Annotated in this window: 58 protein-coding genes and 1 pseudogene (1 of these 59 only partly in view); 25 read left to right on the plus strand and 34 right to left on the minus strand. The window is 65.8% G+C overall.

What is annotated here, in order from left to right; translation table 11 throughout:
* Nucleotides 1–79 precede the first annotated feature (79 nt).
* Together POF53_RS13485 and POF53_RS13490 are read right to left on the minus strand one after the other, a co-directional pair.
* Complete coding sequence (locus POF53_RS13485; protein WP_203650605.1) at nt 80–562, minus strand: glutathione peroxidase; 483 nt, start codon at nt 560–562, stop codon at nt 80–82.
* A gap of 146 nt (nt 563–708) precedes the next feature.
* Entirely contained in the window at nt 709–1,194 is a 486-nt protein-coding gene (locus tag POF53_RS13490) for an FKBP-type peptidyl-prolyl cis-trans isomerase (protein ID WP_050706853.1), read from the minus strand.
* Here POF53_RS13490 and POF53_RS13495 point away from each other — a divergent pair.
* Entirely contained in the window at nt 1,193–1,495 is a 303-nt protein-coding gene (locus POF53_RS13495) for a DUF3565 domain-containing protein (protein ID WP_232855704.1), read from the plus strand. The two genes, POF53_RS13490 and POF53_RS13495, sit on opposite strands and share 2 nt — an antisense overlap.
* Nucleotides 1,496–1,527: 32 nt before the next feature.
* The gene (gene pta, locus POF53_RS13500; RefSeq protein WP_498968082.1) at nt 1,528–3,618 is read left to right on the plus strand and encodes a phosphate acetyltransferase; all 2,091 of its coding nucleotides are present in this window, start codon (nt 1,528–1,530) and stop codon (nt 3,616–3,618) included.
* A 145-nt stretch (nt 3,619–3,763) separates the two neighbouring features.
* Here the strand turns inward: pta and POF53_RS13505 are convergent, their stop codons facing one another.
* The 3 genes from POF53_RS13505 to POF53_RS13515 form a co-directional block, all read right to left on the minus strand.
* Nucleotides 3,764–4,483: a YiaD family glycine zipper/OmpA-like lipoprotein gene (locus POF53_RS13505; protein ID WP_028689530.1), complete on the minus strand. Its 720-nt coding sequence runs from the start codon at nt 4,481–4,483 to the stop codon at nt 3,764–3,766.
* A gap of 95 nt (nt 4,484–4,578) precedes the next feature.
* The gene (locus POF53_RS13510) at nt 4,579–5,220 is read right to left on the minus strand and encodes an MBL fold metallo-hydrolase (protein ID WP_232855705.1); all 642 of its coding nucleotides are present in this window, start codon (nt 5,218–5,220) and stop codon (nt 4,579–4,581) included.
* 115 nt (nt 5,221–5,335) lie between these two features.
* Nucleotides 5,336–6,355, minus strand: coding sequence for a Leu/Phe/Val dehydrogenase (locus POF53_RS13515; RefSeq protein WP_254464320.1), 1,020 nt, complete (start codon nt 6,353–6,355; stop codon nt 5,336–5,338).
* A 123-nt stretch (nt 6,356–6,478) separates the two neighbouring features.
* Between POF53_RS13515 and POF53_RS13520 the strand changes: the two genes are divergently transcribed.
* Nucleotides 6,479–7,285 (plus strand): SirB1 family protein, encoded by an 807-nt coding sequence (locus tag POF53_RS13520; protein WP_203650600.1) that lies wholly within the window; start codon nt 6,479–6,481, stop codon nt 7,283–7,285.
* Here POF53_RS13520 and POF53_RS13525 read toward each other — a convergent pair.
* The 4 genes from POF53_RS13525 to hmgA all read right to left on the minus strand — a co-directional run bounded on the left by POF53_RS13525 (nt 7,274) and on the right by hmgA (nt 12,047).
* Nucleotides 7,274–8,623 carry an MFS transporter gene (locus POF53_RS13525; RefSeq protein ID WP_232855708.1) on the minus strand — a complete coding sequence of 450 codons (1,350 nt, stop codon included), beginning with the start codon at nt 8,621–8,623 and terminating at the stop codon, nt 7,274–7,276. The two genes, POF53_RS13520 and POF53_RS13525, sit on opposite strands and share 12 nt — an antisense overlap.
* A 185-nt stretch (nt 8,624–8,808) precedes the next feature.
* Entirely contained in the window at nt 8,809–9,438 is a 630-nt protein-coding gene (gene maiA, locus POF53_RS13530) for a maleylacetoacetate isomerase (RefSeq protein ID WP_254464318.1), read from the minus strand.
* 11 nt (nt 9,439–9,449) lie between these two features.
* The gene (gene fahA / locus POF53_RS13535) at nt 9,450–10,742 is read right to left on the minus strand and encodes a fumarylacetoacetase (protein ID WP_254464317.1); all 1,293 of its coding nucleotides are present in this window, start codon (nt 10,740–10,742) and stop codon (nt 9,450–9,452) included.
* A gap of 3 nt (nt 10,743–10,745) precedes the next feature.
* Nucleotides 10,746–12,047, minus strand: coding sequence for a homogentisate 1,2-dioxygenase (gene hmgA / locus POF53_RS13540; protein ID WP_203650594.1), 1,302 nt, complete (start codon nt 12,045–12,047; stop codon nt 10,746–10,748).
* 189 nt (nt 12,048–12,236) lie between these two features.
* On the opposite strand from hmgA, the gene POF53_RS13545 reads away from it, so the two are divergent.
* Nucleotides 12,237–13,019: an IclR family transcriptional regulator gene (locus POF53_RS13545; protein WP_232855712.1), complete on the plus strand. Its 783-nt coding sequence runs from the start codon at nt 12,237–12,239 to the stop codon at nt 13,017–13,019.
* A gap of 548 nt (nt 13,020–13,567) precedes the next feature.
* On the opposite strand, the gene POF53_RS13550 is transcribed toward POF53_RS13545, so the two are convergent.
* From POF53_RS13550 to POF53_RS13565, 4 genes are all read right to left on the minus strand, one after another.
* Nucleotides 13,568–14,482, minus strand: coding sequence for an SDR family oxidoreductase (locus tag POF53_RS13550; RefSeq protein WP_254464316.1), 915 nt, complete (start codon nt 14,480–14,482; stop codon nt 13,568–13,570).
* Between the two features lie 116 nt (nt 14,483–14,598).
* Nucleotides 14,599–15,504 carry an alpha/beta fold hydrolase gene (locus tag POF53_RS13555; RefSeq protein ID WP_110736894.1) on the minus strand — a complete coding sequence of 302 codons (906 nt, stop codon included), beginning with the start codon at nt 15,502–15,504 and terminating at the stop codon, nt 14,599–14,601.
* Between the two features lie 173 nt (nt 15,505–15,677).
* Nucleotides 15,678–16,364 carry an LrgB family protein gene (locus POF53_RS13560; RefSeq protein WP_203650587.1) on the minus strand — a complete coding sequence of 229 codons (687 nt, stop codon included), beginning with the start codon at nt 16,362–16,364 and terminating at the stop codon, nt 15,678–15,680.
* Nucleotides 16,354–16,740, minus strand: coding sequence for a CidA/LrgA family protein (locus POF53_RS13565; RefSeq protein WP_203650585.1), 387 nt, complete (start codon nt 16,738–16,740; stop codon nt 16,354–16,356). The genes POF53_RS13560 and POF53_RS13565 overlap by 11 nt, the downstream gene beginning before the upstream one ends.
* 100 nt (nt 16,741–16,840) lie before the next feature.
* Between POF53_RS13565 and POF53_RS13570 the strand changes: the two genes are divergently transcribed.
* Nucleotides 16,841–17,728, plus strand: coding sequence for a LysR family transcriptional regulator (locus tag POF53_RS13570; RefSeq protein ID WP_498968088.1), 888 nt, complete (start codon nt 16,841–16,843; stop codon nt 17,726–17,728).
* 98 nt (nt 17,729–17,826) lie between these two features.
* On the opposite strand, the gene POF53_RS13575 is transcribed toward POF53_RS13570, so the two are convergent.
* A complete protein-coding gene (locus tag POF53_RS13575) occupies nt 17,827–18,282 on the minus strand; it encodes a flavodoxin (protein ID WP_232855715.1) in 456 nt (151 codons plus the stop codon).
* 184 nt (nt 18,283–18,466) lie between these two features.
* Between POF53_RS13575 and POF53_RS13580 the strand changes: the two genes are divergently transcribed.
* The 5 genes from POF53_RS13580 (at nt 18,467) to POF53_RS13600 (ending at nt 21,222) form a co-directional block, all read left to right on the plus strand.
* Complete coding sequence (locus tag POF53_RS13580; RefSeq protein ID WP_203650579.1) at nt 18,467–19,090, plus strand: hypothetical protein; 624 nt, start codon at nt 18,467–18,469, stop codon at nt 19,088–19,090.
* Nucleotides 19,091–19,238: 148 nt separating this feature from the next.
* A complete protein-coding gene (locus tag POF53_RS13585; protein WP_498968091.1) occupies nt 19,239–19,811 on the plus strand; it encodes an antibiotic biosynthesis monooxygenase in 573 nt (190 codons plus the stop codon).
* 76 nt (nt 19,812–19,887) lie between these two features.
* A complete protein-coding gene (folM, locus tag POF53_RS13590; protein WP_203650575.1) occupies nt 19,888–20,580 on the plus strand; it encodes a dihydromonapterin reductase in 693 nt (230 codons plus the stop codon).
* Nucleotides 20,581–20,591: 11 nt separating this feature from the next.
* The gene (locus tag POF53_RS13595) at nt 20,592–20,888 is read left to right on the plus strand and encodes a DUF1244 domain-containing protein (protein ID WP_475859649.1); all 297 of its coding nucleotides are present in this window, start codon (nt 20,592–20,594) and stop codon (nt 20,886–20,888) included.
* Nucleotides 20,881–21,222 carry a HopJ type III effector protein gene (locus tag POF53_RS13600; RefSeq protein WP_475859651.1) on the plus strand — a complete coding sequence of 114 codons (342 nt, stop codon included), beginning with the start codon at nt 20,881–20,883 and terminating at the stop codon, nt 21,220–21,222. The genes POF53_RS13595 and POF53_RS13600 overlap by 8 nt, the downstream gene beginning before the upstream one ends.
* A 90-nt stretch (nt 21,223–21,312) precedes the next feature.
* Here the strand turns inward: POF53_RS13600 and POF53_RS13605 are convergent, their stop codons facing one another.
* From POF53_RS13605 to POF53_RS13620, 4 genes are all read right to left on the minus strand, one after another.
* A complete protein-coding gene (locus tag POF53_RS13605; RefSeq protein WP_203650562.1) occupies nt 21,313–22,221 on the minus strand; it encodes an alpha/beta hydrolase family protein in 909 nt (302 codons plus the stop codon).
* Nucleotides 22,222–22,390: 169 nt separating this feature from the next.
* Nucleotides 22,391–23,077, minus strand: coding sequence for a hypothetical protein (locus tag POF53_RS13610; protein ID WP_498968094.1), 687 nt, complete (start codon nt 23,075–23,077; stop codon nt 22,391–22,393).
* Between the two features lie 167 nt (nt 23,078–23,244).
* Nucleotides 23,245–24,444: an enoyl-ACP reductase FabV gene (gene fabV / locus POF53_RS13615; RefSeq protein WP_203650558.1), complete on the minus strand. Its 1,200-nt coding sequence runs from the start codon at nt 24,442–24,444 to the stop codon at nt 23,245–23,247.
* Nucleotides 24,445–24,687: 243 nt separating this feature from the next.
* Complete coding sequence (locus tag POF53_RS13620; RefSeq protein ID WP_203650556.1) at nt 24,688–25,548, minus strand: LysR family transcriptional regulator; 861 nt, start codon at nt 25,546–25,548, stop codon at nt 24,688–24,690.
* A gap of 134 nt (nt 25,549–25,682) precedes the next feature.
* On the opposite strand from POF53_RS13620, the gene POF53_RS13625 reads away from it, so the two are divergent.
* Genes POF53_RS13625 through POF53_RS13640 form a run of 4 tightly spaced genes read left to right on the plus strand, consistent with a single transcriptional unit; the run spans nt 25,683 to nt 29,852 of the window.
* Entirely contained in the window at nt 25,683–26,732 is a 1,050-nt protein-coding gene (locus POF53_RS13625; protein ID WP_203650548.1) for an agmatine deiminase family protein, read from the plus strand.
* A complete protein-coding gene (aguB, locus tag POF53_RS13630; protein ID WP_475859658.1) occupies nt 26,729–27,625 on the plus strand; it encodes an N-carbamoylputrescine amidase in 897 nt (298 codons plus the stop codon). Before POF53_RS13625 ends, aguB begins: the two co-directional genes overlap by 4 nt.
* Before the next feature lie 3 nt (nt 27,626–27,628).
* The gene (locus POF53_RS13635) at nt 27,629–28,723 is read left to right on the plus strand and encodes an extracellular solute-binding protein (RefSeq protein WP_203650544.1); all 1,095 of its coding nucleotides are present in this window, start codon (nt 27,629–27,631) and stop codon (nt 28,721–28,723) included.
* A 4-nt stretch (nt 28,724–28,727) separates the two neighbouring features.
* Nucleotides 28,728–29,852 carry an agmatine deiminase family protein gene (locus POF53_RS13640; RefSeq protein WP_498968097.1) on the plus strand — a complete coding sequence of 375 codons (1,125 nt, stop codon included), beginning with the start codon at nt 28,728–28,730 and terminating at the stop codon, nt 29,850–29,852.
* Between the two features lie 134 nt (nt 29,853–29,986).
* Here the strand turns inward: POF53_RS13640 and POF53_RS13645 are convergent, their stop codons facing one another.
* Both POF53_RS13645 and POF53_RS13650 read right to left on the minus strand, forming a co-directional pair.
* Nucleotides 29,987–30,520, minus strand: a complete 534-nt coding sequence (locus POF53_RS13645; RefSeq protein WP_498968099.1) for a cytochrome b/b6 domain-containing protein — start codon at nt 30,518–30,520, stop codon at nt 29,987–29,989.
* Entirely contained in the window at nt 30,517–30,786 is a 270-nt protein-coding gene (locus tag POF53_RS13650; protein ID WP_498968101.1) for a PepSY domain-containing protein, read from the minus strand. Before POF53_RS13650 ends, POF53_RS13645 begins: the two co-directional genes overlap by 4 nt.
* A 178-nt stretch (nt 30,787–30,964) precedes the next feature.
* On the opposite strand from POF53_RS13650, the gene POF53_RS13655 reads away from it, so the two are divergent.
* Nucleotides 30,965–32,143: an acetyl-CoA C-acetyltransferase gene (locus POF53_RS13655; RefSeq protein ID WP_267813246.1), complete on the plus strand. Its 1,179-nt coding sequence runs from the start codon at nt 30,965–30,967 to the stop codon at nt 32,141–32,143.
* 66 nt (nt 32,144–32,209) lie between these two features.
* Here the strand turns inward: POF53_RS13655 and rimI are convergent, their stop codons facing one another.
* Both rimI and POF53_RS13665 read right to left on the minus strand, forming a co-directional pair.
* A complete protein-coding gene (rimI, locus tag POF53_RS13660; protein ID WP_475859666.1) occupies nt 32,210–32,665 on the minus strand; it encodes a ribosomal protein S18-alanine N-acetyltransferase in 456 nt (151 codons plus the stop codon).
* Entirely contained in the window at nt 32,662–33,453 is a 792-nt protein-coding gene (locus tag POF53_RS13665) for an energy transducer TonB (protein ID WP_232855728.1), read from the minus strand. The genes rimI and POF53_RS13665 overlap by 4 nt, the downstream gene beginning before the upstream one ends.
* A 263-nt stretch (nt 33,454–33,716) precedes the next feature.
* Here POF53_RS13665 and mksB point away from each other — a divergent pair, with 263 nt between their 5' ends.
* The 3 genes from mksB to mksF are packed head-to-tail and all read left to right on the plus strand — an operon-like array spanning nt 33,717 to nt 38,531.
* A complete protein-coding gene (gene mksB / locus POF53_RS13670) occupies nt 33,717–35,006 on the plus strand; it encodes an Mks condensin complex protein MksB (RefSeq protein ID WP_110735926.1) in 1,290 nt (429 codons plus the stop codon).
* Nucleotides 34,996–35,703: an Mks condensin complex protein MksE gene (gene mksE, locus POF53_RS13675; RefSeq protein WP_011532174.1), complete on the plus strand. Its 708-nt coding sequence runs from the start codon at nt 34,996–34,998 to the stop codon at nt 35,701–35,703. The genes mksB and mksE overlap by 11 nt, the downstream gene beginning before the upstream one ends.
* Nucleotides 35,700–38,531 (plus strand): Mks condensin complex protein MksF, encoded by a 2,832-nt coding sequence (mksF, locus tag POF53_RS13680; RefSeq protein ID WP_203650533.1) that lies wholly within the window; start codon nt 35,700–35,702, stop codon nt 38,529–38,531. The genes mksE and mksF overlap by 4 nt, the downstream gene beginning before the upstream one ends.
* 127 nt (nt 38,532–38,658) lie before the next feature.
* Here the strand turns inward: mksF and POF53_RS13685 are convergent, their stop codons facing one another.
* From POF53_RS13685 to rplU, 5 genes and pseudogenes are all read right to left on the minus strand, one after another.
* Nucleotides 38,659–39,105, minus strand: a complete 447-nt coding sequence (locus POF53_RS13685; RefSeq protein ID WP_186713018.1) for a CreA family protein — start codon at nt 39,103–39,105, stop codon at nt 38,659–38,661.
* Between the two features lie 23 nt (nt 39,106–39,128).
* The gene (gene proB, locus POF53_RS13690; RefSeq protein WP_203650531.1) at nt 39,129–40,247 is read right to left on the minus strand and encodes a glutamate 5-kinase; all 1,119 of its coding nucleotides are present in this window, start codon (nt 40,245–40,247) and stop codon (nt 39,129–39,131) included.
* Between the two features lie 222 nt (nt 40,248–40,469).
* Nucleotides 40,470–41,558 (minus strand): annotated as a pseudogene (gene cgtA, locus POF53_RS13695) (Obg family GTPase CgtA); the annotation flags it as partial.
* Nucleotides 41,559–41,745: 187 nt separating this feature from the next.
* The gene (rpmA, locus tag POF53_RS13700) at nt 41,746–42,003 is read right to left on the minus strand and encodes a 50S ribosomal protein L27 (protein WP_003247464.1); all 258 of its coding nucleotides are present in this window, start codon (nt 42,001–42,003) and stop codon (nt 41,746–41,748) included.
* A 37-nt stretch (nt 42,004–42,040) separates the two neighbouring features.
* On the minus strand, nt 42,041–42,355 hold the full coding sequence (rplU, locus tag POF53_RS13705; RefSeq protein WP_003247466.1) for a 50S ribosomal protein L21: 315 nt from the start codon (nt 42,353–42,355) through the stop codon (nt 42,041–42,043).
* A 244-nt stretch (nt 42,356–42,599) separates the two neighbouring features.
* On the opposite strand from rplU, the gene POF53_RS13710 reads away from it, so the two are divergent.
* The 3 genes from POF53_RS13710 to POF53_RS13720 all read left to right on the plus strand — a co-directional run bounded on the left by POF53_RS13710 (nt 42,600) and on the right by POF53_RS13720 (nt 44,462).
* On the plus strand, nt 42,600–43,568 hold the full coding sequence (locus POF53_RS13710) for a polyprenyl synthetase family protein (RefSeq protein ID WP_186712958.1): 969 nt from the start codon (nt 42,600–42,602) through the stop codon (nt 43,566–43,568).
* Between the two features lie 155 nt (nt 43,569–43,723).
* Nucleotides 43,724–44,065: a zinc ribbon domain-containing protein YjdM gene (locus POF53_RS13715; protein ID WP_046857186.1), complete on the plus strand. Its 342-nt coding sequence runs from the start codon at nt 43,724–43,726 to the stop codon at nt 44,063–44,065.
* A gap of 151 nt (nt 44,066–44,216) precedes the next feature.
* On the plus strand, nt 44,217–44,462 hold the full coding sequence (locus POF53_RS13720) for a PA4570 family protein (RefSeq protein ID WP_028691179.1): 246 nt from the start codon (nt 44,217–44,219) through the stop codon (nt 44,460–44,462).
* A gap of 76 nt (nt 44,463–44,538) precedes the next feature.
* Here the strand turns inward: POF53_RS13720 and bamJ are convergent, their stop codons facing one another.
* From bamJ to POF53_RS13745, 5 genes are all read right to left on the minus strand, one after another.
* Nucleotides 44,539–45,156 (minus strand): BamJ family beta-barrel-assembly machinery protein, encoded by a 618-nt coding sequence (gene bamJ, locus POF53_RS13725; protein ID WP_203650529.1) that lies wholly within the window; start codon nt 45,154–45,156, stop codon nt 44,539–44,541.
* Nucleotides 45,157–45,241: 85 nt separating this feature from the next.
* Entirely contained in the window at nt 45,242–45,547 is a 306-nt protein-coding gene (locus POF53_RS13730) for a DUF6482 family protein (protein ID WP_254464310.1), read from the minus strand.
* A gap of 166 nt (nt 45,548–45,713) precedes the next feature.
* Nucleotides 45,714–46,202: a TIGR00645 family protein gene (locus POF53_RS13735; protein WP_203650525.1), complete on the minus strand. Its 489-nt coding sequence runs from the start codon at nt 46,200–46,202 to the stop codon at nt 45,714–45,716.
* A gap of 236 nt (nt 46,203–46,438) precedes the next feature.
* On the minus strand, nt 46,439–46,777 hold the full coding sequence (locus POF53_RS13740) for a PA4575 family protein (protein WP_023631147.1): 339 nt from the start codon (nt 46,775–46,777) through the stop codon (nt 46,439–46,441).
* 163 nt (nt 46,778–46,940) lie between these two features.
* On the minus strand, nt 46,941–49,379 hold the full coding sequence (locus POF53_RS13745; RefSeq protein WP_203650523.1) for a Lon protease family protein: 2,439 nt from the start codon (nt 49,377–49,379) through the stop codon (nt 46,941–46,943).
* Nucleotides 49,380–49,633: 254 nt separating this feature from the next.
* Here POF53_RS13745 and POF53_RS13750 point away from each other — a divergent pair, with 254 nt between their 5' ends.
* The 4 genes from POF53_RS13750 to POF53_RS13765 all read left to right on the plus strand — a co-directional run bounded on the left by POF53_RS13750 (nt 49,634) and on the right by POF53_RS13765 (nt 53,158).
* The gene (locus POF53_RS13750; RefSeq protein ID WP_028691183.1) at nt 49,634–50,122 is read left to right on the plus strand and encodes a DUF3015 domain-containing protein; all 489 of its coding nucleotides are present in this window, start codon (nt 49,634–49,636) and stop codon (nt 50,120–50,122) included.
* A 78-nt stretch (nt 50,123–50,200) separates the two neighbouring features.
* A complete protein-coding gene (locus POF53_RS13755; protein WP_498968109.1) occupies nt 50,201–52,054 on the plus strand; it encodes an Lnb N-terminal periplasmic domain-containing protein in 1,854 nt (617 codons plus the stop codon).
* 210 nt (nt 52,055–52,264) lie between these two features.
* Nucleotides 52,265–52,591, plus strand: coding sequence for a hypothetical protein (locus POF53_RS13760; protein ID WP_498968111.1), 327 nt, complete (start codon nt 52,265–52,267; stop codon nt 52,589–52,591).
* A gap of 69 nt (nt 52,592–52,660) precedes the next feature.
* Nucleotides 52,661–53,158: a GreA/GreB family elongation factor gene (locus POF53_RS13765; protein WP_232855730.1), complete on the plus strand. Its 498-nt coding sequence runs from the start codon at nt 52,661–52,663 to the stop codon at nt 53,156–53,158.
* Nucleotides 53,159–53,292: 134 nt separating this feature from the next.
* On the opposite strand, the gene gdhA is transcribed toward POF53_RS13765, so the two are convergent.
* Nucleotides 53,293–54,633, minus strand: coding sequence for an NADP-specific glutamate dehydrogenase (gene gdhA, locus POF53_RS13770; protein WP_203650517.1), 1,341 nt, complete (start codon nt 54,631–54,633; stop codon nt 53,293–53,295).
* A 287-nt stretch (nt 54,634–54,920) separates the two neighbouring features.
* Nucleotides 54,921–55,113: the 3' portion of an energy-dependent translational throttle protein EttA gene (ettA, locus tag POF53_RS13775; protein WP_186734197.1), read on the minus strand. It continues 1,475 nt past the right edge of the window; 193 of the gene's 1,668 nt are visible here — the last part of the coding sequence; the start codon falls outside the window, past its right edge; it ends in the stop codon at nt 54,921–54,923.

A 55,113-nucleotide genomic window follows, 5' to 3' on the forward strand; every position in this document is an offset into this window, starting at 1 on the left:
CCACGCTGGAACCCTGTTCCCTGCGCGACAGCGCAGCCAGGAAGGGCTGCGTAATCTCCTACAGGGGTGTGGGTATGGATCAGCCCAGCGCCTTCTCGATCGCCTGCACCACGGTCGGATCGTCCGGCGCGGTACGCGGGGCAAAACGCGCCAGCACCCGACCATCCTTGCCAACCAGGAACTTCTCGAAGTTCCAGGTGATATCGCCGGGGAACTCGGCGCCCTCGCCCGCCAGCAGGCGGTACAGCGAATGACGCTGCGGGCCGTTGACCTCGAGCTTGGCGCCCAGCGGGAAGCTCACCCCATAGTTGAGGCTGCAGAATTCCTGGATTTCCTTCTCGCTGCCAGGTTCCTGGCCGGCGAACTGGTTGCACGGCAGGCCCAGCACATTGAAGCCCTTGTCCCGGTAATCCTGATACAGGTTCTCCAGGGCCTTGTACTGCGGCGTCAGCCCGCACTTGGAGGCGACATTGACCACCAGCACCACCTGGCCCTTGAACGGGGCCAGCGGCAGGTCCTCACCGTTCAACGCCTTCAACGTCAGGTCGTGAAATGCACTCATGATGAAATCCCCTCTCAGGTTCCCGATTGCCGCTGGGGCGAATCCCGCCCACTAAAAAGGCGCGCGGCCAAACCGTCCACCCTCCTGAGGAGGGCAAGTCCGGCTTGCCCGAGCGCCTGGCGACTCTCTGAGCTTAGCGCAGAAAATCAGTGGTGATGGCCACCTTCACCGTGGATGTGACGGTGAGCGATTTCTTCTTCGCTGGCGTCACGCACGTCGACAACCTTGACCTTGAAGTTCAGGCGCTGACCAGCCAGCGGGTGGTTGCCGTCGACGGTCACGTCGTCGCCGTCGATGTCGCGAATGGTGACGATCTGCATCTGGCCGTCCGGCGCCGAGGCGTGGAACTGCATGCCGACTTCCAGTTGGTCGACGCCTTCGAACATGCTGCGGTTCAGGGTGCTGACCAGTTCGGCCGAGTACTCGCCGTAGGCTTCTTCCGGTTCGATGGCAACGGTCAGCTCGTCACCGGCCTGCTTGCCTTCCAGGGCTTTTTCCAGGCCCGGGATGATGTTGGCGGCACCGTGCAGGTAGACCAGCGGCGCACCACCGGCGGAGCTGTCGATGACCTCACCAGCGTCGTTGGTGAGGGTATAGTCGATGGAGACAGCCTTGTTGGCGGCGATCAGCATGGGGCAAGACCTTTTGCAAAAGAATGTAGAACGGACAAGTGTAACCAACGCATCGACCGATTGCGAACGCGACTCGGACCAAGGGCCGCCCATCAGTCGGATCACCGGCTTTCGCCTCGACGAGGAGGGCCACTGGGTGGTCGAGCTGTCCTGCGGCCACACCCAGCACCTGCGCCACCAGCCGCCGTGGCAGGCGCGGCCCTGGGTGCTCGACGCCGACGAACGCGCCCGACGCATCGGCCAGGTATTCGCCTGTGGCTGGTGCGCACAAGGGGCGGTTAGCGATACCCTTGGCCGCTGAATTCCTTGCACCGCTTATTTCGAGAAGCACGCATGCAGACATTTTTCATCGCGCCGACCGACTTCGGTGTCGGCCTGACCTCCATCAGCCTGGGCCTGGTGCGCACCCTGGAGCGCGCGGGGCTCAAGGTCGGCTTCTTCAAGCCGATCGCCCAGCCGCACCCCGGCGACACCGGCCCGGAGCGTTCCAGCGAACTGGTCGCCCGCACCCACGGCATCAAGCCGCCCACGCCCCTGAGCCTGGGGCATGTCGAGCGCATGCTCGGTGACGGCCAACTCGATGAACTGCTCGAGGAGATCATCCGCCTCTACCAGCAGGCGTGCGTCGGCAAGGACGTGGTGGTGGTCGAGGGCATGGTGCCGACCCGCCACGCCAGCTATGCCGCCCGGGTCAACCTGCACCTGGCCAAGAGCCTCGACGCCGAGGTGATCCTGGTGTCGGCGCCGGAGAACGAGGTACTGAGCGAGCTGTCCGGCCGCGTCGAGCTGCAGGCCCAGTTGTTCGGCGGCCCGCGGGACCCAAAGGTGCTCGGTGTGATTCTCAACAAAGTGCGCACCGACGAAAGCATGGCCGACTTCGCCACGCGCCTGCGCGAGCATTCGCCGCTGCTGCGTGGCAACGACTTCCGCCTGCTCGGCTGCATCCCCTACCAGGCCGAGCTCAACGCCCCGCGAACCCGCGACGTGGCCGAGCTGCTCGGTGCCCAGGTGCTCAACGCCGGCGACTACGACCAGCGGCGCATGAGCAAGATCATCATCTGTGCCCGCACCGTGGCCAACACCGTGCCGCTGCTGACCTCCGGCACCCTGGTGGTGACGCCGGGCGACCGCGACGACATCATCCTCGCCGTGTGCATGGCCGCGATCAACGGCGTGCCCCTGGCAGGCCTGCTGCTGACCAGCGACAGCAAGCCCGACCCGCGCATCCTCGAACTGTGCCGCGGCGCCCTGCAGGCCGGCCTGCCGATCCTGTCGGTGAGCACCGGCTCCTACGACACCGCCAACCAGCTCAACTCGCTGAACCGCGAGATCCCGGTGGACGACCGCGAGCGCGCCGAGTTCATCACCGACTTCGTCGCCGGCCAGTTGGACGCCGCCTGGCTGCACCAGCGTTGCGGCACGCCACGGGAACTGCGCCTGTCGCCGGCGGTGTTCCGCTACCAGCTGATCCAGCGCGCCCAGCAGGCCAACAAGCGCATCGTCCTGCCCGAGGGCGCCGAGCCCCTGCTGGTGCAGGCCGCCGCCCTGTGCCAGGCCCGTGGCATTGCCCGTTGCGTGCTGCTGGCCAAGCCCGAGGACGTGCAGGCCGTGGCCCGCGCCCAGGGCATCAGCCTGCCGCCGGACCTGGAAGTGCTCGACCCCGAGCTGATCCGTGGCCGCTATGTCGAACCCATGGTCGAGCTGCGCAAGAGCAAGAACCTCAACGCGCCGATGGCCGAACAGCAACTGGAAGACCCGGTGGTGATCGGCACCATGATGCTCGCCCTCGGCGAGGTGGACGGCCTGGTCTCCGGCCTGGTGCACTCCACCGCCAACACCATCCGCCCGGCCTTGCAGCTGATCAAGACCGCGCCAGGCAGCATCCTGGTGTCGTCGGTGTTCTTCATGCTGTTCCCCGACCAGGTGCTGGTCTACGGCGACTGCGTGATGAACCCGCACCCCAGTGCCGCGGAGCTCGCCGAAATCGCCCGGCAGAGCGCCGAGTCCGCCGAGTCGTTCGGCATCGCGCCACGGGTGGCGATGCTCAGCTATTCCAGCGATTCGGCGGCCAGCGACGAGGAAGTGGAAAAGGTGCGCGAGGCCACGCGCCTGGCGCAACAGGCCGAGCACGACCTGGTGATCGACGGGCCGTTGCAGTACGACGCCGCTGCCAACCCCGAGATCGCCCGGCAACTGGCGCCGTCGAGCCCGGTGGCCGGACGCGCCACGGTGTTCGTGTTCCCCGACCTGAACACCGGCAACACCACCCACAAGGCGGTACAGCGCAGCGCCGACTGCGTCAGCCTCGGGCCGATGCTGCAGGGGCTGCGCAAACCGGTCAACGACCTGCCCCGTGGGGCGCAGGTGGACGATATCGTGCATACCATCGCGTTGACGGCGATCCAGGCCAGTACCGAGCGCTGAAAACAGATGGGGCCGCTACGCGCCCCTTCGCGGGTAAACCCGCTCCCACAGGTATCGCGCAAGGCCAAAGTCATGCACAAACCCTGTGGGAGCGGGTTTACCCGCGAAGGGCCGCGAAGCAGCCCCATCAGTTCAGAACTATAACTTACGGATACTGCTGCACAGTCCCCTGCTGGTCATACTGCTGACCCGGGATCGGCTTCAGGTTGACCTCGACCCGGCGGTTCTGCGCACGGCCATTGGCGTCGGCGTTGCTGGCGATCGGCTGGTCCGGCCCCATGCCACGCACGCTGACCCGCGACGAGTCCACGCCCTGGGAAGTCAGGTAGGTGCTGACCGCCTGGGCACGGCGCTGCGACAGGTCCATGTTGTGCTGGCGGCTGCCGGTGCTGTCGGTGAAGCCCACCACCTCGATGGTGTTCTGGTTGAACTGCTTGAACGAGTTGGCCAGGTTGTTCAGCGGCGAGTAGAAGCTCGGGGAAATGTTCGCCGAATCGGTGGCGAAGGTGATGTTGCCCGGCATGATCAGCTTGATCTGGTCGCCCTGGCGCTGCACCTCGACGCCGGTGTTGGCCATCTTGGCCCGCAGCTCGGCTTCCTGCTTGTCGGCGTAGTAGCCGTAGCCGGCGGCGGCGGCGCCCACCGCGGCGGCGCCGATCAGCGCGCCCTTGCCGCGGTTGTTGTGATCGATGGCGGCACCGGCGATGGCGCCGGCCAGCGCGCCCAGGCCACCGTACTTGGCGGTCTTGCTCATCCCTGTGGAGCCCTGCGCCTGGCCCTGGTTGTCATACGGGTTGGGGCTGGCACAACCGGACATCAGGGCGGCGGCGGTAGCGACGATAATCAGACGACGCATGGTGAACATGGACAAGCTCCTACTGAAATTCAAAAGTGCAGCGGATCGCCTACGGATCTATGCCAGCCTTGGATTGCAGCGCGGCGGAAAAATTCCATGAAACCTCAGGCGCGCACGAACGGATTCTCGCGCATCTCGTCGCCGAGGCAGGTGTCCGGACCATGACCGGTCACCACGATGGCTTCCTCATCCAGGCGGTACAGCCGTTCCTTGATGGAACGAACGATAGCCCGCTGATCGCCACCCCACAAATCGGTGCGCCCGACACCACGGCGGAACAGGGTATCGCCGGCGATCAGCAGCTTGTGCTCGGCGAACCAGAAACTCATCGAGCCCGGCGTATGCCCTGGGGTGTGCAGCGCCACGCCGCAGCCGCAGGCCAGCTCCTCCTCATCGCTCAGCCAGCGATCCGGCGACGGCACCGGGGTGTAGGGCATGCCGAACATCTGGCACTGCATTTCCAGGTTTTCCCACAGCGGCTGGTCGGCCTTGTGCAGGTGCAGCGTGGCACCGGTCAGCTCCTTGAGCTTGCCCGAGGCGAGGAAATGGTCGAAGTGGGCATGGGTGTGGATGATGCTCACCAGGGTCAGGCCATGGTGCTGCAGGCGGGCGAGGATCTTCTGCTCGTCGCCGCCCGGATCGACGACGATGGCCTTCTTGCTCAGCGGGTCGCCGATCAGGGTGCAGTTGCACTGCAAAGGGCCGACGGGGAAGGTTTCGCGGATAAGGGTGGGTAATGGGTTCATGTCTACCTGGAAACATCACAGATGACGACCGCTCGGAGTCGCCCTGCGCAATAAGACGGAGGTCCTTTCGATGGTATTGAGGAACGATCTTCACCACAAGCGGCCAGTCTGAGCCTCAGCCATACAGCAACCGCTCCGCCAACGTCTGCGCCACCCTTGCCGGCGAGCGTTTCTCCGCCTGGGCATGGGCGAACACCTCGGTCAGCCGCGTGGGAATTCGCGCCAGGTGCGCGGTTATGGTGCCCGCGGCTTCCCCACGATGGGTCAACGCCACATAGATCAACCCGCCCGCATTGATCACGTAGTCAGGTGCATACAGGATCCCCCGATTCTCCAACTGGTCGGCCACCTCCAAGGTGGTCAGCTGGTTGTTCGCCGACCCCGCCACCGCCGCGCAACGCAACTGCATCACACTCTGCCTGTTGAGCACCGGCCCCACGCCACAGGGGGCGAAGATGTCGCACGGGGTGCTGATCAAGGCCTCATGGGCCACCGGTTGGGCACTGAACTGCTCCACCGCCAGGCGCACCTTGCCTGGGTCCAGGTCGCTGACCAGCAACTCGGCGCCCGCCGCATGCAGTTGCTCGGCCAGGGCATAGCCCACGTTGCCCAGGCCCTGCACCGCCACCCGCAGGCCCTCCAGGTTGTCGCTGCCCAGCCGGGCCATGGAGGTGGCGCGGATGCCAGCGAACACGCCCATGGCCGCGTGGGGCGACGGGTCGCCCGAGGCGGTGGTGCTGGTCACGTAGGGGGTAGACTGGGCGATGCAGTCCATGTCGAGGGTCGAGGTGCCGCTGTCCACCGCCGTGATGAAACGCCCCTGGAGGCTGTCGACGAAGCGGCCGAAGGCCTGGAACAGCGCTGCGCGGTTCTCCACGTGCGGATTGCGCACGATCACCGCCTTGCCACCGCCCATCGGCAGCCCGGCCAGGGCCGCCTTGTAGCTCATGCCCTGGGCCAGGCGGATGGCGTCGGTCATGGCGCTCTCGTCGTCGGCATAGGGCAGGTAGCGGCAGCCGCCCATGGCCGGTCCCAGCTGTTCGCTGTGAATCACCACCACGGCCTTCAGGCCCGTGGGTGGGTCGATGAACAGGTGCAGTGACTGGGCGCGGGTGCTTTGCATGAGCTCGAACATGGACGGGCTCCCCAACGAGGTGCTCCTACCAGTATAAACAGGTCGAGGCCGGACACCGCACGGGCGGACCACTGGACGAAAAGCCGCGCCAGGGCTACAAGTTAAGCGTGATGGAGAGGTCCCATGAACCCACGCCAAGCCTGCCTGGCCTGCCTGGAACGCGAGCCGGTCGCCCTGCTGGAGGCCACCCTGTGGATCGCCGCCGAGCATGACCGCAACGTCGAGCCCGCGGCCGGCCTGGCCCGGCTACACGAACTGCAACGCGACGTCAGCACCAACCTGCCGATGCTGCCGCTCAACGAGCTGGCCCAGCCCTTGCTGCGCCAGCTCAACGCCCTGGGTTACCAGCAGGACGAGTACCACCCGCTGCGACCGCAGGCGGCCTTGATGGACAAGGTGCTGCAACGCCGTCGCGGCCAGCCGTTGCTGTTGGCCATTCTCGCCCTGGAGCTGGCCCGCCGCCTGTCGATTCCCTTGGAAGGCGTCAATTTCCCCGGCCACTTCCTGCTGCGCGTGCCCGGCGCCGATCACCTGCTCGACCCCTGCGGCGGTCGTCGCCTCTACCCCAACGACTGCCGCGAACTGCTCGCCCGCCAGTTCGGCCCGCAGATGCCGCTGACCGCCGAACACCTGCGCAGCGCCTCGCCGATGCAGATGCTCCAGCGCCTGTCGCGCAACCTGCGCCAGTTGCACAGCAGTAACGACAACGACCTGGCCGCGCTGGTCGATGCCGAACGGGTCATGCAACTGGGTCCGGTGCAGGTCAACGACTACCTGGCCCGCGCCACGCTGTACCAGCATCTGGACTGCCCCCAGGCCGAACGCTTCGACCTGGAACACGCCCTGCTGCTGACCGACGACCCGCTGCAACGCCTGAAACTCAGCGAACGCATCGGCCAACTGCCCAGCGGCAAGCGCTCAATCCACTAGCGCTTCAGCCTTGGGCGCCACTTCACGTGGCCGTGGCGCCCGCACCTGGCTGACCAGCAGCGCCCCAAGCAATGCCGGGATGGCGCAGAAGAAGAAGATCTGCTCCACCGGCATGTGCAGGGTCAGCAGCAAGCTACCGATAAGCGGTCCAAGGATCGAGCCGAAGCGCCCGACGCCCAGGGCCCAGCCGGTGCCTGTGGCGCGCACCTGGGCCGGGTAGAAGTTGCTGACGAAGGCATTGAGCGTCAGCTGGCCACCGATGATGCAGAAGCCTGCGGCGAACACGCTGGGCACCAGCCAGCGCGGGTCGTCGTGGTTGAGGCCGACCAGCACGCTGAAAACTGCCGCCCCCAGCAATACGCCGGCCAACAGGTGGGCCTTGTTCTTCATTCGGTCGGCGCACCAGGCCAGGCACACCGCGCCGAATGTGCCGGCGAACAGGAACAGCGAAGTGACCAGGTTGGCCTGGTTCAGCGCCAGGCCGCTTTCCTGCAGCAGCGACGGCAGCCAGCTGATCATGAAATACAGCAGGATCAGGCTGACGAAGAAGGTGCCCCACAGCAGCAAGGTCGGCCGGGCGAAACCGTCGCGGAACAACGCGACCATGGTGAGCTTGCTGTCCGCTGGCTCATCGCTGGCGACCTGTGCCGCCGGCACCTGCCAGCCCGGCAGCAGGCGGGTGGCAATCCTTTGCAACCGGGCATACGGCGGCGCATCGCGCAGCAGGCGCGGCAGCGACTCGGGCAGGTACAAGGCCAGGAACGGGAACAACAGCAGCGGCGCCACGCCACCGGCGAGAAACACCGCCTGCCAGCCGTAATGGTCGATGAAGCCCGCAGCGACGAAACCACCCGCCGCTCCGCCCAGGGAAAAGCCGCAGGCCGCCAGGGTCACCATCAGGGTGCGCAGTCGAGGCGGCGCGTAGTCGGCCATCAGCGCCATGGCGCTGGGCATGGCGCCGCCCATGCCGATGCCGCAGAGAAAACGCGCCAGCATCAGGCTGTCGAGCGAGGTGGCAAACACCATCAGCACCGTCAGGCTGGCGTACAGCAGCACGCAGCACAGCAGCACCCGACGCACGCCGAAGCGGTCGGCCAGTGGCGTAACCGCCAGCGAGCCGACCGTCAGGCCCAGCAGGTTGGCGCTGAACACCGGCCCGAAGGCGGCCTTTTCCAGGCCCCAGTCCTGGGCCAGCGCGGGAATCACATAGCCCAGCACCTGGGCGTCATAACCATCGGTGACCAACAGCAGGATCAACAGCAGCAGCAGGCGCCATTGGTAGGGTGACACCGGGCGCGCGTCGAGCGCCGCGCGAAAGCTGGCTATCTGGTTATGCATCGCAAGGTACCTGTCTTTTATTGTTATGCCATGGGATCGCGATGGTCGTTGCAGGAGCTAGCTCCTGCGGGCTGAAGCAGTACCTGTGGGAGCGGGTTTACCCGCGAAAGCGTCGGTGGCCTCACCCTTGCATTCGCGGGTAAACCCGCTCCCACAGTGCCCCTGCCAACACAATGAGTTTGTGGTCAGTCGGGGGTGTCGGGCTGCCTCGCCGGGTGGGCCTGGTGGAAGGCCGGGTGCTGCTCGGCCAGGGCGGCCACCCGGCGAATGCGCGGGTAGCCACCAAGGTCGATGTTGAAGCGCTCGGCCGCGTACAGCTGCGGGATCAGGTAGACGTCGGCCAGGCCCGGCGTCGCCCCGAAGCAGAAGCCCTCATCGCCGATCAATTGCTCGACCGCCGCCAGCCCCTGGCTGATCCAGTGGCCGATCCACTGGTTGACCTGGGCCTCTTCGTGCCCCAACTGACGTAACTGGTTGAGCACGCTGACGTTGTGCAATGGGTGGATATCGCAACCGATGATCGCCGCCACGCCGCGCACCCTGGCCCGGGCTTCAGGTCCACGGGGCAGCAGTGGCGTTTCGGGGAAGGCTTCCTCCAGGTACTCGATGATCGCCGGCGACTGCACCAGCAGCTCGCCGCTCTCCAGGCGCAGGGCCGGCACCCGGCCCTGGGGGTTGAGCGCCAGATAGTCCGCGCCGCGCTGCTCGCCCTTGAGCAGGTTCACAGGCAAGGCCTGGTAATCCAGGCCCTTGAGCGCCAGGGCAATGCGTACCCGAAACGACGAGGTGGAGCGGTAGTAGGTGAACAGTTCCATCGCCCTGCCCCTCAGTTGGCCGCGACGATGGTGCCGCGGCACTCGCCGAAGCCGATGCTGGCCACGCCCTCGCGCACGCAACGGGCGCGCAGGATGATCTCGTCGCCGTCCTCGAGGAACTTGCGCACCTCGCCACTGGCCAGTTCCACCGGGTGCTTGCCGCCTTCGGTGATCTCCAGCAGGCTGCCGAACGACCCCGGCGCGGCGCCCGACAGGGTGCCCGAGCCGAACAGGTCGCCCGGTTGCAGCTGGCAGCCGTTGACGCTGTGGTGGGCGACCATCTGCGCCACGGTCCAGTACATGCTGCGGGTGCTGCTCAGGGTCAGGCGATGAGCCGGCAGGTTCTGCTCGCGCATGCGCTCGGTCAGCAGCAGCACTTCCAGCTCGATGTCGAAGGCGCCGGCGGCCTGGTCGCGCTTGTCCAGCAGGTACGACAGCGGCTGCGGGTCACCCTCCGGACGGGCCGGCTGGGCGCAACGGAACGGTTCCAGGGCCTCGGCGGTGACGACCCATGGCGACACCGTGGTGATGAAGCTCTTGGACAGGAACGGGCCCAGCGGCTGGTATTCCCAGGCCTGGATGTCCCGCGCCGACCAGTCGTTGAGCAGGCAGAAGCCGGCCACGTGCTCGGCGGCATCGCCCACCGGGATTGGCTGGCCCATGTCATTGCCTTGGCCGATCCAGATGCCCAGTTCCAGCTCGTAGTCCAGGCGCGCGCAAGGGCCGAAGCTCGGCTCGGTCTGGCCCGCCGGCAGGGTCTGGCCCTTGGGACGGCGCACATCGGCGCCGGAGGCACGGATGGTCGAGGCGCGGCCGTGGTAGCCGATCGGCACGTGCTTGTAGTTGGGCAGCAGCGGGTTGTCCGGGCGGAACAGCTTGCCAACGTTCTTGGCGTGCTCGATGCCGACATAGAAGTCGGTGTAGTCACCGATCTTCGCCGGCAGGTGCAGCTGGCATTCGCTGGCCGGGTACAGCGCGGCCTTCAGCGCAGCCTGGTGCTCGCTGCCCTCGCCCAGCAGTACCAGCAGGCGCTCGCGCAGGGCCACGCGGGCCGCCCGGCCGAGGGCGAAGAAAGCGTTCAGCGCGCCGCCGACGGTGGCTTCGACGGCGGCCTTGGCCGCACCGTCGAACAGGCCGGCGGCCAGCACGACCTCGAGGTCGAGGATCGCGTCGCCGATGGCCACGCCGCAACGTGGCGCCTGCCCTGGGCGGCTGAAGATGCCCAGGGGCAGGTTCTGCAGCGGGAAGTCGCGGTGCCCGTTGGCGTGCTCGACCCAGCTGCGGGCAATGGCGTTGTGGTTCATCGGTTATCTCCGGTTCGGGTTGAAGGTGCTCGGCAAGGTGGCCCAGCAACTATCGTAGTCGGCCTGCAACTGCGGGCTTTCGAGGGCCTGGCGGCTCGGACGCAGCACCTGGCTGGTCTCGAACATGAAGGCCATGGTGTTGTCGATCTTGTGCGGCGCCAGGTCCACCGAGATGGCCTTGTCGCAGGTCTCGGCGTCCGGGCCGTGGGCACTCATCACCCCGTGCAGCGAGGCGCCGCCGGGCAGGAAGCCTTCGGCCTTGGCATCGTAGGCGCCGTGGATCAGGCCCATGAACTCGTTCATCAGGTTGCGGTGGAACCATGGTGGACGGAAGGTGTTCTCGGCCACCATCCAGCGCGGCGGGAAGATCACGAAGTCCATGTTGGCCATGCCATGCACGCTGGTGGGCGAGGTCAGCACGGTGAAGATCGACGGATCGGGGTGGTCGAAACTGACCGTGCCGATGGTGTTGAAGCGGCGCAGGTCGTACTTGTACGGCACGTTGCTGCCGTGCCAGGCAACCACGTCCAGCGGCGAATGCTGCAGCTCGCAGGCCCAGTGTTCGCCGAGGAACTTCTGCACCAGCTGCACCGGGCCGGTGCTTTCTTCGTAATGGGCGACCGGGGTGAGGAAGTCACGCGGGTTGGCCAGGCCGTTGCTGCCGATCGGGCCGAGGTCCGGAATGCGCAGCGGCGCACCGTGGTTCTCGGCGATGTAGCCACGGGCCTGGGCATCGAGCAGTTCGACCCGGAACTTCATGCCCCGTGGGATCACCGCGATCTCCAGCGGCTCGACCACGAGCACGCCCAGCTCGGTGGCGATGCGCAGGCGGCCTTGCTCGGGCACCAGCAGCAGCTCGCCGTCGGCATTGAAGAACACCCGCTCCATGGAACGGTTGGCGCGGTAGATGTAGATGCTCACGCCAGCCGGCTTTTCCGATGCCGAGTTGGCCACCATGGGCACCCAACCGTCAATGAAGTCGGTCGGTTCGGACGGGATCGGCTGGGGGCTCCAACGCAGGCGATTGGGGTTGATGGCGCCCAGCGCGCCGGTCAGCGGCTGGCGCTCCAGACGCTCGAAACGCGGGTGCAGCGCCGACGGGCGAATGCGGTACAGCCAGGTACGGCGCAGTTCGCTGCGGGTCATGGTGAAGGCAGTGCCCGACAGCAGCTCGGCGTACAGCCCATAGGGCGCCTTCTGCGGCGAGTTCTGCCCGACCGGCAGGGCGCCGGGCAAGGCTTCGCTGGCGAATTCGTTGCCGAAGCCGCTCAGGTACTCGAGTTCAGGGGAAGTGTCGCGGGTCATCGGTGCCTCCGGGCTGCTGGGAGCCGTTGCGGGCAGCTGGCTGCGGGCCCGATCCTGAAACCGGCACCAAGGGCGGCAGCGCGTCTGCATTGTTTTTATCGTAATCAGATTACGAATAACGTAATTTGCCCGCGCGCAGGCGTCAAGCTATAAAGGCGCCACTCCATGAAATCTGCATAGAAGCCCCCCATGGCCAAAGCCAGCAGCAGTGCCGACAACGGCAAACAGAAGGTCCGCTCGGCGGAAGTCGGCACCGACATCCTCAAGGCCCTGGCCGAACTCTCCCCCTCCACCTCGCTGTCACGCCTGGCCGAGCATGTCGAGATGCCTGCGAGCAAGGTGCACCGCTACCTGCAGGCACTGATCGCCAGCGGCTTCGCCGAGCAGGACCCGGCCACCAACCACTACGGGCTCGGGCGCGAGGCGTTGCGGGTGGGCATGGCGGCCCTGGGCAGCATCGATGTGCTGAAGGTCGCGGCGCTGCCGCTGTCGCAGCTGCGCGACGAGCTCAACGAAAGCTGCTTCATCGCCGTGTGGGGCAACCAGGGCGCGACCGTGGTGAGCATCGAGCCAGCGGTGCGGGCGGTGACGGTGGTGACCCAGATCGGCTCGGTGCTGCCGTTGCTGAGCTCGTCCACCGGGCTGGTGTTCGCTGCCCATCTGCCCGAACGGGAGACCGTGGAGCTGCGCGACCAGGAGCTGGCCACGCTCGGCCAGAAGGCGGACGACTATGCGCCCCTGCTGGAGCAGATCCGCCAGCGCGGCCTGCACCATGTGCACGGGTTGCTGATGCCGGGGGTGGATGCGCTGTCCGCGCCGGTGTTCAACGCCATGGGCCAGGTCGCCGCGGTGATGACCGTGGTCGGGCCGACCTCGATCTTCCATGCCGACGAGCACGGCCCGGCCGCCCGACGCCTGCTCGCCGCCACCCAGGCCACCAGTTGGCGGATGGGATACGGCGCGGATCAGTGAAAGGGCTTACAAAGCATTACGGATTTTCACTGCACAGGCTGGCTATAGTCCGCCTTGCACTTTTACCCGAAACGTAAAGGTGAATGTCATAAGCGGCTATTTTTCCCGCGGGTTCAAGCGCTTATTCTGATCTCACTGGCCGGCACGAAGGGCTCTCCCCCCCGCCTTTCGCGCCCGCTCAGGTTCACCGACGTTGATTTTGAAGCTCCTTGATCTAACGTCTCGATTGGCCGCTGCGATTGCAGCGGCCTTTTTTATTTGTGCAAGAATCGCTTGGCAAAATCTGGTGGGAATGGGCTGGTTGAGAGCGGGCTTGGTACGGGCTGCGTGCGAGCGGGGGCTGCGTACGAGCGGGTATGCGAGCGAGGCTGCATGGGAGCGGGCTTGCCCCGCGATCACGGGCGAAGCCCGTGCCATGTGGCGCCGTTGCCTGGACCGGCCTCATCGCGGGGCAAGCCCGCTCCCACGCATACCCCGCTCGCATGCCCGCTCACAAGCCTGCTCACATGCCACGCACGCAAACCCGACCATGCCGTGATACGCGCGCCTCAACCCAACGGATGCTTTTGCAGGTTCGCCATCATCTGCTGCAACGCCTGCAGGCTGTCCTGCGGATGCCCGGCACCCTCGAAGTCGCCAATCCGCGCCCAGTTGTCCGCCACCTGCTCGGGCGTGAACCCTTCCCGCGGGTCGAAACCCACGCCCTGGCTGCGCTCCCAGCGCACCTTGCCGACCCAGCCGCCGCCCACCTCGAACAGCTCGCCGCTGTCCTGGCACTGATCGCTGCCCAGGTACACCACCAGCGGGCTGATCAGCTCGGGTTGCAGCCGCTCGAACACCTGCGGCGGGATCAGCCCCTCGGTCATGCGCGTGCCGCCGGTCGGGGCGATGGCGTTGACCAGGATGCCGTGCTTGCGGCCTTCGATGGCCAGGGTGCGGGTCAGCCCGTAAAGGCCGAGCTTGGCCATGCCGTAGTTGGCCTGGCCGAAGTTGCCGTAGATGCCCGAAGTGGACGAGGTGAAGATCACCCGCCCCCAGTTCTGCGCCCGCAGGTGCGGCCAGGCGGCGTGGGTAACCTTGTAGGCGCCCTCGACGTGCACGCGATAGACCAGCTCCCAGTCGCTGTCCTCCATCTTGTGGAAGGTCTTGTCGCGCAGGATGCCGGCGTTGTTGACCAGCACATCGACGCGGCCGTAGGTATCCAGGGCCTGCTCGACGATGCGTGCGCCGTCGGTGACCGAGTCATGGTTGGCGATCGCCGAACCGCCCGCGGCGCGGATCTCCTCCACCACGCGGTCGGCCGCCGTTGCGTTGGCGCCTTCGCCGTGGGTCGACCCGCCCAGGTCGTTGACCACCACCCGCGCGCCGCGCGCGGCGAACAGCAGCGCATGGGCCCGGCCCAGGCCGCCACCGGCCCCCGTGACGATCACCACTCGATCCTGCAGACGTACTGGTTCGCTCATGCTCAAGGCTCCTGGCAATGAAGGGATGCAACGCAGTCTCCGCCAGCCGCCGGGGCCGGGCAATCAAGCGCACCGTGGCGAATGCCGCCCGATAACGCCCGGCGATGATCGCCCGGTCAGGACCAGGCGACCTTCAGCGGCACATAGCTCATCGGTTGCTCACGAAAGGCCAGGTAGTGGCGCAGCACCTGCACCGGCGCCTCGGTGTGCGGGTAATGGCCGATGCCCTGCAGCACCACGGTGTCGGGCTCCGGCACCAGTTCGCGGTAGCGTTCGACCATGTGCGCGCCGGACAAAGGATCCACCGCGCCATTGATGAAGCGCAGCGGCACGCCCGGGCGTTGCAGCGCCGCGACCCAGCGTTCGCGCTGGGCCCTGCGCTCGGGCAGGAAGCTGATAAGCCGGTGCAGGATGCGTGGGCCGCGGTTGGAGGCGATCAGGCTCCAGTAGTCGTCCAGGGCGCTTTCGCTGGGGTGGGTGCAGGGGCCGTAGACCTGGGTGACGTTGCGCACCAGGTCGTCGCGCCCGAACGAGCGCCCGACCAGCCAGCCCAGGCGGCTGAGCAGCAGCTTTTGCACCAGCAGCACGCGGCAACTCTCGGGGAACAGCCCACTGTTGAGGAACACGCAACTGGCCACCTCCAGCCGCTGTTCATGGTGCCTGGCCAGCAGCTCCTGGGCGACACTGCCGCCGTAGTCATGGGCCAGCAGGTGCACCGGCTGGTCGATGTGCAGGTGCGCCAGCAACGCCTGCTGCAGGTCGGCCTGCTCGAGCAGGCTGTAGTCGTGGTCCGCGGGCTTGGCCGAGTCGCCGAAGCCGAGCATGTCGCAGGCCACCACGCGAAAACGCTGGGTCAGGGGTGCCCACAGGTAGTGCCAATCCCAGCTGGCCGTGGGGAAACCGTGAAGCAATAGCAGGGGCTCTCCTTGCCCTGCCGTCCAGTAGCGGATGCTCTGGCCCCGGAAGGTGAAACCCTGGCTCCGGGTGCGCCAGACGCACAATGGAATCTCGGCCAGTGGCATCACGGTCGTCCCGGTGGATAAGTGTCGGAAGAGGGCAAGGCTGCGTTCATTGCATGTCACCTCGGCACATACATGTGCTCTCTATGTCGAGGCTCAGTCTAGAAGCCTATACGAAGGTGATAAGTCGCCTTGGCAGCCAGCCTGATGACCGTGCGAGTCAGTGGCACGAACGGTCAGATCAACTTCATCAAAAGCGGCGCCGCCAGCAGGTTGAGCAGCCCGGTCAGGACCATGACCAGGCCGGCCACCGAGCCCTCCTCGCGGCCGACCTCCTGGGCCCGGCTGACGCCCGCACCATGGGCGCCGACGCCGAACAGCGCGCCCCGCGCCAACGGCGTGCGCAGTGGCAGCCAGCGCAGCAGGATGCCGCCGAACATCGCCCCGAGCACGCCGGTGAACATCACGAACACCGCCGTCAGCTCCGGCACGCCGCCCAGGTCCTGGGCCACCGGCATGGCGAACGGCGTGGTGATCGAGCGCGGCAGCAGCGACAGGCTGACCGCATCGTCCAGCGCCAGCAGGTGCGCCAGCGCCCAGGAACTGCCGATCGAGGCCACGCTGCCGGCCAGCATGCCCACCAGCAGCGCCGGCCAGTGGCGCGCCAGCAGTGCCCGCTGCTGCCAGATCGGCACCGCGAAGGCGACGGTGACCGGGCCCAGCACGCCCATCAGCCAGTGGGTGTTGCGGGCATATTCGGCGTAGGCGGTGTGCAGCGGCACGGCCACCGCCAGCAGCAGCGCCGGCACCAGGATCAGCGGCGACAGCAGGTAGCGCCCGCTGCGCCGGTACAGCCAGCGGCTGCCCAGGTAGGCGCCCAGGGTCAACGCCAGCCAGAACAGCGGCATGGGTTCAAGGCTCATGGCGCAACCTCCAGCGGCAAACCAGTTCCACGGTCAGCGCGGTGACCACCATCACCAGCAGCGTGCTCAGGGCGATCACCAGCAGGATGCGCCAGCCTTCGCTGCGCAGCAGGCTGCCGTAGTCGAGCAGGCTCATCAGCGCCGGGATGAAGAACAGCAGCATCTCGGCCATCAGCCAGCCGGCGCCCAGTTGCAGGGTGGCCGGCTTGAGCACGCCGGTCGCGAACAGCACCAGCAGCAGCGCCAGGCCCATCACCCCGGCGGGGATCGGCCAGGCCAGCCAGGCGGCCAGCTGGCCACCGATCAGGAACAGGCCCAGCAACACCGTCAGCTCGGCGAGCAGGCGCAGGGTTTTCTTCAGCAATTCAGGATTCATGGCGGGGTTCCTCGACAACGTGCCCATTGTAGAAGTCGCGTACCTAGGCCAGAAGCGAATTGTTAGACTGGCAGCCATTCCAGAATGGAATCGAGCGATCATGGAATTCAAACAGCTGCGCAGTTTTATCGAGGTCGTTCACAAGGGCGGCTTCACCCAGGCGGCGACCACCCTGCACATCAGCCAGTCGGCGGTGAGCAAGCAGGTCGCCCAGCTGGAACAGGCTATCGGCCAGCCCCTGCTGGAACGTCAGGGTTCGCAATTGCTGCTGACCGCCGCCGGGCGCATCGTCCTGGAGCGGGGCGAGGCGCTGTTGCGCCAGCGCCAGGAGCTGCAGAGCGAACTGGACGACCTCAGCCAGATGGCCCGCGGCGAGCTGCGCCTGGGCCTACCGCTGCTGGGCAGCGACGCGTTGTTCGCCGGGTTGTTCGCCGAGTACCGGCGGCGGCATCCGAACATCTCGATCCAACTGCTCGAAGGCGGCAGCCGCCTGGTCGAGCAGGCGGTGAGAAGCGGCGAGCTGGAACTGGGCGGCAGCCTGACGCCGAGCGATCCGGCGTTCGATTACCAAGCCTTTTGCAATGAGCCACTGGAGGCACTGCTGCCCGCCGGCCACCCGCTGGCCGGGCAAGCCGACGTCGCCCTGGCGCAACTGGCCGACACGCCGTTCCTGCTGTACCAGCGCAGCTTCGTGTTGAATGATCGGTTGCTCAGTGCCTGCCAGCAGGAGGGTTTTACGCCCAGGGAAGGCGGACGCAGCGGCCAGGCGGACTTTCTCGCCGCGCTGGTGGCGGCCGGTCAAGGCGTGGTGTTGCTGCCGGCGATCGTCGCGCGGGCGCTGGAGCGGTCCGGGGTGGTGCGTTTGCCGTTGCGGGCGCCGGAACATCTGCGCTGGGATATCGCCTTCATCTGGCGGCGCGGGGCTTATCTGTCGCGGGCGGCGCAGGCGTGGCTGGCGTTGTTGCGCGAACATTCAGCCATTCGTTGAGGCGACCGGCCCTATCGCGGGGCAAGCCCGCTCCCACGAGCATCATGCAGCTTTCGTGGGAGCGGGCTTGCCCCGCGATAGGACCGGTCCAGGCAACATCAGCCTTCAAGGGCAGCCACAAACTCCGCCAACCACGGCTCGGCATCGGTCTCCGGCGTCACGGTCTCGCTGGCATCGAGCCGCAGCATCGGCAACACCTCGTTCACCCCCAGCTCGGCAAACAGCTCGCGCATCTGCTCGCCGCCGCCGCAGTAGGTGTCGCCATAGCTCGAGTCGCCCAGGCCGATCACCGCCCCCGGCAAACCACGCCAGGCCGCCGGCAGCACGTCACGAATGGTGCTGTACAGCGGCATCAGGCTGTCGGGCAGTTCACCCATGCCGGTGGTCGAGGTCACTGCCAACAACGCATCCGGGGCAAAGCCCTCGATGTCCTGCAGGGTGGCGCGGGCGGCGTGCCAGGCTTCAAGGCCGGCGGCCTTGAGCAGCGACTCGGCGTGACGGGCGACTTCTTCGGCGGTGCCGTATACCGAACCGGAAATAATGGCGACTTTCATCGGGTGAGGATTCCGAAACTGAGTGAAAACGTAGGATACTAACACTCGACAGTGGCAAAAGGCCGCCTATGCCTAAAGTCACACACTTTAGGATTATCCGACGAATGACCGGAACGAAGCGTATTGCCCACTGTCCACCACCGTGAAGAAATCGCCCTTACCGATCGCCCCTTCGAGTTCGACCATGCAAGCAGACGCCCTACTCTCCCAGGACGAACTGGATTTCATCCAGGACATGCAGCATTCGCCCCAGCTGAACCTGGCCGACCCCATGTCGAGCCTGCTGGTCAATGGCGACCGTCGTCTGAAGGACCTGCTCACCCGCCTGGTGGCCAACGAGCAGGTGACCCTGCAGGCCAGCTTCAACAACCAGCAGTTAAGCTTCCCTCTGCAACTGGTCGAGGATGAATTCCACGCCCTGCACCTGCAACTGGGCTCGCCGGACATCTACGAGGACGGCCCCATGCTGCGGCCCTGGCGCTTGTCGCTGGAGCGGCCGAGCGCCCTGCTCGACGACCATGGCCAGGCCAGCGACCTGTGGGTGCGGGACATCTCGTTCAAGGGCGTGCTGCTGGAAGTCCGTGGCCAGCGCGAGGCGCCGTCCCGCTTCAAGCTGCGCTTCGCCGCCGCGGATATCCCGCCGATCGGCCTGCACGGCGTGCTGCGCCGACGCATCGGCCCGCGCCTGGCCGCCTATGACCTGTCACATAGCCCGGCCGAAGAAATCGAACGCCTGCGCGAGTACATCCTGCAGGCCCACCGCCAGGCTCACCCCGAGCTGCACGCCCAGGCCCCTGCCGCCTTCTGACGACCGTCCAGCCGCTGAAACTGACCGGTCATGCGTGTTCGCGCATAATCTGCGCCCGATTCTTGCAAGCACGCCTGCGCCGCCCACCACCCCGGGCCGCATGCCAAGGGGCCGGCTACCCGCCAGCCCCGTCGCCAGGAGATACACAATGTCTACCCCACCCGTCACCTTGATGGTGTCGCGCCGCGCCGCCTGTGGCCGCTACCAGGACCTGCTGGCCTGGCTGCACGAAGGCGAGCAGCTGGCCACCGACTTCCCCGGTTACCTGGGCTCGGGCATCCTCGCGCCGCCGGCCGAGGGCGATGAATTCCAGATCATCTTCCGCTTCACAGACGAGCAGACCCTGCACGCCTGGGAGCATTCTGCCTCGCGCCGGACCTGGCTGGAGCGCGGCGACGGCCTGTTCGAACGCCCCAAAGAGAGGCGCGTGAGCGGCATCGACGACTGGTTCGGCACCAATACGGTGCAAAAACCGCCACGCTGGAAACAGGCCACGGCCATCTGGCTGGCGTTCTTCCCGGTCTCGCTGCTGTTCAACCTGGTGTTCGGCCACTGGCTGGCAGCGCTGGAGCTGCTGCCCCGCGTGCTGCTCAGCACCCTGGCCCTGACTCCGTTGATGGTGTACCTGTTCATCCCGCTGTCCACCCGTTTGCTGGCCGGCTGGCTGAACGCCGCGCCGCAGGCCCCGAGCGACCGCCCCCAGGGGCTGCGCAGCCGCTGAGGCACGGGCTCGCAAGGCCGCGCAGTTCGGGTATGCTGGGGCATCACGCACGGACAGACGAACAGACCGCCCGCACATGAACAGCCCAATCCTCATCACCGGCGCCAGCCAGCGCGTCGGGCTGGCCCTGGCCCTGGAGCTGGCCCAGGCCGGCCATACGGTGGTCAGCGCCAGCCGCAGCCTGCATGCCCAGGCGGCCCACCCGAACATCCGGCAGTTCCAGGCCGACCTGACCCGCAGTGAAGACCGCCAGGCCCTGATCGACCACCTGCACGGCCACTACGACGGCCTGCGCGGGATCATCCACAACGCCTCGCTGTGGCTCGACGACGGCCTGGACAACCTCGACACCATGTTCCGCCTGCACGTCGAGGCGCCCTACCACCTCAACCTGGCCCTCGGCGAGTGGCTGAACAAGGTGGACAAGGCCGATATCATCCACATCTGCGACGAGACCTCCTCGCGCGGCAGCAAGAGCCATATCGGCTACGCCGCGACCAAGGCCGCGCTGCAGAACATGGTGCTGTCGTTCGCCGAAAAGTACGCGCCCAAGGTGCGGGTCAACGGTATCCTGCCGGGCCTGTTGATCCTCAAGGAAGGCGGCGACGAGCAGTACCGCCAGCAGACCCTGAAAAAGGCCCTGCTCGAATTCGAACCCGGCGCCCGCCCGCTGATCGACGCCGTGCTGTTCCTGCTCGAAAGCCAGTACAGCACCGGCAGCCAGGTGGTCATCAACGGTGGCCGCCATCTGAAGAACCGCATGACCTGAAGAGACCGCCCATGACCCCGCAACAACAGCTCGAACTCGAAGCCGCCGCGTTCCGGCGCCTGGTCGACCATCTGCAGAAACGCACCGACGTGCAGAACATTGACCTGATGAACCTCTCCGGCTTCTGCCGCAACTGCCTGTCGAAATGGCTCAAGGCCGCCGCCGACGATCGCCAGATCGAGCTGAGCCTGGACGCTGCCCGCGAGCAGGTGTACGGCATGCCCTACGCCGAGTGGAAAGCCCAACACCAGAAAGAAGCCAGCGCCGAGCAACAGGCGGCGTTTGAACAAGGAAAACCCCGTGACTGACCTGAACACCCTGCGCAGCAGCCTCGCCAGCGGCGAACACGTTTTCGCCGACACCCTGGCGTTCATCGCCGCGAACTACAGCTACCAGCCCCAGGCCTTCGACAACGGCGACGTGCACAATGCCGCCGGGCAGAACGAAGGCTCGTGCAAGACCCTGGGCCTGGCGCTGCTGGAAGGGCTGAGCGACCAGGAAGCACTGTTGGCCTTCGGCGAGCACTACCGCAGCGTGGTGGCCACCCCCGAGGGCAGCGACCATGGCAATATCCGTGCGCTGATCAAGCATGGGCTGGCCGGCGTGAAGTTCACCGCCCAGCCGCTCACGCGCGTGGCCTGACTTCGCGTCTTGCCCATCGCGGGGCAAGCCCGCTCCCACTGCTGGTGGGAGCGGCGGTGCGCCGATGCGACTTGCCCCGCGATGGGGCCCTCAACCGATAACGCGACCCGGCACCTGGCCCTGCAACTGCCCTTCTCGCAGCCATCCCAGCGCAATCGGCCACAAACTTTCACGAAACCGATCGTGAAAGAACGCGAAATGCCCGATCTCCTCCACTGCGATATCCACAGGCGCCACCCGCAGGTGCCGACGCTCGGCCTGCCGCAGATACCCCAACAACCTCTCGGTGGCCGCCACCGTGCCGAACGGATCGTCGGTCAAGCTGACGGCCAGGGTCGCCGCCCGCACCTGTTCGAACGGCGCCGCCTCGAGCAGGCGCCCACTGGGCCGGTGCTCGTAGCGCGGCGTGCGGGTGCTCCAGTCGTGCACCACACCAGCCGGGGTATCCTCCAGCCAGCCCAGGCGCTTGCCGGGAAAGTAGCCGAACACCCGGGTCAACAGCGGCATCAGCACATGCCATTTGCCGAACAGCTGCCAACGCTGCTCCGCCGCGTAGTCACGCCAGTAGGCGAACTGCGCCCCCACCAGCACCGCATGGCGCACCTGCGCCGCCGAAGGCGCCAGCCCCAGCGCCCAGCCGCCGAAACTGTGGCCGACCACATGCACCGGCTGGCCGGGATGCTCGGCGACGGCCAATTGCAGCATCGCCTCGAAGTCCAGCCGCCCCCAGTCGCTCCAGGACGCCTGGAAGCCGCGCAGCGTGGCCGGGCGCGATTCGCCGATGCCGCGGTAGTCATAGGTGAGCACGTCGAAGCCCTGGGCGAACAGGTAGTCGGCGAATCGCGAGTAGTAACGGCAGCGCACCGAGGTGGCGGCGTTGATGATCACCAGCGCTCGCCCGGGATCGGGCTCGGCGTGGCGCCAGCGGAATCCGCCGAGGCTGTAGCCGTCGGCGGCGACATGACGAAAGGCACAGGCGGGTTGGGTGAGGCTGCTCATGGCGCGCTCCCTGCGGCGTCGCGCCATGCTGGCGGACGGGCTGTTGTCGTGCGCCCACGCTAGCAAAAAAATCGCTGGCTGTACCGGCCCTATCGCGGGGCAAGCCCGCTCCCACGCCAGCCCCGTAGATACACGGTTGGCGTGGGAGCGGGCTTGCCCCGCGATAGGTTCAGGCAGTCGGCAAGGCTCGCGCCACGCCCGGCTTGCGCAGCACCGCCAGGCGCGAGCCGTCGTAGCGGGTTTCGCGGAACAGCTTCCAGAAGCCGAACAGGCCGTACACATGCATCACCCGCCCCTGCTCGTGATAGCCCATGCGCAGGTGCAGCTTCATGGCCGGCACGTTGTGGGTCTCCACCACATCCACCACCTTATGGCAGCCCTTGGCACGCATGGCGTTCCACAGGTCGACCTGGGCCGTCACCGACAGCTCGCTGCCGAAGTAGGGCCGGGTCATTTCGCCGCCGAATTCGAAGAACTCGCCCGGTTTCACCGGGAAGGTGCAACCGTAGTAGTGCTTGTCGTGATAGTCGACCACGCTGGCCCAGATGAACGCCACGGCGTCGCCTTGCTCGTCCAGGTACATGTGTCCGGTGTGCCCCTCGGCGGCCAGCTCGCGCATGGTCTCGACGCGGTCGCCGAAATACGCGGCGAAGGCGTCGGCGTTGGCGGTGGTGATCTGTGCCAGGGTAACCGGCGTGTGAGCCTTGAGGCTGTAGGGCGGCACCGGGCTGACCAGGTCGCGCTCCATCCACAGCAGCTCCCAGTGGAAGAACACGTAACGTTCGAACAAGGTCTTGAAGGTGCGCTTGAGGCCCTTCTGGCGAATGCGTTCTTGTAGTTTTTGCAGTGCGCCCATTGCTCCCTCCTCGGCCCCGGCGGAATTGCCAGGCCAATAGCTGGGGTATAGATCAGGCGCGGGGTGCCCATGGCAAAGGGCCATTGGGTGATTTGTTTCAGAATATTAACAAGTCGTCGGCGGGAACCGCGCAGCCGTCATCAACGGCTGCGCGGTCAAGGACTTGCTTACAGCTCGATGCAGTCGAACCGTACGTCGGTGGCCACGTCTTCGTCGTAGTTGACGTCAGCGCGCTCGAAACCGAACAGGTTGAGGAACTGCTTCTTGTAGCCGGCGTAGTCGGTCAGCTCGAACAGGTTCTCGGTGGTGACTTTTGGCCACATCGTACGGCAGGCCTCCTGCACGTCATCACGCAGTTCCCAGTCGTCCAGACGCAGGCGGCCTTCGTCGTCCAGGGCAGCCGGCGCTCCGTCCGCACGGTACATGCGGTCACGGAACATGCGGTCCAGCTGGTGCTGGGTACCTTCGTGAATACCCTTCTCCTGCATGATCTTGAAGACCATCGACAGGTACAGCGGCATCACCGGGATCGCCGAGCTGGCCTGGGTAACCACCGACTTCAGCACCGCAACGTTGGCACTGCCACCGACTTTCTTGCCCAGGCGCTGGGCGGTTTCGTCCAGGTCCTGCTTGGCCTTGCCCAGCGCGCCGTCCCAGTAGATCGGCCAGGTGATGTCGGAGCCGATGTAGCTGAAGGCCACGGTGCGGGCCTGCGGTGCCAGCACGCCAGCGGCGTTCAGCGCGTCGATCCACAGTTCCCAGTCCTGGCCGCCCATCACGGTGACGGTGTCGGCGATTTCCTGCTCGGTGGCCGGCTCGATGCTGGCCTCGATGATGGTGTCCTTGTTGGTGTCGATGGCGGTCGACTTGTACGGCTGGCCGATCGGCTTGAGCGCCGAGCGGATCACTTCACCGGTCTGCGGCAGCTTGCGCACCGGCGAGGCCAGGGAGTAGATCACCAGGTCGACCTGGCCGCCCATTTCGGTCTTGATCAGCTCGATGACCTTGGCACGGGCTTCGTCGGAGAAGGCGTCACCGTTGATCGACTTGCTGTACAGGCCTTCGGCCTTGGCGAACTTGTCGAATGCGGCGGCGTTGTACCAGCCGGCGGTACCGGGCTTGGTCTCGGTGCCCGGCTTTTCGAAGAACACGCCCAGGGTATCGGCCTTGAAGCCGAACGCCGCGGTGATGCGCGCGGCCAGGCCGTAGCCGCTGGAGGCGCCGATCACCAGGACTTTCTTCGGACCATCCTCGCGCACGCCCAGCTTGCGGGTGGCTTCGATCTGGTCACGGACGTTGAGCTCGCAGCCCTTGGGGTGAGTCGTGGTGCAGATGAAACCGCGAACCTTGGGATGAATGATGGCCAATGTCTGTACCTCGTCAGGTTTAGGCTGGGGCAGCACCCGGATTCGGGGCGCTGCCGTTTGATCTAGAGGGTGAGACTACCCTCGCGGGATATCCGACACATATTACGGGGTGATTCAAAATCCTCGAACATTTTGTAGGAGCGGCCTTGTGCCGCGAAAGGGCCGCGAAGCGGCCCCGGCAATTTCAGCGATCTTCCGAAATCTGGGGCTGCTGCGCGGCCCTTTCGCGGCGCAAGGCCGCTCCTACAGGGACGGTGCTGGCTGCAAGGCTTCGCGCAACCATGCCAGGAACTGCCGCGCCAACGGATCCTCCTGGCTTTCCCAATGCACCAGGCAGCTCCACACCGGCCCGCGTACACGCTGTGCCGACAAGGGCCGCAAACGTCCCTCGTCGACCATCCGCTGCGCCAGCAGCTGACTGACCAGGGCAATCCCCAGCCCCTCGCCCGCCGCCTCCAGCAGCAGCCCCGGGTCGGAGAAATTCAGCCCCTTGCCCTGCTGCCCTACCTCCTCGCCGCCCTCCAGCTGCCAATGGCTCCAGTCCATCTCGCGCTCGCCGTGCAAGGTCGTGCGCCCGGTCTCGGATAATGTCGGGTGACAAGCCGGATACAGCGTGTCCTGGTGTAGCACAGTGAAGCTGCATTCAGCCTGCGGGCCGATATCGTCGCGAATCGCCAGGTCGATGGTCTCGCTGGCCATGTCCGGCACCTCGAAGCTGGTGAACAGCCACAGGTCCACGTCCGGGTGACACCGGTGGAAATCCGCCAGGCGCGGTAACAGCCAATGCCGGGCGAAGGCCGGGGTGGTATTGACCACCAGCTGGTTGGGCTTGCGGTATTGGTCGAGACGACGAATCCCCACCGCCAGCTGCTGCAGCAAGGCCTGGGTGGTGCTGAGCAGGTCATGCCCGGCATCGGTCAGGCTGACACTGCGCCCGCTGCGATGAAACAAGGGCTGTTCCAGGTAGCTTTCCAGGCTGCGGATCTGCTGGCTGATCGCCGACTGGGTGAGGTTCAGGGCCTCGGCGGCCTTATGGAAGCTGCCCAGGCGGGCGGCGGCTTCGAAACCACGCAGGGCGTTGAGCGGGGGCCAATGCTTGAGCATGCTGATAAGCCTGACTAATCAGAAATACGCTAAATCTATCGTTTGTCGCGCCACTTTCCCAGCCATAACATGGGCAGCAACACCCGCGACGGCGGGCTTCGTTGATAACAATCCCTAATAGATCGGAGTTCACTATGACCCTGTCCCGCGACAGCGGCTGGCGCATGCCTGCCGAATGGGCCCGCCACGCCGCCACCTGGATGATCTGGCCACACAACAAGCCGCTGTGGGAGTCGGGCTGGGGCGTGACCCTGGCCGACGTGCAGCGCGACTATGCCCGCGTGGCCGCCGCCATCGCCCGCTTCGAGCCGGTGAAGATGGTGGTCGATCCTTCGGCCATGGCCATTGCCCGCGAACTGTGCGGCCCCGGCATCGAGCTGGTCGAACTGGCCGTGGACGACAGCTGGTGCCGCGACAGCGGCCCGACCTTCCTCGTCCACCCGCAACAGGGCGTGGCCGGCCTGAGCTGGCGCTTCAACGCCTGGGGCGACAAGTCCGAGCATGGCAAGGACCGCAGCCTGGCCCGGCGCATCCTCGACCACCTCGGCCTCGAAGGCCTGAGCACCCCGCTGTGCAACGAAGGCGGCGCCATCCACGTCGACGGCGAAGGCACGCTGATCACCACCGAGTCGGTGCTGCTCAATCCCAACCGCAACCCGGGCCTGAGCAAGGCCGACTTCGAGGACTGCTTCGCCCGCCTGCTGGGCATCCGCAAGACCATCTGGCTGCCGGGCGACCCGCAGTACGTCACCGGCGACATGACCGACGGCCATGTCGATGGCGTGTGCGCCTTCGCCCGCCCCGGCGTGCTGCTGGTGGACGCCACCCACGACCAGGGTTCGGTGTACGCCGAAGTGGCCCGCGAGAACCGCCGCGCCCTGGAACTGGCCACTGATGCCCAGGGCCGCTCGTTCGAGCTGCTCGACCTGTACGAGGCCACGGCGGCCGTGGACACCGAAGCCGAGGTGTTCTGCGCCTCCTACACCAACTTCTACCTGACCAACGGCGCTGTGATCATGCCGGCCTACGGCATCGACGCCGACCAGGCCGCCGCGCAGCAGCTGGCCCTGGCCTTCCCCGGCCGCGAGGTCGTGCCGGTGCGCATCGACCACATCGCCCACGGTGGCGGCGGCATCCACTGCATCACCCAGCAGCAGCCAGCGTGGCAGGGGGCGCGGCCATGAGCACCTTGCGCATCGCCACCACGCAGATGGCCTGCAGCTGGGACCTGGCCGCCAACCTCGACCGTGCCGAGCAGCTGGTGCGAGAGGCCGCCGCCCAGGGCGCCCAGGTGATCCTGCTGCAGGAACTGTTCGCCACCCCGTACTTCTGCATCGAGCAGTGCCACAGCCACCAGGCCCTGGCCCAGGACTACCACGACAGCCCGTTGCTCAAGCGCTTCGCCGCCCTGGCCAAGGAGCTGGGCGTGGTGCTGCCGCTGAGCTGGTATGAGCGCGCCGGCAATGCCTTCTTCAACTCGCTGACCGTGGCCGACGCCGACGGCCGCCTGCTGGGCATCTACCGCAAGACTCACATCCCCAACGCCATCGGCTATCAGGAGAAGGAGTACTTCAGCCCCGGCGACACCGGCTTCAAGGTCTGGGACACCGCCTTCGGCCGCCTGGGCATCGGCATCTGCTGGGACCAGTGGTTCCCCGAGACCGCCCGCTGCCTGGCGCTGATGGGCGCCGAGGTGCTGCTGTTCCCCACCGCCATCGGCTCGGAGCCGGGCGCCGCCGAGTTGGATTCGCGCGACCATTGGCAGATGGCCATGCGTGGCCACGCCGCCGCCAACCTGCTGCCGGTGGTGGCCGCCAACCGGGTCGGCCACGAGGTCGCCCGTAGTGACGACAACCTGTCGATGCACTTCTACGGCTCGTCATTCATCTGCGACCACAAAGGCGCCATGCTGCAAGAAGCCGACCGCGACAGCAGCGGCGTGTGGCTGCACGACCTGGACCTGGAAGGCATGCGCGAGGACCGCCTGACCTGGGGCATCTACCGTGACCGTCGCCCCAGCATGTATGCGCCGCTGATGACCCTCGACGGCCGTACCCCACAAACCGCGAGGGCCTGAACCATGCCAAGCCGTCCATCGAAACTGCTCGCCATCGCCGCCCTGGTGGCCTGCGCCGGCGTTGCCCAGGCCGAGCAGGAAGCCCTGCGTCTGTACAACTGGGCCGACTATTTTGCCGAGGACACCCTCAAGCGCTTCACCGCCGAAACCGGCATCCCGGTGATCTACGACGTCATGGACGGCAGCGAAGTGCTCGAGGCCAAGCTGATGTCCGGGCGCAGCGGCTATGACCTGGTGTTCCCCGGCGACACCGTGGCCGAACGGCTGATGCGCGCCGGCAGCCTGCGGCCGCTGGACCGCCAGCAACTGACCGCGCTGGATGACATCGAGCCCGGTCTGCGCCAGCTGCACGAGCGCTATCCCAAGGCCAGCCAGGCCACCGTGCCCTACACCTGGGGCACCATCGGCCTGACCATGGACGCGGCGAAGATCCGCGAGCGCATGCCCGACGCCCCGCTGGACAGCCTCGACCTGCTGTTCAAACCGGAGCTGGCGGCCAAGTTCGCCGACTGCGGCATCTCGATGATCGACTCGCCCGACGAAGTGCTGGCCGTGGTCCTCCACTACCTCGGTCGCGAACCACGCAGCGCCAAACGCGAAGACCTGGCCGCCGCCAGCGAACTGCTCAAGGGCATTCGCCCCTATGTGCGCAAGCTGCAGTCACAGCCGGTCACCGAGCTGGTCAACGGCAACACCTGCCTGTCGCTGGGCTACAGCGGCGACGTGATCCAGGCCCAGCGCACCGCCGAGGCTGCCGGCAAGGCCATCGACTTCCAGTACCGCGTGCCCCGCGAAGGCACCACGGTGTGGATGGACACCATGGCCATCCCCGCCGACGCCAAGCACCCGGAATACGCCTATCGTTTCATCAACTTCGTCATGCGCCCGGAGAACATGGCCGCGATCAGCAACTTCACCGGCTACCCCACCGCCAGCGCCAAGGCCCGCCCATTGGTGGACGCGCGCCTGCGTGACAACCCGGACATCTACCTCGCCGATGCCACCTACACCCGGCTGATCCCGGGCAAGGACATCCCCCAGGCCGATATGCGTGCGCGCATGCGCGTCTGGACCCGTTTCAAGACTGCACAGGACTGACCCCATGCCCACTCGCCGTACCTTCCTCCAGCAAATGAGCGTCGTCGCCGGCCTCGGCGCCGCCGCCAGCTTTGGCCTGCCGTTCGGCAGCAACAGCGCCCGCGCCAGCGAGGCCGGTCGCTGGTTCATGCCCGACGAGGGTGAACCGCACCAGCGCGCCTACATCGCCTTCGGCGCCCAGGACGCCATCTGGGAAGACTTCACCGAAGACGTCCAGGCCGCGCTCGGGCGCATCGCCCGTGCCATCGCCGCGTTCCAGCCGGTGACGGTGTTCTGCCGCGCCAGCGAGCGCGACATCGCCGAGGAGGAATGCGGCAGCCACAACATCACCTATGTCGAGACCGAGCTGGACGATATCTGGATGCGCGACATCAGCGCCAACTTCGTGGTCGACGACGATGGCGCGCTGGGCGCGGTGGACTTCAACTTCAACGGCTGGGGCGGCAAGCAGCAGCACCGCTACGACGCCAAGCTGGCAGCCCGCGTCGCCAGGCTGGCCGGCGCCCAGTACCAGCAGAGCGAACTGGTGGGCGAAGGCGGCGGTATCGAGGTGGACGGCCACGGCACCGGGATCATGACCGAGAGCAGCTGGATCAACAGCAACCGCAACCCGGGTTGGAGCAAGGCTCAGGTCGAGGCGGAGCTGAAGGAGCGGCTGGGGCTGCGCAAGATCATCTGGCTGCCGGGCATCAAGGGCAAGGACATCACCGATGCACATGTGGACTTCTACGCGCGCTTCGCGGCGCCCGGCGTGGTGGTGGCGAACCTGGACAACGATCCGGACTCGTACGATCACGAAGTGACCCTTGAGCACCTGGAAATCCTGCGCAACGCCACCGATGCCGATGGCCGCAAGTTGCAGGTGCACACGATGTCGCCACCGCTCAAGCCTCGGCGCAGCAAGTTCAGCGAGGACAATCCGGACTTCGCGGCGGGGTATATCAACTACTTCGTCATCAATGGCGCGGTGATCGCGCCGCAGTTCGGTGACCGCAGTGCCGACGAGAAGGCGCGGGCGTTGCTGGTGAAGCTGTATCCGGGGCGCAAGGTGGTGCAGTTGGATATCGATGCGATTGCGGCGGGTGGGGGCGGGATTCACTGCGTGACCAACCAGTGCCCGGCGGTGTAGGCACGATTGCCGGGGCTGCTGCGCAGCCCTTTCGCGGCACAAGGCCGCTCCTACAGAGAAAACGCTATCTCCTGTAGGAGCGGCCTTGCCGAGGCGTCGGACCGGCCGGAAAGGGCCGCAAAGCGGCCCCACTTTCACGGGTCCTCGGTAGACCTGCGCCGCCCCGTCACCATCGACCACGGCAGGTTCTCGCGCAGTCGCACGCTCTCCACCAGCGCCGCCAGCAGGTGCACGCAGACCAGCGCCAGCAGGCCATCGGCCAGCCAGCTGTGCACGGTTTCCAGCCACTCGGCGCCCCACAACGCATCCACCTCCAGCATCATCCAGCCGGTCAGGCCCAGGCTGGCGATGCCGGTCATCATCAGCACCATCACCAGCGCGCCGATCGGCGTGTGCCCCAGGCGGTGATAACGCTCACCGCGCCACAGCGCCCGGGCATGGCCCAGCAGCCGCGCAGGCGTCGGCCAGAAGTCCGCCCAGCGCGCACTGCGCGGCCCGACGAAGCCCCACGTCAGCCGTATCACCAGGCACACGCAGGCGTAGTAACCCAGCCACTGGTGCCAGTCGTCACCGGCCTCGTTGAAGAAATAGTCGCCGAAGAACACCAGCGCGAGCGACCAGTGGCACACCCTGAGCAACGGGTCCCACAGCCGCACGCTGACGGTCACTTACGGTACTCGGTCTTGACCGCCTTGCCCGTCACCGGGTCGTGGTAGATCTCGACCTTGCGGCCGTCCTTGTCGAAACCGTAGATCTCGTAGCAGTTGCCCTTGGTGATCTGGAACTTGTTGATCTTGTAGCCCTGTTCCTTGAGCTGGGCCTGGAACTTCTCGGCATCCTGCCAGGTGCCGCGATCGGCGGTGGTGCACTCGGTCCTGGCGAACGCACCGGCGCTGGCGAGCAGCAAGGTGATGGCGATCACTGAATGGCGCATGGTCGAACCCCTTGTGGTTGGCGGGAACCAGCCAAGCTTAGCCCTGCCCGATTGAAGGCACCGACCCGCACCAATCATTCATTTGAATTTCAGATCAATGGCAAAGAAAAACAAACTTCTCAAATAAGCCCCGGGCGGGGATGCTGTCAGGATCACGCCCGCATCCCGGAGAACAACAATGAACGAAGTCGTCATCGTCGCCGCCACCCGCACTGCCATCGGCAGTTTCCAGGGGGCCCTGGCCAACGTGTCCGCCGTGGAGCTGGGCGCCGCCGTGATCCGCCAGCTGCTGGCCCAGACCCAACTGGACCCGGCCCATGTCGACGAAGTGATCCTCGGCCAGGTGCTCACCGCCGGCGCCGGCCAGAACCCCGCCCGCCAGGCCGCCGTGAAGGCCGGCCTGCCCTTCGAGGTCCCGGCGCTGACCCTGAACAAGGTCTGCGGCTCGGGCCTCAAGGCCCTGCACCTGGCCACCCAGGCCATCCGCTGCGGCGACGCCGAGGTGGTGATCGCCGGCGGCCAGGAAAGCATGAGCCTGGCGCCCTACGTGATGCCTTCGGCGCGCACCGGCCAGCGCATGGGCCACGGCCAGCTGATCGACAGCATGATCACCGACGGCCTGTGGGACGCCTTCAACGACTACCACATGGGCATCACCGCCGAGAACCTGGTGGACAAGTACGCCCTCACCCGCGAACAACAGGACGCCTTCGCCGCCGAGTCGCAGCGCAAGGCCGTGGCCGCCATCGAGGCCGGGCGTTTCAAGGACGAGATCACCCCGATCCACATCCCGCAGAAAAAAGGCGAGCCGCTGGTGTTCGACACCGATGAACAACCCCGCCCCGGCACCACCGCCGAATCCCTCGGCAAGCTGCGCGCCGCGTTCAAGAAAGACGGCAGCGTCACCGCCGGCAACGCCTCCAGCCTCAACGACGGCGCCGCCGCGGTGCTGCTGATGAGCGCCGCCAAGGCCAAGGCCCTGGGCTTGCCGGTGTTGGCGAAGATCGCCGCCTACGCCAGCGCCGGCGTGGACCCGGCGATCATGGGCATCGGCCCTGTGTCCGCGACCCAGCGCTGCCTGGAAAAGGCCGGCTGGCAATTGGCCGATCTGGATTTGATCGAGGCCAACGAAGCCTTTGCCGCCCAGGCGCTGGCGGTGGGCAAACAGCTGGAATGGGATGCGGCGAAGGTCAATGTCAACGGCGGCGCCATCGCCCTGGGCCACCCGATCGGCGCCTCGGGCTGCCGGGTGCTGGTGACCCTGCTGCACGAAATGATCAAGCGCGATGCGAAGAAGGGCTTGGCGACCCTCTGCATCGGCGGCGGTCAGGGCGTAGCCCTGGCAATCGAGCGTTAATTCTCGCCGCCTGAACCTCAGCCGTCGCCTGGCACTGGCTTGAACCGGTGCCCGCGGCGGCGCGCCTCAGTCCTCCAGCAGCGTACAGGCCATCACCAGCGCGTCTTCGCGCCCGCCCGCCACCGGATAGTAGTCTCGACGCCGGCCGATCTCGTTGAACCCATAGCGCTCATACAGGCGATAGGCCGACTGGTTGCTGGCGCGCACTTCGAGGAAACACTCGCGGCCATTGAGCTGGAAGGCCCGCGCCATCAGGTGCTCGAGCAGGCGCAGGCCCAACCCGCAGCCCTGGTTCTCCGGCTTGACGGTGATATTGAGCAGGTGCGCCTCGTCGATGATCACGTTGATCACGCCATGGCCGACCTGCTGCTGGCCAACGAACATCAGCCACACTTCATAGGACTTCAGCGCATCCAGGAAGATGCCGCGGGTCCAGGGGTGGCTGAAGGCGGCATATTCGATCTTAAGCAGGGCATCCAGATCCGCCTCGGTTGCCGGGCGGAAACTGATCGAGTCACTCATTCAACGCTCTTCCAGCGCGCCATCAGCTGGCGCATGGCTTTCCAGACGTCCGCCTTGCGTTGCGGCTCGTCCATCAACAGTTCAAGGCCGGGCAAGGCCCAGGCGTTGCCGAGCAGGTCGACCTCGAGTTCTTGGTAGTAGGCTTCGGCATCGGCCTGGCCGGCGAAGCGGATGGCCGGCAGGCCGAGCAGCCACAGGCAGGTGCACGGCGCCTCTTCCAGGCGCGCGGCGATGAAACCCTGGACGAAGTCGCGGGCGGCGTCCGGGCCCTGGTCCATGTTGCCGCGCATCAGCAACGGCCAGCGCACCGGCTCGCCGATGATCTGCGGGGCATCCGGCAGGCCGGCGGCACGCAGCATGTCCTTGAGCAGCAGGTACGACGGATCGCGGCTCTGGAACGGCTGGCCGGTGGCCAGCTCGACCAGCAGCAGGCAACTGCCAGCGCGCAGCAACTGCAGGGCGAAGCGTGGTGGCGGTACCGGCGCCGGGCGTGGCGCGGGGGCCTCCTGCTCGGCCTCGACCGGCTTGGCGGCCGGTTTCGGCGCGCTGCCCGGGCGCGGGATTTCGATCTTCGGCCGCTCGGCACGTGCCTGAGGGGCCGCCGGGGTGGCGTTCGGCGCAGGCGCGGGAGCGGCCGGACGCACTTCGAAATCGAGTTCCTCGACCGGCGCCACCGGCAACAGCAGCTCCGGCCGCGACGGGGCGGCGAACGGCAGTTCAGCGCGCGGCAGCCAGTGCACCACTTGCATGGCGGACAGGTAGGCGCGGCGGCGGGACTCGATCAGCAAGGCGCGGGTATCCGGGGATAGACGAAACAGTCGGGCATTCTAACGCCGTTGCCCAGGATGCGCCGCAACAGATTATCGGCCATCGCGGGGCAAGCCCGCTCCCACGCCTTAATGCAGGTGTGGGAGCGGGCTTGCCCCGCGATGGGGCCGGTAAATCCCCCTTTGAGGCTCAGGGTTATCCCCATAACAGACCAAGGGGTGAAATCCTCCCCCCCGGATGCAGTACAATCGCCCCTTTTATTTGGCAACGAGTCGACCCGCCAATGATCGAACCCAAGCGCGTCCTGCGCGCCCTAGCCGAACACTGGGCCCTGATCGAGCCGCTGTGCGAGCGCTTCGACCAGGGCACCCTGAGCCTGGTCGAGCTGCGCCAGCAGCTGGCCCGCCAGCAGGTGGAAAGCACCCCGCAGGACATCACCCAGCTGCTCGACGTGTGGATCCGCCTGGACATCCTGGTCCCGGTGGCCAAGAGCCCGAACCGTTTCGAGCTCAACGCGCAGATCCACGATTTCCTCGCCTACCTGCGCCGCGAACACCGGCTGGGCCTGTGCCTGGAGATCGAGGCTTACCTGCGCCACCTGGAACGCCTCGCCGGGCATATCCAGGACGCCTTCGACAACCGCGACAGCGACGACCTGGCGCGCCAGCTGCGTCTGCTCGACATGCGCGTGCGCGACGTGTTGAAGAAGCTCGACAACGACGAACAGGCGCTGGTGGCCGTGGCCGAGCGGGCCAAGACCAGCAACCGCCAGATCCCCCTGCGCCAGCGCTACGCCGAAGTGCTGGCGACCTGGGACGAGTACGTCGAACCGATGATCCAGCTGGTCAACGCCGACGGCGCCTTCGAGCAGGGCGTGCGCAAGGTCGAGACCGTGCTGCTGCGCCTTTTGGGCGAGCAGGCGCGCCTGGGCCACCTGGTCGACGACGACATGCTGCTGCGCACCCATGCGCGCATCCTCGAAATGCAGACCAGCGCCCAGCTGACCCTGCGCCACGCCCGCGAACTGCTGCTGCCGCTGCGCGAAGAAGCGCGCCGGCACAACGCCGTGACCCGTGGCGCCGCGCTGGCCTTGTCGGTGATCCGCAAGAAGGGCATCGACGCCGTGCCGCAGGCCGCCATGCCGCTGTTCACCCGCCCGCAGAGCACCTTCCTCGGCAGCGCCAGCCAAGTTGAAGCCTACGTCTACGCCCTGGCCCGCTTCGAGCCCAAGCCTGCCCGCTTCCCCAAGGCGCACAAGACCCAGAAGGGCCCGCTGCCCCGCGCCCCACGCACGGTCAAGGAAATGCTCGAACGCTGCGAAGACGCCCTGCCGCTGCCGGACCTGATGGTCTGGCTGCTGGAGCAGGAGCCCGAGGGCGCCACCGACGAACTGCTGTACTGGTTCTCGCGCCTGTCGCGCGAGAAGCGCTTCAGCCGCGAGCGCCTCGATCGCCAGCAATACCTCACCCGCGAACACCTGGTCAGCCTGCGCTCCTTCGCCCTGACCTCCAGCCGCGACAACAAGCCGGCGACCACGACCGAATCCACCGCGAGCCCCGTCCATGCATCTTGATCTTTCCGAACTGTCCCAGCTCGCGCCGATCTTCCGCGAGCTGTTCAAGGGCTTCCACATCAGCCGCCGCGACCCGGAGCTGTACGCCCAGCTGTCGAACTTCCAGGACCAGTACCGCACCCTGTTCAAGGCCCTGGGCTTCGAGCTGGTCTGCGACACCCGCGGCTTCTACTACTTCGTCCCCGAGCAGGCCGCCGCGCAGGTCAACAAGACCGCCCAGCGCCTGTCGCTGTTCACCTTCATCCTGGTCGAGCACCTGGCCGACCAGGGCCGCGACCCGATGGCCGTGCTCGACGGTGGCAGCATCGGCCGCGACGAGTTGCCATCGCTGCTGGACAAGTACCGCGACCTGTTCCTGCAGGCCGAAGTGCAGACCGTCGACGAGCTCGAAGAAAAGATCATGCGCCGCATGACCCAGCTGGGCTTCGCCTTCGAAGAGGGCGGCATCTACCGCTTCATGCCGCCGATGCACCGTTTCCTCGATGTGTGCCTGTCGGTCCAGCAGGACCGCGACCTGGCCGCCACCCTGCACAGCGACCTGCCGCTGCCGGTGCCCGTGCTGGTGGTGGAAGAAACCCCCGAGGAACTCAACCGCACCGACGACCCGCTCGACCTCACCCCGTTCGACGGCGAGGAAAGCGAAGAGGACGCCCTGGCCCGGGCGATCCGCGAAGAGCAACAGGAGATTGACGCATGAGCCAGGAACGCTACGGCATCCGCCGCTTCGCACTGCTCAACACCGCCGGCTACAGCCTCGGCCTGTTCCCCCTGGAACACCCGCTGTCGGTCTACGGCGCCAACAACCTGGGTAAATCGGCGTCGATCAACGCCCTGCAGTTCCCGATCCTGGCGCGCATGTCCGACATGAGCTTCGGCAAGTACAGCCTGGAACAGTCGCGGCGCTTCTACTTCGCCACCGACACCAGCTACATCCTCACCGAGCTGAACCTGCCCCACGGCCCGCACGTGATCGGAGTGGTCGGCCGCGGCCCGGGCGGCGGCTTCGGCCACCAGTTCTTCGCCTACCAGGGCGAGCTGGACCTGGCCCACTACCAGAAAGACGACACCTGCCTGCGCCAGAAGGAGCTGTTCACCAACCTCGAGCGCCATGGCCTGAAAGCCTACGAGCTCAAGCCGGACGAACTGCGCCGACTGCTGGTCGGCGGCCACACCTCGGTGCCGCTGGACCTGACCCTGATCCCGCTGCGCTCGACCAGCGAGCAGAGCCTGAAGACCTTCCGCGCACTGTTCATCAACCTGCTGCACATGCGCGAGATCACCGCCGCCAAGCTAAAGCAGCTGTTCCTCGACGCCTTCGAGCACAGCCTGCGCTCCGGTAGCGTCGACTACATCGCCGCCTGCGAAGAGGCCTTCCGCGACGTGCGCCGCATGGAGGGCGACTACAACGCCCTGGTGGCCGCAGGCCCACTGGTCGAGGCCCTGGCCGGTGGCGTGGCCCAACGCGACATCCTGCGCGGCAAGCTGCACCGCATCTCGCCCTTGCTCGACAACCTGCTGGGCACCTGGCAGGAATACGCCATGGCGCGCAAGGAAGAGCTGGTGATCCAGTCCGAGCACTACCGTGGCGAGCAGGACCGCCTGCAGAACGACCAGCGCGGCGGTACCCAGGAGCTGATGCGCCTGGAGCGCGAGATTACCGGCATCCAGCGTTGGCTGGGTGAGCTGTCGGTGCTCAAGCACCGCTTCGCCCTGGTCACCGACGTCAAGGTCCTGGAGCAGCAGCTGCTGGCGGCCAAGGACGCCCACGACGAACTGGCCGGCGCCCTGGCCCAGTCGCGACAGTTCTCCGCCGAGGACCTCGACGAGCGCGTGCGCGACCTGGAAAAACGCGTCAAGGCAGTCAAGCAGCAGCTCGACCACGCCGACAACAACAGCTACGCCCGCCTGCGCGAGGAGTTCTCGCAGCAGGACGTCGACCGCCTGATGCGCCTGTTCAACGGTGCGCTGTTCAGCCTGCCGCTGGGTGACCGTGGCATCGAGCTGGACGACAGCGACGTCTGGGTGAAGACCCTCGAAGGCGTGCTCGACCGCTTCAAGGGCGAACGCTTCGAAGTGCCGGGCCTGTCCATCGACATCTCGCACATCGACCCACCCGCGCTGCAGGCCCTGGCCGACCGCGCCGCCCTGCGCGACCAGAAAGAGCGCCTGGAAAAAGAACTCAAGCAGCTCAAGACCCAGCAGGCCGTGGCCCTCGACCGCGCCGCCAGCAAGGCGCAGACCGAGGCCCTGTACCAGCAGGTGCTGGATGCGCAGAAGGCCCTGGAAGACTTCCGCCGCACCGAGACCCTGGCCGCCGAAGAGCCGGAGAAGATGGAGCAACTGGGCCAGCTGGAAGCCGCCCAGGACGAGCTCAAGCGCTCCAGCGACGCCTTCACCGAACGCGTCCAGCAACTGTCGGCCAAGCTGCAGCTGGTGGGCCGGCAGATCGCCGACCTCGAAGCCAAGCAGCGCACCCTGGAAGACGCCCTGCGCCGTCGCCAGCTGCTGCCGGCCGACCTGCCGTTCGGCACGCCGTTCATGGAGGCGATCGACGACTCCATGGACAACCTGCTGCCGCTGCTCAACGACTACCAGGACAGCTGGCAGGCGCTGCAGCGCGTCGACAACCAGATCGAGGCGCTGTACGCCCAGGTGCGCCTGAAGGGCGTGGCCAAGTTCGACAGCGAAGACGACATGGAGCGCCGCCTGCAGCTGTTGATCAACGCCTACTCGCACCGCACCGAGGAAGCGCTGACCCTGGCCAAGGCCCGCCGCGCCGCGGTCACCGACATCGCCCGGACCCTGCGCAACATCCGCAGCGACTACGACAGCCTCGAGCACCAGCTGGCGCTGTTCAACCGCGAGATCAACAAGCGCCAGGTGTCGAACCTGGAGAGCTTCCGCGTGGTGCTGGCACCGAACAAGGAAGCGCTCCGGCACATCGACCAGATCATCCACAGCGCCGGCCAGTACGAGGAAGGCGAAACGCTGTCGGTGTTCGACCTGACCCAGAGCGCCGAGCAGGATCACAAGAACGAAGAGGCCAAGGAATACCTGGCGCGGCTGGTGGCGGCCAACCACAACCAGCTGGGCCTGAAGGACCTGTTCGAACTGGCCTTCGAGATCACCAAGATCAACAGCCAGCCGGTGATTCACGCCGACATCGACGGCGCTGCGTCCAACGGCACCACCATGACCATCAAGGCGCTGACCAACATGTACCTGTTGCTGCACCTGATGGACCGCGACCTGGCCGGGCGCATTCGCCTGCCGTACTACCTCGACGAGGCGGCGGACATCGACGAACGCAACCAGGCGGCGTTGCTGGAGACCAGCCAGCAGCTGGGCTTCGTGCCGATCCTGGCGAGCGTGAAGCCGCAGGTGTCGGCGCGGGTGGCGATCGACCTGGAAGGCGGCAGCGGGCCGAATGGCATCTACATCGACGAGGCGGACTGGAAGTACATCAGCCGTCGCGACGAAGTGAAGGCGATCGTGCGCGAGGATGAGGCCGAGGAACTGGCCTGATTAGGTGCATGGGGCCGCTTCGCGGCCCTTTCGCGGCACAAGGCCGCTCCTACAGGGATATGCGTCCCCCTGTAGGAGCGGCCTTGTGCCGCGAAAGGAGGCCAAAGGCCTCCCAAAAATCGGGAAGTTACTGCTGTGCCCAAGGCACAATCGGAATCGCCGTCACCGCATTCTGCGGGCTGCCTTCGATCACCCGGTCGCTGTACACCAGGTACACCAGCGTATTGCGCTTCTTGTCGAGGAACCGCACCACCTGCATGGTCTTGAACACCAGCGAGGTGCGCTCCTTGAACACCTCCTCGCCATCTTTCAACTCACCCTTGAAGTGAATCGGCCCCACCTGGCGGCAGGCAATCGACGCCTCGGCACGGTCCTCGGCCAGCCCCAACCCACCTTTCAAGCCACCGGTCTTGGCCCGCGACAGGTAGCAGGTCACGCCGTCGACCTTCGGGTCGTCAAACGCCTCGACCACGATGCGGTCATTGGGCCCGACGAACTTGAACACGGTGGACACCTGGCCGATTTCCTCGGCCCCGGCCAGCATCGGCAGCAGCAGCGCCGCCACGGCAAACATCCTTTTCAGCACGGTGATCTCCTTCAGACCAGGACCAGGTTATCGCGATGCACCAGCTCAGGCTCGGCGCTGTAGCCCAGCAGGCTCTCGATGGCGTCGGACGGCTGGCCGATGATCTTCTGCGCCTCCAGGGCGCTGTAGTTGGCCAGGCCACGGGCCACTTCCAGGCCATCGGGGCCGACGCAGACCACCATCTCGCCACGGCGGAAGCTACCCTGCACGGTCTTCACGCCCACCGGCAGCAGGCTCTTGTTCGATTCGCGCAGGGCCTTCACCGCGCCGTCGTCGAGCACCAGGGTGCCACGGGTCTGCAGGTGGCCGGCCAGCCACTGCTTGCGCGCGGCGAGCATGCCGCGCTCGGGCGACAGCAGGGTGCCCAGGCGCTCGCCGGCCTTCAGGCGATCCAGCACGCGCTCGATACGGCCACCAATGATGATGGTGTGGGCACCGGAACGAGCGGCCAGGCGCGCGGCGCGCAGCTTGGTCTGCATGCCGCCGCGGCCCAGGGCGCCACCGGTACCGCCGGCCACGGCGTCCAGCGACGGGTCGTCGGCACGGGCTTCGTAGATCAGCTGGGCTTCGGGGTTGTTGCGCGGGTCGGCGTCGAACATGCCGTCGCGGTCAGTGAGGATCACCAGCAGGTCGGCTTCCACCAGGTTGGCCACCAGGGCGGCCAAGGTGTCGTTGTCGCCGAAGCGGATCTCGTCGGTGACCACGGTGTCGTTCTCGTTGATCACCGGCACCACGCCCAGGTCGACCAGCGTGCGCAGGGTGCTGCGGGCATTGAGGTAACGCTTGCGGTCGGAGAGGTCGTCGTGGGTCAGCAAGATTTGCGCGGTGTGCTTGCCATGCTCGCCAAAGCTCGACTCCCAGGCCTGCACCAGGCGCATCTGGCCGATCGAGGCGGCGGCCTGCAGCTCGTTCATCGCGCTCGGTCGCGAGGTCCAGCCCAGCTGGCTCATGCCGGCGGCCACGGCCCCGGAGGAGACCAGCACCAGTTCCACGCCCGCTTCACGCAGGGCCACCATCTGCTCGACCCACACCGCCATGGCACCGCGGTCGAGGCCCTTGCCATCGGCGGTCAGCAGCGCGCTGCCGATCTTCACGACCCAGCGCTGGGCGCCAGTCACCTTGCTTCGCATCTTCTCTTCCAACCTATGTCGAATCTGTAGATACCGTGGATACAAAAACGCCGCTCCAGAGAGCGGCGTTTAGTGTACTGCAACCGATCAGTCGCGCACGTAAATGATTTCCGGGCCGTCTTCGTCGTCCTCGAAGTCATCCCAGTCATCATCGTCACCGATGTCGTGCACGCTCTTGACGCCAGTACGACGCAGGGTGCGGGCATCGTCCAGGGCCTGCAGCTGGGCACGGGCCTCGTCCTCGATGCGCTGGTCGAGCTCGGCCAGTTCCTCGGCGTAGGCCGGGTCGTTGGCCAGGCGGTCGGCGCGGTCTTCGAGGTAGCGCATCAGGTCGTGGCTGAGCTTCTCGGTGCCCTGCTTGGCGATGGCCGAGATGACATAGACCGGACCGTCCCAGTTCAGGCGCTCGACCACTTCCTTGACGCGCTCATCCTTCTCGTCGTCCATGATCATGTCGGCCTTGTTCAGCACCAGCCAGCGCTCACGGTCGACCAGCGCCGGGCTGAACTGCGCCAGCTCGTTGATGATGATCTCGGCGGCATCGGCCGGGCTGCTGCCGTCCAGCGGCGCCAGGTCGACCAGGTGCAGCAGCACGCGGGTACGGGCCAGGTGCTTGAGGAAGCGGATGCCCAGGCCGGCACCTTCGGAGGCGCCTTCGATCAAGCCGGGGATGTCGGCGATGACGAAGCTCTTCCAGCGGTCGACACTGACCACGCCCAGGTTCGGCACCAGGGTGGTGAACGGGTAGTCGGCGACTTTCGGCTTGGCGGCCGAGACCGAGCGGATGAAGGTGCTCTTGCCGGCGTTCGGCAGGCCCAGCAGGCCGACGTCGGCCAGGACCTTCATTTCCATCTTCAGGTCGCGCTGATCGCCGGGCTTGCCCGGGGTGGTCTGGCGCGGCGCCCGGTTGGTGCTGGACTTGAAGCGGGTGTTGCCCAGGCCGTGCCAGCCGCCCTGGGCGACCATCAGCTTCTGGCCCGGGGTGATCAGGTCACCGATGACTTCCTGGGTGGCTGCGTCGATCACGGTGGTGCCCACCGGCACGCGCAGGAACAGGTCGTCGCCCTTCTTGCCGGTGCAGTCGGTGCTGCCGCCGTTGGAGCCGCGCTGGGCTTCGTGGTGACGGGTGTAGCGGTAGTCGACGAGGGTGTTGAGGTTCTCGTCGGCCACCATGTACACCGAACCGCCGTCGCCACCGTCACCGCCGTTGGGGCCACCGTTCTCGATGAATTTCTCGCGGCGGAAGCTCATGCAACCGTTGCCGCCGTCACCGGCCTTAACCCGGATCGATACTTCGTCTACAAACTTCATTCAAAACCGCCTCTCGTCGGACGACGAGTCGAAAACCAGAAAACCATGAGGCTCTTGCAAAAATGAGCGCGGCGGCCCCGTACCATCAGAAACCAACGCCGGCAGCCCAGACAAACAGCTTTGCAAGAGGCTCACCACAAACGAAAAAGCCCCGTCGCATGACGGGGCTTCTGGAGCGACGTCGCGATTAAGCGGCGACGATGCTCACGTAACGGCGCATGAACTCGCCTTTCTTCTCGAACTTGATCACGCCTTCGATCTTGGCGAACAGGGTGTGATCCTTGCCCATGCCAACGCCGTAGCCAGCGTGGAATTCGGTGCCGCGCTGACGGACGATGATGTTGCCCGGCTTGATCACCTGGCCGCCATACATCTTCACGCCAAGGCGTTTAGATTCTGAGTCGCGACCGTTACGAGTACTACCACCAGCCTTCTTGTGAGCCATGGTTCAATTCTCCAATAAATTCAGGGGATCGGGGCGATTAAGCCTGGATACCGGTGATTTTGATTTCGGTGAACCACTGGCGGTGGCCCATGCGCTTCATGTGGTGCTTACGACGACGGAACTTGATGATGCGAACCTTGTCGTGGCGGCCTTGCGAAACGACTTCGGCCACTACTTTAGCACCAGCAACAACTGGAGCGCCGATGGTGACTTCTTCACCGTTGGCGACCAGCAGGACGCGATCGAAGGTCACGGATTCGCCAGTGGCGACTTCCAGTTTTTCGATCTTGAGGAATTCACCTTCAGCGACTTTGTACTGCTTGCCGCCGGTAACGATTACTGCGTAAGACATGGTATTTCTCCGATAATCCTGCTCACCCAGCGCTTTATATGATGAGTATTGGCTGGCATGGCTGCACAAGGCTGGAACGGCCCGGTGCAATTGCGTAAGGCAGGTGCTGCCCAGGAAGTTAGGGTGCGCGATTGTACGCAACCCCATAAATGCTTGCAAGTACCGGCCCGGGGCCACGGCCACCGCGCCTTGACACACCGGGACCCGCGACCTAGCATGCCGCGCAACCTCAATGGAGCAGCCGATGCAACCCCAATCCTTCTACCGCGCGGTAGCTGATGATTTCAGCGCCGTCGACGAGATCATCAAGAAGCAGCTGACCTCGCGCGTCCCGCTGGTATCGAAGATCGGCGACTATATCACCTCCGCCGGCGGCAAACGCCTGCGCCCGCTGCTGGTGTTGCTGTGCGGCAAGGCCCTGGGCCGCGAAGGCGACGACCTGCGCCTGCTGGCGGCGACCATCGAGTTCCTGCACACCGCCACCTTGCTGCACGACGACGTGGTCGACATGTCCGGCATGCGCCGTGGCCGCTCCACCGCCAACGCCCTGTGGGGCAACGCGCCGAGCGTGCTGGTGGGCGACTTCCTCTATTCGCGCTCGTTCGAGATGATGGTCGAGCTGGGCTCGATGCCGGTCATGCAGATCCTCTCCAAGGCCACCCGGGTGATCGCCGAGGGTGAAGTGCTGCAGCTGTCGCGCGTGCGTGACGCCAGCACCACCGAAGAGGTGTACATGGACGTCATCCGCGGCAAGACCGCGATGCTGTTCGAGGCCTCGACCCACAGCGCCGCCGCGCTGGCCGGCGCCACCGACGAGCAGCGCGAAGCACTGCGCACTTTCGGCGACCACCTGGGCGTGGCCTTCCAGCTGGTCGACGACCTGCTCGACTACAAGGGCGACTCCGAGACCCTGGGCAAGAACGTCGGCGACGACCTGGCCGAAGGCAAGCCGACCCTGCCGCTGATCTACACCATGCGCGAAGGCACCCCGGAGCAGGCCGCGCTGGTGCGCCAGGCGATCCAGAAAGGTGGCCTGGAAGACCTGGAGCAGATCCGCATCGCCGTCGAGGCATCCGGCGCCCTGGACTACACCGCGCAGATGGCCCGCGACTACGTCGCCCGCGCCATCGCCTGCCTGGAAGTGCTGCCGGCCAGCGAGTACCGGGATGCCCTGGTCGAGCTGAGCGAGTTCGCGGTCGCACGCACCCACTGATTCATCGCAACACCCTCATCGCGGGGCAAGCCCGCTCCCACGCCAGCACACATCATGGCGTGGGAGCGGGCTTGCCCCGCGATGCATTTGTGCAGCCAGCACCAAAACCTTATACAATGTGCGCCTTTACCCGCCTGTACTTGAAAGGAAAAGCCGTGAGCACTCTGCCACCCTGCCCCCAATGCAACTCCGAATACACCTATGAGGATGGCACCCAACTGATCTGCCCCGAATGCGCCCACGAGTGGTCGGCCAACGGCGAAGCCGAAGCCGCCAGCGACGACGTGGTGAAGAAGGATTCGGTCGGCAACGTCCTGCAGGACGGCGACACCGTCACCGTGATCAAGGACCTCAAGGTCAAGGGTTCGTCCCTGGTGGTCAAGGTCGGCACCAAGGTCAAGAACATCCGTCTGTGCGATGGCGACCACGACATCGACTGCAAGATCGACGGCATCGGCGCGATGAAGCTCAAGTCCGAGTTCGTGCGCAAGGTCTGATCTCCTGCCCCTCGGGGCTGCCCTGCGGGCGGCCCTGACAGATCCTGCAACAGGATCGCCTGCACCATTTGGAAGATTTCTTCCAATAGTCCCTTGCTATTTTGATAATAAGAATTATTCTCATTGGAAACGCTATCCAAGGAGAATAGCCATGACCTATCTGATCGACGCCTGGCTCGACCGCCCCCACCCCTACCTGCGTATCCTCCACCGCGAGACTGGCGAAGTGTGCGCCGTACTCGAGGAAGACGCGCTCGACGAACTGCGTGACCAGGGTGACCTGGACCTCACGGGGTTGAATTCGAGTGAACCCGGGGTGCTCAAGGAGCTGGTGAGGAATCTGTTTCTGTTCTGCTATGCGCGGGCGTTGCGCCCGGGGGGAACGGATTGGAACTGAAAGGCATCGCGGGTCAAGCCCGCTCCCACTGGTGCTCTGCTACTTCGTGGGAGCGGGCTTGACCCGCGATCAGGCATTACAGAACGTCGAGCAGCTCGACGTCGAACACCAGGGTGCTGTGCGGCGGGATGCTGCCGACGCCCTGGGCGCCGTAGGCCAGCTCGCTCGGCACGTACAGGCGCCATTTGCTGCCGGCGTTCATCAGCTGCAGGGCCTCGGTCCAGCCAGCGATCACACCACCGACCGGGAATTCGGCCGGCTGGCCGCGCTCGTAGGAGCTGTCGAACACGGTGCCGTCGATCAGGGTACCGTGGTAGTGGGTACGCACGTTGTCTTCGCGGGTCGGCTTGGCGCCTTCGCCTGCGGTCAGCACTTCGTACTGCAGGCCCGAGGCCAGGGTCACGATGCCTTCGCGCTTGGCGTTGAAGGCCAGGAAGTCCTTGCCGGCGGCAGCGGCGGCTTCGGCCTTGGCTGCGGCTTCGGCCTGCATCACTTCGCGGATGACCTTGAAGGCGGCCGACAGGTCTTCTTCGCTGACGCGGCTGTCGGCGCCGTTGAAGGCGTCGGTCAGGCCGGCAACGATAGCGTTCAGGTTGACGCCTGGTGGCGGGTTGTCACGCAGCTGGCCGCCCAGTTGGCGGCCGATGCCGTAGCTGACGCGGGATTCGTCGGTGGACAGGTTGAGTTCGGACATTGGCTTGCTCCGCTTAAGGGCGCACTGCATCCGCGCCCTAATGAAAAGGGCGAGCAGCCTAGCACACTGGTGCCGCGCGAAGCAGCTACCAGGCCGAACGCTGGGAAATCGGGACCTTGAGGTCTTCTTCCGGGTGCAGACCCAGGCCACACATCTCATCCTGCACGGACCAGTGAACCAGGTTCATCGACAGCAGGGGAAGCGCTTGCAGGAGCTGACGCGCGTCTTCGACCGAATGCACGCGCAAGCGCTTGCCACGCGCATCGTCCAATGGGTGGGGACGGCCCTTGACCCGGGCCTCGAGCAGGTAGTCACCACCTTCGATGGCGATCAGGTTGAGTTCGTCGACATGGCCAGCCCTGGCCTCGGTATTGAGCTGATGCAGGTTCATGGGCGTACCTCGCTGCGGGAACCACGCATGAGTGCTCATTTTTTGTACGACAACGGCGAAAGCACAAGCTGCCGTCGGTCAGAAAGATCGCGGGGCAAGCCCGCTCCCACGCATACCTTGAGGGTTGCGTGGGAGCGGGCTTGCCCCGCGATAGCGCCCAAACCAATCAGTGCTTGGTAATGCGATCCAAATAACCCATGACAAACGCCGAGATGACGAAGGTCATGTGGATGATCACGTACCACATCAGGTAGTCGGTGGAGATGTTCTGCGCATCCATGAACACCCGCAGCAGGTGGATCGACGAGATGGCGACGATGGACGCGGCGACCTTCATCTTCAGCGACGAAGAATCCATCTTGCCGAGCCAGTTGAGCTTCTCCTTGCTGTCGTCGATGTCCAGCTGCGAGACGAAGTTCTCGTAGCCCGAGATCATCACCATCACCAACAGGCCGCCGACCAGCGACATGTCGATCAGCGACAGGATCACCAGGATCAGGTCGGCTTCGGCGAGGGTGAAGACGTTGGGCAGGACATGGATGATTTCCTGGAAGAACTTCAGGGCCAGTGCCAGCAGGCCAAGCGAGAGGCCGAAGTAGATCGGGGCGAGCAGCCAGCGTGAGGCATACATCGCGTTTTCGAGGATACGTTCCATGGACAGTAGGGGACTCGTGAAGTGACTGGAAAAGCGAGCGCGAGTATAGCCAGCCACCTGTGACAGCAAAAGCCTGCGGCTGGTTGCCGCACGTGGGAACGGGCTTTGTGGAGACGACTTCGTGGGAGCGGGCTTGCCCCGCGATGGCGCCAGCCATCTTGTCACAATGGCCAGGCCGGGCCTTTATCGCGGGGCAAGCCCGCTCCCACGGGAACCTGGTTCCACAGGAAAGACGCTCAGGTCTCCGGATGGAACTGATAGTCCCCAAGATTGCGGCAACGCTCACCGTTGATCCGGCGCAACTGCGCCTGCAGGTGCAGGCACCAGATCTGCGGGTCTTCCGCGACCTGATAACCATGAAGGGTGAGGCTGTCGACGATGGCGTTCATCACCGACTCGGCCACCATCGGCCCATGGAACGGGCCCTGGGCCTTGATCGCCGAGGGTTGTTCGCCGGCCATGCCGGCGGCGAACAGCAAGGTCCACATGCCGTTGTCCCCGGCCAGCGGACGGATGCTGCATTCGATGCGGGTCACCAGGCCCAGGCACTGGCGGGTGAGGCTGAGGTTGCGCATGGCGGCGTCCCCTCTGTAAAGCCCTGTTCAGCCTGAAACCCTCAGGCTGTTTCCATCCTGAACCCTGACAACGTCCTTAAGTTCCACTTTAGCCGAGCTGAGGAAAAAGTTGGAAAACCGGCGCTGAACGGTAGCACATGGCCGCTAGCGCCGGTTTATTGACTCAGGCAGGCTTGGCCTGGGCGATGACCTCCTCCATGCGCTCCTTCTCGGCCTCCTTGATCTCCTCCTCGCTGATCATCTCGGCGATCACCCGCAGGCGCTCGACCACCCGGGCGTTGACGCTGCCCTCGGCGAATTCGCCCTTGTCGTCGACCGCGCCGGCTTCCTCGCCGACCAGCAGGCTCAGCGCCTCGTCGGCCTGGCTGACGGCGTAGACATGGAAGCGCCCGGCCTCGACCGCCTGCACCACCCGCTCGTCGAGCATCAGTGTGGCGACGTTGGCCCGCGGGATGATCACGCCCTGTTCGCCGGTCAGGCCACGGGCCTCGCAGAGACGGAAGAAGCCTTCGATCTTCTCGTTGACCCCGCCGACCGCCTGCACCTCGCCGAACTGGTTGATCGAGCCGGTGATGGCGAAGCACTGCTTGAGCGGCGTGCGCGACAGCGCCGAAATCAGTGTGCAGGCCTCGCCCAGCGAGGCGCTGTCGCCATCGACGTAGCCGTAGGACTGCTCCAGGGCGATGCTCGCCGAAATCGCCAGGGGGAACTCCTGGGCGTAGCGGCTGCCCAGGTAGCCGGTGAGGATCATCACCCCCTTGGAGTGGATCGGCTGGCCGAGGTTGACCTCGCGCTCGATGTCGACGATGCCGCTGCCGCCGGGGTAGACGGTGGCGGAAATCCGCGCCGGCATGCCGAACGCCGAATCACCGACCTCGAGCACGGTCAGGCCGTTGCACTTGCCGATCGCCGCGCCTTCGGTGTCGATCAGGATGATCCCGGCGAGCATGTCGTCGAGCACCCGCTGCGACACCCGCCCGGTGCGCTGGGCCTTGGCCTTGAGCGCGCGCTCGATGTGGCCGGCATCGGTCATGGCCTCGTTGGCCAGCTGGCGGATGAAGTCCGCCTCGCTGACCAGCTGGAACAGGTCGCCGATCCGTGCCGACAACCGCGACTGGTTCTCGGCCAGGCGCGCGCTGTAGGTGGCCAGGCGCGCCACCGCATCGCTGGTCAAAGGCGCCATGCCCTCTTCGTTGGTGCGGGTGCGCAACAGCTGGGCGAACTGCTCCAGGTTCTCGTCGACCATGGGCATGTCTTCGTCGAAATCCACCAGCACCCGGAACATCTCCTGGAAGTCCGAGTCGTGGTCCTGCAGCGCGTAGTACAGCTGGCGCGAGCCGATGATCACCAGCTTGACGCTGAGCGGGATCATCTGCGGCGTCAGGCTGACGGTGGCGACACGACCCAGTTCGCCCAGCGGCGACTCCATCTTCAGCTTGCGCGATTGCAGGGCGCGCTTGAGGGCGTCCCAGACGAACGGCTCGCCGAGCATCTTCTCCGCTTCCAGGATCAGGAAGCCGCCGTTGGCGCGGTGCAACGCCCCCGCGCGCAACTGGCGGTAGGAGGTGTATAGCGCGCCCTGGTCGGTGCTGTATTCAATGCGGCCGAACAGGTTGTCGTAGGTCGGGTGCGGCTCGAACACCACCGGCGCTCCGCCCTTGCCGGGATGGCCGACCACCAGGTTGGGCGCGTACTGCTCCTCGAGCATCTTGCGCGCCACGGCGTCGGTCTTGCTGTCATCGACCAACTGCTCGACCACGGTGCGCAGCAGGTTCAGTTGCACCGATTGCAGGTAGGCGCACACTGCGGCGTTTTCCGCGTACTTCTCCGACAGCGGCGCCAGCAGCGGCTGCAGGGCGAGGGTGATGGTCTCTTCATTGAGCTGGCGCAACTGGTTGTTCGATTCGCGCTTCCACTGCGGCAGGCTGGAGAGCTCCTCGTTCAGGCGTTCCTCCAGCTCGGCGATGTCCTCGTGGAAGCGCTCGCGCAACGCCTCCGGCAGTTGGGCGAATTCGGCTTCATCCAGCGCCTTGCCATCGGCCATGGGGGTGAAGGCGACATTGCTGCTGTCGCGGTACAGGGCCACGTCCTTTTCCAGCGAGGCCCGTTCGATCACGTCCAGCGCCCGGTCGTAACGCTGGTTGAAGGCGCGGTCGATGGCGCTCTTCTTCTGCTGGTAGGACGGGTGCTCGAACACCGCCGGGAAGGTGGCCAGCAGGTTGTCGATCAGCCCGTTCATGTCGCTGATGAACTCATGGGCGCTGCCGGACGGCAGCTCGAGGGCGCGGGGCTCGCGGGAGTCCTCGAAGTTGTTGACGTACAGCCAGTCGGCCGGGGTGTGCTGGCGCTTGCCTTCGGCCTTGAGGTAACGCTTGACGAACGAGAAGCGGCCCGTGCCGGGCTCGCCCATCACATACACGTTGTAACCGGGGCGCGGCATGGCCACGCCGAACTGCAGGGCCTCGACGGCACGCTCCTGGCCCAGGACGCCACGAAACGGCTCCAGGTCGTCGGTGTTGGAGAAAGCGAACTGTTCAGCGGAGAAACGCCGGGTCAGGGCTTCGGGCGCGAGACGCAGGCGCGAGGCGACAGAATCGGGCATTGGGTTTCCTTACTTCGGCGGGGCGGATGGAAGGCATTCTGGCGCCGCCAGCGCGCAGCGGCAAGGCTCCGTGGGACTTTATGTCACAGCCCAACATGGCCGATCGCGCAAGCAATTTTTCGCAATAAACAACGCAACCTTTGGATCGTGCCTAAACTCCAAGCTGCGCAGGGGGATGGAAATCCTCCCGCCCTGGCAACCGCGTTGCCAGAACCCTGACCATTGGTACGTCACTTGAGAAAGAGAACAACGCTATGAAACGGATTCTTCTGGGTACTCTGTTCGCCGCTGTCTCGATCAACGCCATGGCCGAAGCGCCGGGCGGCCCGAACTGCGGCTGGGGCAACCTGCTGTTCGAGGGCCAGCGCGGCACACCGGCCCACTTCCTGGCTTCCACCACCAACGGCACCTCCGGCAACGCAACCTTCGGCATGACCTCGGGCACCAACGGCTGCTCGACCAAGGCCGCGCTCACCTATGGCGGCAAATCCTGGTTCGCCATGAACGGCATGATGAACGAGCTCTCCGAAGACATGGCCCAGGGCCAGGGCGAAGCCCTGACCACCTATGCCGTGGTCCTCGGTGTAGCCCCTGAAGACCGCGCGCGCTTCGCCGCCGTCACCCATGAGCACTTCCAGCAGATCTTCAGCAGCGCCGACGTGACTGCCGAGACTGTCCACTCCAACACCCTGGCCGTGCTCAAGAGCGACCCGCAACTGGCCAAGTACGCCACCGAGGCTTGAGTTCCACGCCTCCCGCCCCGGTTGCGGGGCGGGTTTGGCGCTTCACCTTCCGGCATCATCAGGATGTAGTTGCCCGACATGCTCAAACGCCTCGCTTCCCTGGCGCTGATCGTCAGCGCACCGATTCATGCCGCACCCCAGCTCGACCCGGCCCGCGTCCAGCAGTTGGCGGCCACGCCCTACTGGATCGCCCTCGGGCACTACGAGACCGCCAAGCTCGGCGGCTGGCGCAGCTATGTGGACGATCGACGCTTCTTCCTCGCTGAAGATGGCGCCCATCACCCGGACCAGGAGCTGCAGGCCACGGTCGCCGCCCTGTACGCCCCGGCCAGCCTGGGCGACAAGCATGCCCAGTGCGTGTTCCCCGCACGCACCCGCTGGCTGCGCGAGCAGCTGGACCTCACCGGCCTGCCGAGCCCGGACTGCCAGGAATTCAAGACCTGGTACAAATCCATCGACCCGCACAGCGCAACGCTGATCTTCCCGGCGGCCTACCTCAACAGCCCGTCGTCGATGTTCGGCCACACGCTGCTGCGCATCGACCAGTCCAACACCCGCCGCGACGACACCACGCTGCTGAGTTACGCGATCAACTTCGGCGCCTACATCGAAGGCAGCGACAACAGCATCCTCTATGCCTGGAAGGGCCTGATGGGTGGCTATCCCGGCCTGTTCGCGATGATGCCCTACCAGGAGAAGCTCTCCGAGTACCGCAGCCTGGAAAACCGCGACCTGTGGGAATACCAGTTGGACCTGACGCCCGAGGAGACCGGACGCATGGTCGAGCACGTGTGGGAGCTCAAGCAGATCAAGTTCGACTACTTCTTCTTCGACGAGAACTGCTCCTACCGCCTCCTGGAACTGCTGCAGGTGGCACGCCCGAGCCTGGACCTGACCTCGCAGTTCCCGCTGACCGCCATTCCCACCGACACGGTCAAGGCGGTCAAGCAGTCGGGGCTGGTCTCCGATGTGCGCTACCGCCCCTCCCGCGAGCGCGAGCTGCTGGCCCGCGCCGAGCCGCTGGGCCATGAGGAGAAACAGCAGGTGCTGGCCATCAGCGCCGACACCGCCCAGCTGCAAAGCCCCGATTTCACCGCCCTGCCCCGCGAACGCCAGGCGCTGGTGCAGGATGCCGCCTACCGCCTGGAGCGCTACCGGGCCAACGGCCAGGAACGCGACCCGGCCCAGGCCGCGCGCAGTTTCGAACTGCTCAAGGCAATCAACCGCAACCCGCCGCCGCCGCTGGCGATCGAGCGCCCGGGCCTGCCCGAGGACGGCCATCAGTCGCGCACCTGGCAACTGGGGGTCGGCAGCCGTGAAGACCGCGCCTATGCCGAGTACGGCCTGCGCATGGCCTATCACGACCTCAACGACAACCTGTACGGCTTCCCCCTGGGCGCGCAGATCGAGATCCTCCAGCTCAAGCTGCGCCAGTACGAGGGTAACGACTGGCAGGTGCAGCGCCTGGACCTGGCCACCATCCGCTCGCTGACCCCGCGCAATGAGTTGCTCAAGCCCTGGTCGTGGCAGGTCGCCGGGGGCCTGGAGCGGGTGCCGGGCAAGCACGACGACGAGGTGCTGGTCAGCCATGTCAACGGCGGCGCTGGCGGTACCTGGCAGCTGGGCGACGACCTGCTGGGCTTTGCCCTGGGTACAGTGCGTGTTGAACACCACAATGATTTCGCCGAATTCATCTCGCCGGCGGCCGGGTTCAATGGCGGGCTGCTATGGCGCAATGGGCTGGGCAACCTGACCCTGGAGGCCAAGGGGGATTACTTTGCCAATGGCGAGGTACGGCGCAGCGTGAGCCTGAACCAGCAGTGGGAAATCAGCCGTGACCTGGGGCTGAGGTTGAGCGCTTCGCGGCAGTTCAGTCATCTGGCCACGGCGCAGAACGAGGTGATGCTGGAGCTGAAGTGGTATCAGTATTGAAACCGTGGGGCCGCTGCGCAGCCCTTTCGCGGCACGAGGCCGCTCCTACACTGTAGGAGCGGCCTTGCGCCGCGAAAGGACCGCAAAGCGGTCCAGGTGCAATCCTTCGACAGCGTTTTGACATCGCGCCGACAATTCCCCTCCTAGACTTTGCAGTATCACTCCGAGGGTCTGGTGGCCATGTTGCGGTACGGGTTGGGATTGTGCGTCGTGTTACTGCTGGCGGGGTGCGAGACCACCCATGAACAGATGGTCAATCAAGGCTATCCCCCCGCCTACGCCGACGGCTTCCAGGACGGCTGCAGCAGCGGTCGCCAGGCCGCCGGGCTGATGGCCGGCGACTTTCGCAAGGATGTCCCGCGCTACCTGCGCAATCGCCAGTACGAAAGCGGCTGGGACGACGGCTTTCGCCAGTGCCACGCCATGCAGTCCAACGAAGACCTGCGCGAATACCGCGAACGCTACTGGGACGAGCGCGACCGCGACTGGCAGCAGGAAAAGGACCAGGACGCCGCCCGCGCCTATCGCCGCAAGTGACCTCGCAAACGGACAACCGTTGCAACCCGCAACCTGCCACCATGGTCTCCAGTACAAGGAGGCCTTTGCATGAGCCGAGCATTCGTCAACGAGGACCAGGCCGCCGCCCAGGCCAGCCAGCCGGTGGAGCGACGCGTCAGCGACCAGCCCAACTATGTCACTGCCAGCGGTCTTGCCCAGTTGCAGCAACGGCTGGCCGCGCTCAATGCGCTACGCGGCGAGCTGCAAGCGCAGGGCGAGCGCGCCGACCGACAGCGATTGGCCGATACCGAGCGTGACCTGCGCTACTTCAACGCCCGCGTACAAAGTGCGCAGGTGGTGCCTACTGCCACGTCCACGCAGAAGGTACAGATTGGCAGCCGGGTGCGCTTTGTCGATGAGAATGGCCAGGAGCATCAGGTGCAACTGGTGGGCGAGGACCAGGCAGATGCGCAGCATGGGCTGATCAACTGGGGCTCACCGCTGGGGCGGGCGTTGCTGGGGGCGGGGCCTGGGGATGAGGTGTTGTGGCGAAGGCCGGCGGGGGATCAGATGATCGAGATTGCCGGGATCGAGGTTGAGGGTTGAGGGGCTGCTTTGCAGCCCTTTCGCGGCACAAGGCCGCTCCTACAGGTATTGCGCAAAGATTCGACCATGCGCTGTTCCTGTAGGAGCGGCCTTGTGCCGCGAAAGGGCCGCAGAGCGGCCCCTGCGATCCGAGATCAGACCACGCCCTGGGCCAGCATGGCATCGGCGACTTTCACAAAGCCCGCGATGTTGGCGCCTTTCACATAGTTGATGCGGCCATCAGCCTCTTCCCCATAATGCACGCACGCATGGTGGATCGACTGCATGATGTGGTGCAGCTTGCTGTCCACCTCGCCTGCAGTCCACAGCAGGCGCATGGCGTTCTGCGACATCTCAAGGCCCGACACGGCCACGCCACCGGCGTTGGAAGCCTTGCCCGGCGCATAGAGGATGCCGGCCTCGATGAAGATATCCACAGCCTCCAGGGTAGTCGGCATGTTGGCGCCCTCGGCCACGCAGATGCAGCCGTTGCGCAGCAGGGTACGGGCGTCCTCGGCGTTCAGCTCGTTCTGGGTGGCGCACGGCAGGGCGATGTCGCACGGCAGGCTCCACGGCGTCTGCCCCTTGCGGAACTCCAGGCCGAACGGCCCGGCCAGCTCGCTGAGGCGGCCACGCTTGACGTTCTTCAGTTCCATCAGCGCATCCCATTGCGCGTCGCTCAGCCCGGCTTCACAGAACAGGGTGCCTTCGGAGTCGGACAGCGAGATGACCTTGCCGCCCAGGTCCATGACCTTGCGCGCGGCGTACTGGGCAACGTTGCCGGAGCCAGAGATCGCCACGCGGCGACCGTCGATGCGCTTGTCCTGGCGCTTGAGCATCTCTTCGGCGAAATACACGCAGCCGTAGCCGGTGGCCTCCGGACGGATCAGGCTGCCGCCGTAGGTCATGCCCTTGCCGGTCAGCACCGAGGTGAACTGGTTGGCCAGGCGCTTGTACTGACCGAACAGGAAGCCGATCTCGCGGGCGCCGACGCCGATGTCACCGGCCGGCACGTCAAGGTCGGCGCCGATGTGACGGTACAGCTCGCTCATGAATGCCTGGCAGAAGCGCATCACTTCGGCGTCGCTCTTGCCCTTCGGATCGAAGTCCGAACCGCCCTTGCCGCCGCCCATGGGCAGCGAGGTCAGCGAATTCTTGAACACCTGCTCGAAGGCCAGGAACTTGAGCACGCCCAGGTTCACCGACGGGTGGAAACGCAGGCCGCCCTTGTACGGGCCGATGGCGCTGCTCATCTGGATGCGGTAGCCGCGGTTGACCTGGACCTTGCCCTGATCATCGACCCACGACACACGAAACAGCACGGCGCGCTCGGGCTCGACCATGCGCTCGAGGATGCCCGCCTGCAGGTAGTGAGGATTGGCTTCGAGGAAAGGCCACAGGCTGCGCAGCACCTCCTCCACGGCCTGGTGGAACTCGGGCTGGGCCGGGTCGCGCTGTTGCAGGCGGGCCAGGAAATCGTCGACAGATTCGATCATGGTAGACATCTCACCAAGAGGGATTGTTTTTGGTTTTTTCCCGAATGTACCAAGAACCAATCGCACTGGAACAGGGCGAGATGTCGTTTTTATGAAATTATTTGGTGCAATTTCTATAAGTGTATACAGAATCAATGACTGAATCGTGAGAGCGGGCTTGCCCCGCGATTGCCTGAGCGCGAGCCATCGCGGGGCAAGCCTGCTCCCACGCAAACAAAACAAACAGCATATTCCAGGCACAAAAATGGGGCCCCGAAGGGCCCCATTCTTGTGCAACCGAAACCGCCTTACTGGGCCAGTTTCTTGTGACGCACACGGTGCGGCTGGGCAGCGGCGTCGCCCAGGCGCTTCTTGCGGTCGGCTTCGTACTCGGTGTAGTTGCCCTCGAAGAACACCACGCTCGAGTCGTCCTCGTACGCCAGGATGTGAGTGGCCACACGGTCCAGGAACCAACGGTCGTGGGAAATCACGATGGCGGCG

It is taken from the genome of Mitsuaria sp. RG (assembly GCF_028369275.1).
Lineage (GTDB): Bacteria > Pseudomonadota > Gammaproteobacteria > Pseudomonadales > Pseudomonadaceae > Aquipseudomonas > Aquipseudomonas peradeniyensis.

Coding starts and splice junctions, on each gene's coding strand:
- POF53_RS13735 (WP_203650525.1), bottom strand. CDS start 46,202: ATGGAACGTATCCTCGAAAACGCGATGTATGCCTCACGCTGGCTGCTC.
- POF53_RS13580 (WP_203650579.1), top strand. CDS start 18,467: ATGCAAGCAGACGCCCTACTCTCCCAGGACGAACTGGATTTCATCCAG.
- rpmA (WP_003247464.1), bottom strand. CDS start 42,003: ATGGCTCACAAGAAGGCTGGTGGTAGTACTCGTAACGGTCGCGACTCA.
- POF53_RS13525 (WP_232855708.1), bottom strand. CDS start 8,623: ATGCATAACCAGATAGCCAGCTTTCGCGCGGCGCTCGACGCGCGCCCG.
- POF53_RS13720 (WP_028691179.1), top strand. CDS start 44,217: ATGACCTATCTGATCGACGCCTGGCTCGACCGCCCCCACCCCTACCTG.
- POF53_RS13505 (WP_028689530.1), bottom strand. CDS start 4,483: ATGTTCACCATGCGTCGTCTGATTATCGTCGCTACCGCCGCCGCCCTG.
- POF53_RS13570 (WP_498968088.1), top strand. CDS start 16,841: ATGGAATTCAAACAGCTGCGCAGTTTTATCGAGGTCGTTCACAAGGGC.
- POF53_RS13750 (WP_028691183.1), top strand. CDS start 49,634: ATGAAACGGATTCTTCTGGGTACTCTGTTCGCCGCTGTCTCGATCAAC.
- POF53_RS13730 (WP_254464310.1), bottom strand. CDS start 45,547: ATGAACCTGCATCAGCTCAATACCGAGGCCAGGGCTGGCCATGTCGAC.
- POF53_RS13550 (WP_254464316.1), bottom strand. CDS start 14,482: ATGAGCGAACCAGTACGTCTGCAGGATCGAGTGGTGATCGTCACGGGG.
- POF53_RS13640 (WP_498968097.1), top strand. CDS start 28,728: ATGCCCACTCGCCGTACCTTCCTCCAGCAAATGAGCGTCGTCGCCGGC.
- POF53_RS13545 (WP_232855712.1), top strand. CDS start 12,237: ATGGCCAAAGCCAGCAGCAGTGCCGACAACGGCAAACAGAAGGTCCGC.
- POF53_RS13515 (WP_254464320.1), bottom strand. CDS start 6,355: ATGTTCGAGCTCATGCAAAGCACCCGCGCCCAGTCACTGCACCTGTTC.
- POF53_RS13490 (WP_050706853.1), bottom strand. CDS start 1,194: ATGCTGATCGCCGCCAACAAGGCTGTCTCCATCGACTATACCCTCACC.
- mksF (WP_203650533.1), top strand. CDS start 35,700: ATGAGCCAGGAACGCTACGGCATCCGCCGCTTCGCACTGCTCAACACC.
- bamJ (WP_203650529.1), bottom strand. CDS start 45,156: ATGTCCGAACTCAACCTGTCCACCGACGAATCCCGCGTCAGCTACGGC.
- POF53_RS13485 (WP_203650605.1), bottom strand. CDS start 562: ATGAGTGCATTTCACGACCTGACGTTGAAGGCGTTGAACGGTGAGGAC.
- hmgA (WP_203650594.1), bottom strand. CDS start 12,047: ATGACCCGCGACACTTCCCCTGAACTCGAGTACCTGAGCGGCTTCGGC.
- POF53_RS13765 (WP_232855730.1), top strand. CDS start 52,661: ATGAGCCGAGCATTCGTCAACGAGGACCAGGCCGCCGCCCAGGCCAGC.
- folM (WP_203650575.1), top strand. CDS start 19,888: ATGAACAGCCCAATCCTCATCACCGGCGCCAGCCAGCGCGTCGGGCTG.
- mksB (WP_110735926.1), top strand. CDS start 33,717: ATGATCGAACCCAAGCGCGTCCTGCGCGCCCTAGCCGAACACTGGGCC.
- POF53_RS13575 (WP_232855715.1), bottom strand. CDS start 18,282: ATGAAAGTCGCCATTATTTCCGGTTCGGTATACGGCACCGCCGAAGAA.
- pta (WP_498968082.1), top strand. CDS start 1,528: ATGCAGACATTTTTCATCGCGCCGACCGACTTCGGTGTCGGCCTGACC.
- POF53_RS13495 (WP_232855704.1), top strand. CDS start 1,193: ATGGGGCAAGACCTTTTGCAAAAGAATGTAGAACGGACAAGTGTAACC.
- mksE (WP_011532174.1), top strand. CDS start 34,996: ATGCATCTTGATCTTTCCGAACTGTCCCAGCTCGCGCCGATCTTCCGC.
- POF53_RS13655 (WP_267813246.1), top strand. CDS start 30,965: ATGAACGAAGTCGTCATCGTCGCCGCCACCCGCACTGCCATCGGCAGT.
- POF53_RS13650 (WP_498968101.1), bottom strand. CDS start 30,786: ATGCGCCATTCAGTGATCGCCATCACCTTGCTGCTCGCCAGCGCCGGT.
- POF53_RS13565 (WP_203650585.1), bottom strand. CDS start 16,740: ATGAATCCTGAATTGCTGAAGAAAACCCTGCGCCTGCTCGCCGAGCTG.
- POF53_RS13685 (WP_186713018.1), bottom strand. CDS start 39,105: ATGTTTGCCGTGGCGGCGCTGCTGCTGCCGATGCTGGCCGGGGCCGAG.
- POF53_RS13520 (WP_203650600.1), top strand. CDS start 6,479: ATGAACCCACGCCAAGCCTGCCTGGCCTGCCTGGAACGCGAGCCGGTC.
- gdhA (WP_203650517.1), bottom strand. CDS start 54,633: ATGATCGAATCTGTCGACGATTTCCTGGCCCGCCTGCAACAGCGCGAC.
- POF53_RS13620 (WP_203650556.1), bottom strand. CDS start 25,548: ATGCTCAAGCATTGGCCCCCGCTCAACGCCCTGCGTGGTTTCGAAGCC.
- POF53_RS13560 (WP_203650587.1), bottom strand. CDS start 16,364: ATGAGCCTTGAACCCATGCCGCTGTTCTGGCTGGCGTTGACCCTGGGC.
- rimI (WP_475859666.1), bottom strand. CDS start 32,665: ATGAGTGACTCGATCAGTTTCCGCCCGGCAACCGAGGCGGATCTGGAT.
- POF53_RS13635 (WP_203650544.1), top strand. CDS start 27,629: ATGCCAAGCCGTCCATCGAAACTGCTCGCCATCGCCGCCCTGGTGGCC.
- proB (WP_203650531.1), bottom strand. CDS start 40,247: ATGCGAAGCAAGGTGACTGGCGCCCAGCGCTGGGTCGTGAAGATCGGC.
- POF53_RS13605 (WP_203650562.1), bottom strand. CDS start 22,221: ATGAGCAGCCTCACCCAACCCGCCTGTGCCTTTCGTCATGTCGCCGCC.
- POF53_RS13595 (WP_475859649.1), top strand. CDS start 20,592: ATGACCCCGCAACAACAGCTCGAACTCGAAGCCGCCGCGTTCCGGCGC.
- POF53_RS13755 (WP_498968109.1), top strand. CDS start 50,201: ATGCTCAAACGCCTCGCTTCCCTGGCGCTGATCGTCAGCGCACCGATT.
- POF53_RS13745 (WP_203650523.1), bottom strand. CDS start 49,379: ATGCCCGATTCTGTCGCCTCGCGCCTGCGTCTCGCGCCCGAAGCCCTG.
- fahA (WP_254464317.1), bottom strand. CDS start 10,742: ATGAACCACAACGCCATTGCCCGCAGCTGGGTCGAGCACGCCAACGGG.
- POF53_RS13710 (WP_186712958.1), top strand. CDS start 42,600: ATGCAACCCCAATCCTTCTACCGCGCGGTAGCTGATGATTTCAGCGCC.
- maiA (WP_254464318.1), bottom strand. CDS start 9,438: ATGGAACTGTTCACCTACTACCGCTCCACCTCGTCGTTTCGGGTACGC.
- POF53_RS13610 (WP_498968094.1), bottom strand. CDS start 23,077: ATGGGCGCACTGCAAAAACTACAAGAACGCATTCGCCAGAAGGGCCTC.
- POF53_RS13555 (WP_110736894.1), bottom strand. CDS start 15,504: ATGCCACTGGCCGAGATTCCATTGTGCGTCTGGCGCACCCGGAGCCAG.
- aguB (WP_475859658.1), top strand. CDS start 26,729: ATGAGCACCTTGCGCATCGCCACCACGCAGATGGCCTGCAGCTGGGAC.
- POF53_RS13625 (WP_203650548.1), top strand. CDS start 25,683: ATGACCCTGTCCCGCGACAGCGGCTGGCGCATGCCTGCCGAATGGGCC.
- POF53_RS13510 (WP_232855705.1), bottom strand. CDS start 5,220: ATGAACCCATTACCCACCCTTATCCGCGAAACCTTCCCCGTCGGCCCT.
- rplU (WP_003247466.1), bottom strand. CDS start 42,355: ATGTCTTACGCAGTAATCGTTACCGGCGGCAAGCAGTACAAAGTCGCT.
- POF53_RS13585 (WP_498968091.1), top strand. CDS start 19,239: ATGTCTACCCCACCCGTCACCTTGATGGTGTCGCGCCGCGCCGCCTGT.
- POF53_RS13740 (WP_023631147.1), bottom strand. CDS start 46,777: ATGCGCAACCTCAGCCTCACCCGCCAGTGCCTGGGCCTGGTGACCCGC.